The sequence below is a fragment of the Jiangella sp. DSM 45060 genome (genome assembly GCF_900105175.1).
Classification (GTDB): domain Bacteria; phylum Actinomycetota; class Actinomycetes; order Jiangellales; family Jiangellaceae; genus Jiangella.
Window position 1 is genome coordinate 5,790,841 of record NZ_LT629771.1, and the last position, 55,885, is coordinate 5,846,725.

57 protein-coding genes (2 of these 57 running past the window's edge) are annotated in these 55,885 nt (G+C 73.4%); 30 read left to right on the plus strand and 27 right to left on the minus strand.

The genetic code is table 11. The features are described from left to right. A protein-coding gene (locus tag BLU82_RS25855; RefSeq protein ID WP_197682471.1) for a GNAT family N-acetyltransferase crosses the window boundary here: on the plus strand, positions 1–181 show its final stretch. Its footprint begins 359 nt before the window's first position; only the last 181 of its 540 coding nucleotides appear in the window; its start codon lies beyond the left edge, outside the window; it ends in the stop codon at positions 179–181. 124 nt (positions 182–305) lie between these two features. Next, positions 306–578, plus strand: a complete 273-nt coding sequence (locus BLU82_RS25860) for a DUF6401 family natural product biosynthesis protein (RefSeq protein WP_157741265.1) — start codon at positions 306–308, stop codon at positions 576–578. Between the two features lie 18 nt (positions 579–596). Here BLU82_RS25860 and BLU82_RS25865 read toward each other — a convergent pair whose 3' ends face one another. Then, positions 597–1,463, minus strand: coding sequence for a hypothetical protein (locus tag BLU82_RS25865; RefSeq protein WP_092623842.1), 867 nt, complete (start codon positions 1,461–1,463; stop codon positions 597–599). Between the two features lie 219 nt (positions 1,464–1,682). Between BLU82_RS25865 and BLU82_RS25870 the strand changes: the two genes are divergently transcribed. The 3 genes from BLU82_RS25870 to BLU82_RS25880 all read left to right on the plus strand — a co-directional run bounded on the left by BLU82_RS25870 (position 1,683) and on the right by BLU82_RS25880 (position 3,027). After that, positions 1,683–2,150, plus strand: a complete 468-nt coding sequence (locus BLU82_RS25870; protein ID WP_092623843.1) for an SRPBCC family protein — start codon at positions 1,683–1,685, stop codon at positions 2,148–2,150. Then, positions 2,147–2,485, plus strand: coding sequence for a metalloregulator ArsR/SmtB family transcription factor (locus BLU82_RS25875; RefSeq protein WP_092623844.1), 339 nt, complete (start codon positions 2,147–2,149; stop codon positions 2,483–2,485). Before BLU82_RS25870 ends, BLU82_RS25875 begins: the two co-directional genes overlap by 4 nt. 95 nt (positions 2,486–2,580) lie before the next feature. Continuing rightward, a complete protein-coding gene (locus tag BLU82_RS25880; RefSeq protein WP_092623845.1) occupies positions 2,581–3,027 on the plus strand; it encodes an SRPBCC domain-containing protein in 447 nt (148 codons plus the stop codon). Here BLU82_RS25880 and BLU82_RS25885 read toward each other — a convergent pair. From BLU82_RS25885 to BLU82_RS25910, 6 genes are all read right to left on the minus strand, one after another. Further along, entirely contained in the window at positions 3,024–3,590 is a 567-nt protein-coding gene (locus tag BLU82_RS25885; RefSeq protein WP_092623846.1) for a dihydrofolate reductase family protein, read from the minus strand. The genes BLU82_RS25880 and BLU82_RS25885 overlap by 4 nt on opposite strands. 1 nt (position 3,591) lies before the next feature. Beyond that, positions 3,592–4,410: an alpha/beta fold hydrolase gene (locus BLU82_RS25890; RefSeq protein WP_092623847.1), complete on the minus strand. Its 819-nt coding sequence runs from the start codon at positions 4,408–4,410 to the stop codon at positions 3,592–3,594. A gap of 54 nt (positions 4,411–4,464) precedes the next feature. Next, entirely contained in the window at positions 4,465–5,187 is a 723-nt protein-coding gene (locus BLU82_RS25895) for a helix-turn-helix domain-containing protein (protein ID WP_092623848.1), read from the minus strand. A 14-nt stretch (positions 5,188–5,201) separates the two neighbouring features. Further along, positions 5,202–6,497 (minus strand): erythromycin esterase family protein, encoded by a 1,296-nt coding sequence (locus tag BLU82_RS25900; RefSeq protein ID WP_157741266.1) that lies wholly within the window; start codon positions 6,495–6,497, stop codon positions 5,202–5,204. Between the two features lie 87 nt (positions 6,498–6,584). Further along, positions 6,585–6,965 (minus strand): VOC family protein, encoded by a 381-nt coding sequence (locus BLU82_RS25905; RefSeq protein ID WP_092623850.1) that lies wholly within the window; start codon positions 6,963–6,965, stop codon positions 6,585–6,587. Positions 6,966–6,989: 24 nt separating this feature from the next. Then, positions 6,990–7,466: a VOC family protein gene (locus tag BLU82_RS25910; protein ID WP_092623851.1), complete on the minus strand. Its 477-nt coding sequence runs from the start codon at positions 7,464–7,466 to the stop codon at positions 6,990–6,992. Between the two features lie 51 nt (positions 7,467–7,517). Between BLU82_RS25910 and BLU82_RS25915 the strand changes: the two genes are divergently transcribed. The 3 genes from BLU82_RS25915 to BLU82_RS25925 all read left to right on the plus strand — a co-directional run bounded on the left by BLU82_RS25915 (position 7,518) and on the right by BLU82_RS25925 (position 9,354). Continuing rightward, positions 7,518–7,988, plus strand: a complete 471-nt coding sequence (locus BLU82_RS25915; protein WP_197682472.1) for a MarR family winged helix-turn-helix transcriptional regulator — start codon at positions 7,518–7,520, stop codon at positions 7,986–7,988. A 79-nt stretch (positions 7,989–8,067) separates the two neighbouring features. After that, complete coding sequence (locus BLU82_RS25920) at positions 8,068–9,012, plus strand: ribose-phosphate pyrophosphokinase (protein WP_092623853.1); 945 nt, start codon at positions 8,068–8,070, stop codon at positions 9,010–9,012. Between the two features lie 81 nt (positions 9,013–9,093). Continuing rightward, positions 9,094–9,354, plus strand: coding sequence for a hypothetical protein (locus tag BLU82_RS25925; RefSeq protein WP_141711326.1), 261 nt, complete (start codon positions 9,094–9,096; stop codon positions 9,352–9,354). A gap of 64 nt (positions 9,355–9,418) precedes the next feature. On the opposite strand, the gene BLU82_RS25930 is transcribed toward BLU82_RS25925, so the two are convergent. After that, on the minus strand, positions 9,419–9,742 hold the full coding sequence (locus BLU82_RS25930; RefSeq protein ID WP_197682473.1) for a rhodanese-like domain-containing protein: 324 nt from the start codon (positions 9,740–9,742) through the stop codon (positions 9,419–9,421). Beyond that, the gene (locus BLU82_RS25935; RefSeq protein ID WP_069108793.1) at positions 9,739–10,422 is read right to left on the minus strand and encodes a metal-dependent transcriptional regulator; all 684 of its coding nucleotides are present in this window, start codon (positions 10,420–10,422) and stop codon (positions 9,739–9,741) included. The genes BLU82_RS25930 and BLU82_RS25935 overlap by 4 nt, the downstream gene beginning before the upstream one ends. 200 nt (positions 10,423–10,622) lie before the next feature. Between BLU82_RS25935 and BLU82_RS25940 the strand changes: the two genes are divergently transcribed. The 3 genes from BLU82_RS25940 to BLU82_RS25950 are packed head-to-tail and all read left to right on the plus strand — an operon-like array spanning position 10,623 to position 12,215. Then, the gene (locus BLU82_RS25940) at positions 10,623–11,414 is read left to right on the plus strand and encodes a ParA family protein (protein WP_157741267.1); all 792 of its coding nucleotides are present in this window, start codon (positions 10,623–10,625) and stop codon (positions 11,412–11,414) included. Next, entirely contained in the window at positions 11,411–11,698 is a 288-nt protein-coding gene (locus BLU82_RS25945; protein WP_092623855.1) for a hypothetical protein, read from the plus strand. Before BLU82_RS25940 ends, BLU82_RS25945 begins: the two co-directional genes overlap by 4 nt. Further along, complete coding sequence (locus BLU82_RS25950; protein WP_092623856.1) at positions 11,691–12,215, plus strand: 2'-5' RNA ligase family protein; 525 nt, start codon at positions 11,691–11,693, stop codon at positions 12,213–12,215. Before BLU82_RS25945 ends, BLU82_RS25950 begins: the two co-directional genes overlap by 8 nt. Here BLU82_RS25950 and nagA read toward each other — a convergent pair. Continuing rightward, on the minus strand, positions 12,207–13,337 hold the full coding sequence (nagA, locus tag BLU82_RS25955; RefSeq protein WP_092623857.1) for an N-acetylglucosamine-6-phosphate deacetylase: 1,131 nt from the start codon (positions 13,335–13,337) through the stop codon (positions 12,207–12,209). The genes BLU82_RS25950 and nagA overlap by 9 nt on opposite strands. Positions 13,338–13,393: 56 nt before the next feature. Here nagA and BLU82_RS25960 point away from each other — a divergent pair, with 56 nt between their 5' ends. Next, positions 13,394–14,071 (plus strand): hypothetical protein, encoded by a 678-nt coding sequence (locus tag BLU82_RS25960; protein ID WP_172885706.1) that lies wholly within the window; start codon positions 13,394–13,396, stop codon positions 14,069–14,071. A gap of 1,429 nt (positions 14,072–15,500) precedes the next feature. On the opposite strand, the gene pdxH is transcribed toward BLU82_RS25960, so the two are convergent. Further along, a complete protein-coding gene (pdxH, locus tag BLU82_RS25965) occupies positions 15,501–16,151 on the minus strand; it encodes a pyridoxamine 5'-phosphate oxidase (RefSeq protein ID WP_231947582.1) in 651 nt (216 codons plus the stop codon). A gap of 169 nt (positions 16,152–16,320) precedes the next feature. Here pdxH and BLU82_RS25970 point away from each other — a divergent pair, with 169 nt between their 5' ends. Both BLU82_RS25970 and serC read left to right on the plus strand, forming a co-directional pair. Beyond that, complete coding sequence (locus BLU82_RS25970; RefSeq protein WP_092623860.1) at positions 16,321–17,427, plus strand: citrate synthase 2; 1,107 nt, start codon at positions 16,321–16,323, stop codon at positions 17,425–17,427. Between the two features lie 146 nt (positions 17,428–17,573). Beyond that, positions 17,574–18,701, plus strand: a complete 1,128-nt coding sequence (gene serC, locus BLU82_RS25975; protein WP_092623861.1) for a phosphoserine transaminase — start codon at positions 17,574–17,576, stop codon at positions 18,699–18,701. A gap of 457 nt (positions 18,702–19,158) precedes the next feature. Here serC and thpR read toward each other — a convergent pair whose 3' ends face one another. After that, the gene (gene thpR, locus BLU82_RS25980; protein WP_092623862.1) at positions 19,159–19,761 is read right to left on the minus strand and encodes an RNA 2',3'-cyclic phosphodiesterase; all 603 of its coding nucleotides are present in this window, start codon (positions 19,759–19,761) and stop codon (positions 19,159–19,161) included. Positions 19,762–19,814: 53 nt separating this feature from the next. Here thpR and argS point away from each other — a divergent pair, with 53 nt between their 5' ends. Continuing rightward, entirely contained in the window at positions 19,815–21,542 is a 1,728-nt protein-coding gene (gene argS / locus BLU82_RS25985) for an arginine--tRNA ligase (RefSeq protein ID WP_092626297.1), read from the plus strand. A 3-nt stretch (positions 21,543–21,545) separates the two neighbouring features. On the opposite strand, the gene BLU82_RS25990 is transcribed toward argS, so the two are convergent. The 3 genes from BLU82_RS25990 to BLU82_RS35305 all read right to left on the minus strand — a co-directional run bounded on the left by BLU82_RS25990 (position 21,546) and on the right by BLU82_RS35305 (position 25,184). Beyond that, positions 21,546–22,865, minus strand: a complete 1,320-nt coding sequence (locus BLU82_RS25990) for an MFS transporter (protein WP_092623863.1) — start codon at positions 22,863–22,865, stop codon at positions 21,546–21,548. Next, complete coding sequence (locus BLU82_RS25995; protein WP_231947584.1) at positions 22,862–23,353, minus strand: MarR family winged helix-turn-helix transcriptional regulator; 492 nt, start codon at positions 23,351–23,353, stop codon at positions 22,862–22,864. The genes BLU82_RS25990 and BLU82_RS25995 overlap by 4 nt, the downstream gene beginning before the upstream one ends. Before the next feature lie 388 nt (positions 23,354–23,741). Next, positions 23,742–25,184 (minus strand): DUF2530 domain-containing protein, encoded by a 1,443-nt coding sequence (locus BLU82_RS35305; protein WP_197682474.1) that lies wholly within the window; start codon positions 25,182–25,184, stop codon positions 23,742–23,744. A 94-nt stretch (positions 25,185–25,278) separates the two neighbouring features. Between BLU82_RS35305 and BLU82_RS26005 the strand changes: the two genes are divergently transcribed. Genes BLU82_RS26005 through BLU82_RS26020 form a run of 4 tightly spaced genes read left to right on the plus strand, consistent with a single transcriptional unit; the run spans position 25,279 to position 30,072 of the window. Beyond that, on the plus strand, positions 25,279–26,736 hold the full coding sequence (locus BLU82_RS26005) for an NCS2 family permease (protein ID WP_092623864.1): 1,458 nt from the start codon (positions 25,279–25,281) through the stop codon (positions 26,734–26,736). Between the two features lie 35 nt (positions 26,737–26,771). Next, positions 26,772–27,374 carry a dienelactone hydrolase family protein gene (locus tag BLU82_RS26010; RefSeq protein WP_092623865.1) on the plus strand — a complete coding sequence of 201 codons (603 nt, stop codon included), beginning with the start codon at positions 26,772–26,774 and terminating at the stop codon, positions 27,372–27,374. A gap of 29 nt (positions 27,375–27,403) precedes the next feature. After that, positions 27,404–28,666 carry a hypothetical protein gene (locus BLU82_RS26015; protein WP_092623866.1) on the plus strand — a complete coding sequence of 421 codons (1,263 nt, stop codon included), beginning with the start codon at positions 27,404–27,406 and terminating at the stop codon, positions 28,664–28,666. Next, positions 28,663–30,072, plus strand: a complete 1,410-nt coding sequence (locus BLU82_RS26020) for a hypothetical protein (protein ID WP_092623867.1) — start codon at positions 28,663–28,665, stop codon at positions 30,070–30,072. The genes BLU82_RS26015 and BLU82_RS26020 overlap by 4 nt, the downstream gene beginning before the upstream one ends. A gap of 145 nt (positions 30,073–30,217) precedes the next feature. On the opposite strand, the gene BLU82_RS26025 is transcribed toward BLU82_RS26020, so the two are convergent. Together BLU82_RS26025 and BLU82_RS26030 are read right to left on the minus strand one after the other, a co-directional pair. Beyond that, positions 30,218–33,178, minus strand: a complete 2,961-nt coding sequence (locus tag BLU82_RS26025) for a sacsin N-terminal ATP-binding-like domain-containing protein (protein ID WP_092623868.1) — start codon at positions 33,176–33,178, stop codon at positions 30,218–30,220. A gap of 9 nt (positions 33,179–33,187) precedes the next feature. Beyond that, the gene (locus tag BLU82_RS26030; RefSeq protein ID WP_197682475.1) at positions 33,188–33,961 is read right to left on the minus strand and encodes a DUF3027 domain-containing protein; all 774 of its coding nucleotides are present in this window, start codon (positions 33,959–33,961) and stop codon (positions 33,188–33,190) included. Between the two features lie 98 nt (positions 33,962–34,059). On the opposite strand from BLU82_RS26030, the gene BLU82_RS26035 reads away from it, so the two are divergent. Continuing rightward, the gene (locus tag BLU82_RS26035) at positions 34,060–35,697 is read left to right on the plus strand and encodes an MFS transporter (RefSeq protein ID WP_092623870.1); all 1,638 of its coding nucleotides are present in this window, start codon (positions 34,060–34,062) and stop codon (positions 35,695–35,697) included. On the opposite strand, the gene BLU82_RS36470 is transcribed toward BLU82_RS26035, so the two are convergent. Then, positions 35,698–36,081: a cold-shock protein gene (locus BLU82_RS36470; protein WP_069108811.1), complete on the minus strand. Its 384-nt coding sequence runs from the start codon at positions 36,079–36,081 to the stop codon at positions 35,698–35,700. A 125-nt stretch (positions 36,082–36,206) separates the two neighbouring features. Between BLU82_RS36470 and BLU82_RS26045 the strand changes: the two genes are divergently transcribed. After that, positions 36,207–36,986 carry a HipA family kinase gene (locus BLU82_RS26045; protein WP_197682476.1) on the plus strand — a complete coding sequence of 260 codons (780 nt, stop codon included), beginning with the start codon at positions 36,207–36,209 and terminating at the stop codon, positions 36,984–36,986. Next, positions 36,986–37,357, plus strand: a complete 372-nt coding sequence (locus BLU82_RS26050) for a DUF3037 domain-containing protein (RefSeq protein WP_092626299.1) — start codon at positions 36,986–36,988, stop codon at positions 37,355–37,357. Before BLU82_RS26045 ends, BLU82_RS26050 begins: the two co-directional genes overlap by 1 nt. A gap of 2 nt (positions 37,358–37,359) precedes the next feature. On the opposite strand, the gene BLU82_RS26055 is transcribed toward BLU82_RS26050, so the two are convergent. Genes BLU82_RS26055 through BLU82_RS26065 form a run of 3 tightly spaced genes read right to left on the minus strand, consistent with a single transcriptional unit; the run spans position 37,360 to position 41,053 of the window. Next, positions 37,360–37,734 carry a hypothetical protein gene (locus BLU82_RS26055; RefSeq protein ID WP_092626303.1) on the minus strand — a complete coding sequence of 125 codons (375 nt, stop codon included), beginning with the start codon at positions 37,732–37,734 and terminating at the stop codon, positions 37,360–37,362. A 38-nt stretch (positions 37,735–37,772) separates the two neighbouring features. Beyond that, positions 37,773–38,390 carry an HAD family hydrolase gene (locus BLU82_RS26060; RefSeq protein WP_157741268.1) on the minus strand — a complete coding sequence of 206 codons (618 nt, stop codon included), beginning with the start codon at positions 38,388–38,390 and terminating at the stop codon, positions 37,773–37,775. A gap of 56 nt (positions 38,391–38,446) precedes the next feature. Next, positions 38,447–41,053: a CHAT domain-containing protein gene (locus BLU82_RS26065; protein ID WP_157741269.1), complete on the minus strand. Its 2,607-nt coding sequence runs from the start codon at positions 41,051–41,053 to the stop codon at positions 38,447–38,449. A gap of 53 nt (positions 41,054–41,106) precedes the next feature. On the opposite strand from BLU82_RS26065, the gene BLU82_RS26070 reads away from it, so the two are divergent. Beyond that, positions 41,107–42,330 carry a S8/S53 family peptidase gene (locus BLU82_RS26070; protein ID WP_197682477.1) on the plus strand — a complete coding sequence of 408 codons (1,224 nt, stop codon included), beginning with the start codon at positions 41,107–41,109 and terminating at the stop codon, positions 42,328–42,330. A 69-nt stretch (positions 42,331–42,399) separates the two neighbouring features. On the opposite strand, the gene BLU82_RS26075 is transcribed toward BLU82_RS26070, so the two are convergent. The 3 genes from BLU82_RS26075 to BLU82_RS26085 are packed head-to-tail and all read right to left on the minus strand — an operon-like array spanning position 42,400 to position 44,905. Beyond that, positions 42,400–43,644: an MFS transporter gene (locus tag BLU82_RS26075; RefSeq protein WP_197682478.1), complete on the minus strand. Its 1,245-nt coding sequence runs from the start codon at positions 43,642–43,644 to the stop codon at positions 42,400–42,402. A 39-nt stretch (positions 43,645–43,683) separates the two neighbouring features. After that, a complete protein-coding gene (locus BLU82_RS26080; protein ID WP_157741270.1) occupies positions 43,684–44,034 on the minus strand; it encodes a hypothetical protein in 351 nt (116 codons plus the stop codon). A gap of 22 nt (positions 44,035–44,056) precedes the next feature. Then, positions 44,057–44,905 carry an NAD(P)/FAD-dependent oxidoreductase gene (locus tag BLU82_RS26085; RefSeq protein ID WP_092623874.1) on the minus strand — a complete coding sequence of 283 codons (849 nt, stop codon included), beginning with the start codon at positions 44,903–44,905 and terminating at the stop codon, positions 44,057–44,059. 59 nt (positions 44,906–44,964) lie between these two features. On the opposite strand from BLU82_RS26085, the gene BLU82_RS26090 reads away from it, so the two are divergent. The 4 genes from BLU82_RS26090 (at position 44,965) to BLU82_RS26105 (ending at position 51,985) form a co-directional block, all read left to right on the plus strand. Beyond that, positions 44,965–45,549, plus strand: coding sequence for a TetR/AcrR family transcriptional regulator (locus tag BLU82_RS26090; RefSeq protein ID WP_092623875.1), 585 nt, complete (start codon positions 44,965–44,967; stop codon positions 45,547–45,549). A 58-nt stretch (positions 45,550–45,607) separates the two neighbouring features. Next, positions 45,608–45,748 (plus strand): hypothetical protein, encoded by a 141-nt coding sequence (locus tag BLU82_RS34450; RefSeq protein WP_157574734.1) that lies wholly within the window; start codon positions 45,608–45,610, stop codon positions 45,746–45,748. Between the two features lie 90 nt (positions 45,749–45,838). Further along, positions 45,839–48,220 carry a helicase C-terminal domain-containing protein gene (locus BLU82_RS26100; RefSeq protein WP_092623877.1) on the plus strand — a complete coding sequence of 794 codons (2,382 nt, stop codon included), beginning with the start codon at positions 45,839–45,841 and terminating at the stop codon, positions 48,218–48,220. Between the two features lie 120 nt (positions 48,221–48,340). Next, a complete protein-coding gene (locus BLU82_RS26105; protein WP_157741271.1) occupies positions 48,341–51,985 on the plus strand; it encodes an NPCBM/NEW2 domain-containing protein in 3,645 nt (1,214 codons plus the stop codon). Positions 51,986–52,036: 51 nt separating this feature from the next. Here BLU82_RS26105 and BLU82_RS26110 read toward each other — a convergent pair whose 3' ends face one another. Beyond that, a complete protein-coding gene (locus BLU82_RS26110) occupies positions 52,037–52,480 on the minus strand; it encodes a hypothetical protein (protein WP_197682480.1) in 444 nt (147 codons plus the stop codon). A gap of 189 nt (positions 52,481–52,669) precedes the next feature. Next, positions 52,670–53,986: a histidine--tRNA ligase gene (gene hisS, locus BLU82_RS26115; RefSeq protein ID WP_092626305.1), complete on the minus strand. Its 1,317-nt coding sequence runs from the start codon at positions 53,984–53,986 to the stop codon at positions 52,670–52,672. A 348-nt stretch (positions 53,987–54,334) separates the two neighbouring features. Here hisS and BLU82_RS35310 point away from each other — a divergent pair, with 348 nt between their 5' ends. The 3 genes from BLU82_RS35310 to BLU82_RS26130 all read left to right on the plus strand — a co-directional run bounded on the left by BLU82_RS35310 (position 54,335) and on the right by BLU82_RS26130 (position 55,571). Next, on the plus strand, positions 54,335–54,463 hold the full coding sequence (locus BLU82_RS35310) for a helix-turn-helix transcriptional regulator (protein WP_197682482.1): 129 nt from the start codon (positions 54,335–54,337) through the stop codon (positions 54,461–54,463). A 189-nt stretch (positions 54,464–54,652) separates the two neighbouring features. Next, positions 54,653–55,096, plus strand: a complete 444-nt coding sequence (locus BLU82_RS35315) for a DUF5919 domain-containing protein (protein ID WP_197682483.1) — start codon at positions 54,653–54,655, stop codon at positions 55,094–55,096. A 1-nt stretch (position 55,097) separates the two neighbouring features. After that, positions 55,098–55,571, plus strand: a complete 474-nt coding sequence (locus BLU82_RS26130) for an NUDIX hydrolase (protein ID WP_092623879.1) — start codon at positions 55,098–55,100, stop codon at positions 55,569–55,571. On the opposite strand, the gene BLU82_RS26135 is transcribed toward BLU82_RS26130, so the two are convergent. After that, a protein-coding gene (locus tag BLU82_RS26135) for an HD domain-containing protein (protein WP_092623880.1) crosses the window boundary here: on the minus strand, positions 55,535–55,885 show its 3' portion. The gene runs 255 nt beyond the window's last position; 351 of the gene's 606 nt are visible here — the last part of the coding sequence; its start codon lies off the right edge, out of view; the stop codon is at positions 55,535–55,537. The genes BLU82_RS26130 and BLU82_RS26135 overlap by 37 nt on opposite strands.

A 55,885-nucleotide genomic window follows, 5' to 3' on the forward strand; every position in this document is an offset into this window, starting at 1 on the left:
GGCCCGCGAGAGCGGCCTCGACACCGTCACCGCGTCGGCGTACGACGCCTGGCCGCCGGGCCAGGCGTTCCTGCGCACGCTCGGGTTCACCGTCGGGCCGCCGGCCGAGCCGTCCGGCAATCGCGCCAGCGCCCCCGGCGAGCAGCCGGTGCGGAAGGCGACGCTGACGCTGGGCGGGTGAGCCGCCCCGGCCGCCCGGGGCCACACGGGCCTTCGTACCCTGGGCTGGCATGAACTGGTTGGCAGCCCGGCGCAGACGCAGTATGGCCCAGCGTGAGCTCACATCGCTCGCCGCACTGATGGGCATGGAGACGGCACCCCGATGGACGCCGGGCCGGCTCGCCGAGATCGACCAGCACGCCGCCGCGGTCCGCGACATCCTCGTCCTCGACGGCCACGGCCTGGGCTCGATCGCGCTCGCCGATTACGCGCGCGGCGTCGAGGACGTCGCCCGGGAGGGCGGCTGGCACCCCGGCGACGACGACTGGGTGTCGCTGCGCTTGGCCGGAGTGTGCCTGCTGGCCATGGCCGGTGGGGCCATGGCCAGCATCGAGGACGGCGACGCCGCGCTCTCCTGAGCGGCACCTCCGCCGCTCCTACGGGTAGTCGCGCGGCGACGAGCCCGGGTACGGCGCGGAGGTGTCCGGCCCCGTCCCCGTGTGCCGGCCGGTACCGGCCGGCGGCGCGCTCGTCGTCGACGGCGTCCCGCTCGGCGGCATCTCCGACGGCGGCACGCCGGCCGGCGCCTCCTGCGCCCGCAACGCGTCCTCGCGGCCGCGCTGGTAGGCCTCACTGCGCGTCCGCGCCTCCGGGATCTCCCGCTCGGCCCGGCTCAGCCAGCGCTCCCAGCGCTGCTCCATCGGCCGCAGCATCCCACCGCCGACACCGACGATGATCACGCCGGCGACCGTGGCGAGCACCGCGATCAGCACCGGAGTCGTCACGGTCGTGGCGACGCCGATCTGGTTCAGTGCCGCGATCACCCCGAGGGCGATGACGAAGACCTGCACGATCCGGGCGACCATGCGGCCATAGCTCAGCGCGCTCAGCGAACTGCCGACGAGGTCGGCGAGCGCGCTGGCGATCGCCGTCGCCACCACGACGATGACGACCGCGACGATCGCCTGCGGCAGCCAGGCCACGATGTCGGACAGCAGGTCGCTCACCGGATTGGGACCGAAGACGCCGAACGCCATCTGCAACGCGAGCAGCAGCACCGCGTAGTAGACCAACGTCGCGATCAGGCCGCTGGCATCGTACTTCGACTGCTCCAGCGCCCGCCGGACCCCGCCCCGCTCGACGGCGCGGTCGAAGCCGACCCGCTCGAGCACGACGTCGACCAGCTTGCGCAGCGCCTTCGCCACGAGCCAGCCGATGAAGAGGATCACCAGGAACGCGGCGAACTTGGGCAGGAACGTGATCACGGCGTTGAGAGCGTCGTCCCACGATTGCGTGATGTCCATCCGGCTCACATCCTTCCGGGCTGGGTCGGCGAACCGTCCATCGGCCGCCGGTCGCATGCCCTACCGGCACCCGGGACGCGTACCCCACCGGCCCCGATCCCACGCATACCGCTGCGAATCGGGCTCGCAAGGGCCAATATGCAACCAAGGGTTGCACAACGAGAGCGGCCGCCCTACAGTCATACGCAACCAATAGTTGCGAGAAGACGGGACAGCGCGATGGAGTACGGCAGCATCGAGCGGGAGCTCCACATCGAGGCCGCTCCCGAGATCGTCTACGAGGTCCTCAGCACACCCGAGCACCTGCGCGAATGGTGGCCCGACGACGCCGAGCTGGGCGCCGCGGTCCCCGGCGCCACGGGCTCCATCACCTTCGGCGACCCGGCCGGGCCCGACGCGAAGGTCGAGGCGATCACCGTCGTCGAGGCCGACCCGCCGCGGCGGTTCGCGTTCCGCTGGGTCTACGACGACGGCGCCGAGGCGACGGCGGGCAACTCGCTGCTGGTGACGTTCGACCTCGAGCCGTCCGGCACCGGAACGCGAGTGCGGTTCCGCGAGACCGGCTTCCGCGAACGCGGCTGGGAGGCGGCCGTGCTCGAGGAGATGTACCGCGGCAACGTCGCCGGCTGGGACCACTTCCTGCCGCGCCTCGTCGCGTACGTCGACCGGCTGGTCTCGGCGCCATGACCGCCCCGATCGACGACGAGCTCTGGTCGGCGGTCGGCGATCCGACCCGGCGGCGCATCCTCGACCTCCTGCTCGTCGGCGGCGGAGGCACGGCGACGACGCTGAGCGAACGGCTGCCGGTGTCGCGGCAGGCGGTCGCCAAGCACCTCGGCGTCCTCGACCGCGTCGGGCTCGTGCACGGCACGCCGTCGGGGCGGGAGCGCCGCTACGACGTCGACGAGGCCCAGCTGGCCCGCGCGGTCGCCCAACTGACCTCCGTCGGCGCCACATGGGACGCCCGGCTGGGCCGCATCAAGCGCCTTTCCGAGGAGATCCAGCGCCGACGTCAGGGCTGACCCCTGCGCTACGGCCCCCATCCGCCGTCACGACCGTGGCGGCGCCACCGAAGCGCGCCCGAAAACCGGGCGCCACCCCAGGAAGAGGACACACCATGGCCGAGATCCTGCACCGCATCGGGGCGACCGCCTCGCCCGACACCGTCTACGCGGCCCTGACCACGATCGACGGGCTGGCCGGCTGGTGGACCGCCAAGACCACCGACGCCGGCGACGACGTCATCAGGTTCCGCTTCGACGTGCCGCACGGCGAGGACGGCTTCGACATGAAGGTCCTGGAGACCGTCCCCGCCGAGCTGGTGCGCTGGGAGGTCGTCGACGGCCCGGCGGAGTGGGTCGGAACCCAGATCCGCTTCGACCTCAAGCAGGAGGACGACTTCACCATCGTGCTGTTCCGGCACGAGGGCTGGCGGGAGCCGGTCGAGTTCATGTACCACTGCAGCACGAAGTGGGCCACGTTCCTCATGAGCCTCAAGGAGTTCACCGAGACCGGCTCCGGCCGGCCCGCCCCCGACGACGTCCAGATCAGCAACTGGCACTAGGACCGGTTGCGGCGGTAGATCGTGACGAGGACGCCGTCGCCGTAGGTCGTGGCCTCGGACAGCTTCCACACGAGCTTGTCCGGGGTCGCGGCCCACAGCTTGCGGCCGTGGCCCAGGACGACGGGGAACGTCATGAGGTGGATCTCGTCGACGAGGTCGTGCGTGAGCAGCCCCTGGGCCAGCCGGATGCTGCCGGCCACCGAGATCTCGCCGTCGACCTCCCGCTTGAGCCGCGTCACCTCCTCGACGAGGTCACCGGAGAGCACGGTGGTGTTGGTCCACGTCGGGTCGGTGAGCGTGCTCGAGACGACGTACTTGGGCATGCTGTTGTACTTGTCGGCCAGCTCGCCCTCGTACTGCGGCCAGGCTGTGGAGAACCCGTCGTAGGTGGCGCGTCCCAGCAGCAGCGCGGTGGCGCCGAGCGCCTCGGTCTCCTTGAACCGCTCGCCGTCGGCGCCGCGGTCGAACTCGAAGCTCCAGTCCTGGTACTTGAAGTCCTCGCCGCCGGGCGCCTCGACGACACCGTCGAGCGAGATGAACTCGGTGAGCACGATCGTTCCCATGTCAGGCCTCCTTGACGAACGCGCGGAGCTCGGCGGCGAGCACCTTGGGCGTGGTGCTGTGCTCCGCACCCGGGACGACCCGGTGGGTCGCGGTGGGCAGGTGCTCGGCGATCGCCTGCGCCGCCGTGGCGAGGAACGGCCAGGTGTCCTTGCCGTTCATGACGAGGACCGGCACGTCGACGCGGTCCCACAGGCCGGCCCGCAGCGGCTTGCCGGACATCGCGTCGCCGACGTTGCGGCCGTCGTAGGCGATGGTGGGCGCGACCGCCTCGAGCACGGGCCACTCCGCGGGGTCCTGACGCAGCTCGGCGACCATCTCGTCCGGCAGGAGGACCGCCGCGGTCAGGAACAGGGCGACGGCGTCGCCGGGCCGGCCCGCGGCGACGGCGGCCTCGACCTGCTCGACGTAGTCGGCCGGCAGCGGCGGACGGGTGTCGTCGACGACGGCGTTCGGCTCGAACAGCGCGATGCGGGCGATCGGGACGCCGGCCTGCGCCGCGTTGAGGGCGAGGTTCCCGCCGGAGGACCAGCCGAACACCGTCGCCGGTCCCCCGCCGCCGGCCTGGTCGATGATCGCGGCGAGGTCGTCGAACTCGCGCTCGACGGCGTAGGGCAGGGTGTCGCCGCTCTCGCCGCGGCCGCGGCGGTCGTAGTTGATCACGAGGAACTCGTCGGCGAGCAGTTCCGCCGTCAGCGCGTTCTCGGGTGTGGTGGCGCGATAGGCGGTCACGCCGTCGATGATGACGATCGGGTGGCCGGCGCCCCACGCCGTGTAGGCGATGCGGGTGCCGTCGGCCGAGGTGATCGTGCCGTGGTGCATGGTCGTCGGGCCCTTCGTCCGGTGCTGCGGTGTCCGTCACCGCCACGACCGACGCTAGGGACCGTCCGCGTCGTCGGGCTTGTACAGGAGCGACAGGACGTCGTCGTCGGTGTCGCCCTGCCGCAGCTGGGTCGCGGTGCGGCCGATGAACCGCTGCAGCGAACGCGCCAGGTGCGGCTGGTCGTAGTAGCCGCACCGGTGCACGACGTCGAGCGGCTCCGCACCCTCGCCGAGCAGCACCGCGGCCTGGCGGGCGCGTTCGATCTGCCGGATCGCGCCCTGGGTGAGGCCGGTGGCGGCGGCCACCCGCCGCTGCACCGACCTGACGCCCACCCGGGCGATGCCGCCCCACACGACCTCGTCGACCATCGGATCGCGGACGATCACGCCGTCGCGCACCAGCCGCTGGACCAGCAGCTCGGCGTCGTCCGCGCCGGGGATCTCCCACTCGTCGCCGCCCAGCGCGAACGTCCGGGCGGTGACCCGCGACATCTCCAGCTCGCCGTCGACGAGCTCGGCGATCGGCAGCCTCGGCATCGACGTGCCGTGCGCGAACGCGATGCCGAATGCCTCCGAGTCGCCGGTGAACTCCGCGGTGGACGCGGACGTCTCCGGTCCGCGGACGCCGGCGTGCACGACACCGCCGTCGGTCCAGAACACCAGCTCCCAGGTCGACGACGCGACCGAGGTCATCCGCCCGGCGCCGGACGTGCGACCCCACCAGACCCGCGCCACGTAGGGCGAGTCCGACGCGCGATGACCGCTCTCGATCGGCATGCCGCGGGCCCCCGTCAGAGCCGGTGGGCCGGGGTGACCGTCTGGGTGTGGACGACGACGTCGAACCACTCGTCCAGGGTGCCGCCGTACGCGATCGACGCGACGCCGTACTCGGGCCGGCCACGCGTCACGATCGGGGCGTCGAGCCAGTCGCGCACCGCGGGCGGGCCGGCCCGGTCGATCCGCAGCACGAACCGCTCCGCGTCGACGTCGCCGAGCGGCTGCTCGAACCAGCCGTCGAGCGCCGGCGGCAGCTCGACGGTGGCGCCGTCGCCGGTCCGGTGGGTGCCGTGGTCGAAGGTGAACCCGATCGGCACGTAGCCGCGGCCGTACCAGTCCTCGAGGTACGAGCCCGCGCTGGCGAAGACGGTGTCGGGCTCGCCCGGCTCGGTGAGCGTCAGCCGCGGCGCGTCGGCGACGTGCGCCGAGGCCGCCCAGTAGACCGTGCGGGCGTCGGTGTGCCGCTGCCACCAGCGCACGTTCTCGGCCGCCCGGGCGTCGCGGTACGTCGGGATGTCACCCCACGGCAGGCTGAACGCCTCGTACCAGAAGCGGATCTGCCGCGCGTGGTGCGCGACGACCTCGTGCCCGGGCCCGGGGTCGATGGACGCGACGATGCGCTCGACCTCGTACGCGGCCTGGACGTACGGCGCCTTGTCCGGTTCTGCCATGTAGTCGCCCAGGTGCGCGCCGATGTCGTCGTTCTCGGGCTCCACCCACTCGTACTGCGACTCCAGGTCGGCCATCCGGTCCGGAGCGTTCGCCGCGACGTAGGCCGCGACGGCGTCGTAGGCGGCCAGCCCGGTCGCGAAGTACTCCGCCCCGGCGACCTCGACGTCGCCGGCATGCGTGTCGTTGTACCGGCGCAGCCACTGGAACAGGTCGCGGAGCTCGGTGGTCTGCCAGATGTCCTCGAGCGTGCCCAGCACGGCCTCGAGGTCGTCGCGGCGGCCGAGCACGTAGTCGTTCAGGGGTAGCGCGGCCGTCCAGTCCATCTCGAACGCGACCGCACGGACGCCTCCGTACGTGACGAGGTGCCGCAGGTAGCGCGCCTTCAGCTCGGTGACCTCGCCGATCAGGTGTCCAGGCTCGCCGAGCCCGATCAGCCGCGCGCCGGCGGTGGCCGCGGCGACCGTCAGGAGGTCGCGTCCGGGCCGGGCCGGATCGTCGGGGACGGGGACGGCGTGCCGCTCGGCCCACCGGGTGACCGGCGCGACGGGCTCCGCCGCCGGTGCGGGCACGGCCGTCCCCACCAGGGCGAGCGCGGCCGCTCCGGCGGCGAGGCCGAGCATGGTGCTACGGGTTCTCACGGGTACCTCCTGAGCGGGTGTGTGGAACCCCACGCTCGCGTGCGCGATGCTCGCACACATCCGTCAGGATGCGGCACCTCGGCTACGTCAGATGACGTACGGCGCGATGCCCTCGGGCGTCACGAGGCAGAACGGGTGGCCGACGGGGTCGGCGAACACCCGGTACCCGATCGGCTTGTCCGACGTCTCGAGCACCGAGCCACCGAGCTCGAGCACCCGCCGCTCGCCGACGTCGAGATCGGTGACGGTGAGGTCGAGATGCAGCTGCTGAGGCGGATCGCCGCGGTGCCAGTCGGGCGCGATGAAATGCCGGGTGCGCTGCAGCGACAACGTCAGCGGGCCGGCCTCGAGCTCGACCCAGTCAGGGGCGTCGCGCGTGCGTCGCGCACCGAGCAGCGCCTCGTAGAACGGCGCCAGCTCCCGCGGGTCGGGGCAATCGACGACGACGCCGATGATGGCTGCGATCATCCGCCCACCCTAGGCGCGGACCCGTCAGAGCTGGAGCGCGCGCGGCGGCGAGGCCAGCAGCTCCGCGTCCTCCCAGTCCATGCCGGGCACGTCGACGTACAGCTCGATCTCGTTGCCGTCGGGGTCGGCGATGTAGAGGCTGTGCGTCACCACGTGGTCGGTGGCGCCGAGCACCGTCGCGCCGGCCTCCTGCAGCGTACGCAGCGCCGCCCGCAGCTCGTCGTCGGACGTGCCGATCTTCAGGCCGAAGTGGTACAGCCCGACGCGGCGCCCGGCCGGCAGCGCCGCCGCGTCGGGGCCGACCTCGATCAGCAGCAGCTCGTGGTGGGTGCGGCCGGACGGCGCGTTGAACATGGCGAACGGCATCGGCAGCGGGCCGGACCCGTCGCCGTCCGGCTTCGGCAGCACCTGCCGCCAGCCGAGCACGTCGCGGTAGAACGCCACCGAACGCCGGATGTCGCGCACGTAGAGCACGAGGTGCCCCAGTTCCTTGACCTCCACAACCCCTCCTCGGAAAGTTGAACCTTCAACCATCATCGTATGCTGTGCGACGTGAGGTCGACGCGGTGGCTGAGTGAGGACGAACAGAAGGTGTGGCGGACCTACCTGCTGGCGAACCAGCTGCTGTGGGCGTCCCTGGACCGGCAACTGCAACGCGACGCCGGCATGCCGCACGCCTACTACATGATCCTCGCCATGCTCTCCGAGGCGCCGAACCGCGAGCTGACGATGTCGCGGCTGGCCCGCCTCGTCGGCTCGTCACCGAGCCGGCTGTCGCACGCCGTGTCCCGGCTGGAGCAGGCCGGCTGGGTGCGCCGCCGCAAGCACGAGACCGACGGCCGCACGACGGTCGCCTCGCTCACCGGCGACGGCTTCGCGGTGCTGGCCGAGGCCGCGCCGGGCCACGTCGAGGAGGTCCGCGGCATTCTCTTCGACCCGCTCACGCCGGAGCAGGTCGACCAGCTCGGCGAGATCGTCGCGGCGATCGTCGCGCCGCATGACGGCCGGGCCCCGCACGTGTGAGATGCTGCCCGCGGCGGCAGCCGCAGCCGGCCGACGACACCTCGACCACGCCGACTCGACGCGAGAGAGGGCAGCGCCCATGCGAGACATCGCCGTCTTCAGCGGCAGTGCCCACCCCGAACTGGCCGCCGAGATCTGCGCCCAGCTGGGCGCCGCCCTCAACCCCGTGCGCATCCAGCGCTTCGCCAACGACTGCCTCGAGGTGCAGCTGCAGGCGAACTGCCGCGAGCACGACGTGTTCCTGATCCAGCCGATCGTCCCGCCGGTCCAGGAGCACCTGGTCGAGCTGTTCCTCATGCTCGACGCCGCCCGGGGCGCCTCGGCCGCGCGCACCACCGTCGTCATGCCGCACTACGCCTACGCGCGGTCGGACAAGAAGGACGCCCCGCGCATCTCCATCGGCGGCCGGCTGATGGCCGACCTGCTCACCACGGCCGGCGCCAACCGCGTCCTGGCGATGACGCTGCACTCGCCGCAGGTGCACGGCTTCTTCAGCGTGCCGGTCGACCAGCTGCACGCGCTGCGCGAGCTGGCGGCGCACTTCCAGGGACACGACCTCTCCAACACCGTCGTCGTGTCGCCCGACCTCGGCAACGCCAAGCCGGCGTCGGCGTTCGCCCGCATGCTCGGCGTGCCCGTCGCGGCCGGCGCGAAGCAGCGCTTCGCCGACGACAAGGTGACGATCACCGCCATCATCGGCGAGGTCGAGGGCCGCGACATCATCGTGCTCGACGACGAGATCGCGAAGGGCAGCACGCTGATCGAGCTGATGGAGCGGCTGCGCGAACGCGACGCCCGGTCCATCCGCATCGCCTGCACGCACGGCCTGTTCGCCGACGACGCCCTGCGCCGCCTCGGCGACCAGCCGGACGTCGAGGAGATCGTCTGCACCAACACCGTCCCGCTGGCCAACGGCACCATGCACCCGAAGCTGACGGTGCTCTCCGTGGCGCCGCTGCTCGCGGAGGCGATCCGCCGCATCCACAACGGCGAGTCGGTGAGCGCGCTCTTCCACGACGCGTGAGAGGCAGCTCACGCGCATCACCGGGACCAATCCGGGCATTTCCCAGACGGCGCCCGAACCCGCCATCCATACTCAGTGCTCATGACGAGGAGTCAGTTCGAGACCATGACGGACTTCGCCGACCCGCTCACCGCTGTCACCCGCCGGGGCAGGCTCGTGCTCGCCCAGCGTGAGGGGTTCCTCGAGCTCGATGCCGCCGGCGAGCGGTTCGAGCTGCTCGGCCCGTTCGACAACGCCGCCGAACTGGGCGACGACGTCGAGATCACCGGCGTCGTGGCGCCGCAGGGCCGAGGCGCCCGCGACACCCCGGCGATGCTGGTACGGCACGTCCGCCGCGTCTGATCAGTCCCTGACAACAGCAAGCGGGCGGCCGAACCCGGCCGCCCGCTGCATGATCGTCTCCTGGCTACTCCGGCAGGCCGGTCTCGACCGGGTGCCCGGCGCGGACCCACGCCTGCGTGCCGCCTGCGACGTTGCGGACGTCGTAGCCCTGCGCGTCGAGGTAGTCGGCCACCTGGCCGCTGCGGCCGCCGACCGCGCACACGAGGTAGACGGTGCGGTCGCGCGGGATGTCGTCGATCTGCTCGATGACCGACCCCATGGGGATCAGCTGCACGCCGGGGATGTGCGCCTCGACGTACTCGCCCGGCTCGCGGACATCGACGATGGCCGCGCCGCCGTCCTTCCACACCGCCATCAGCTCGTCGACGGTGACCTCGGCGGCGCTCACGGGACGCTCACGAAGATGTGCGAGGCGTCGGCCGCCGACAGCTCGACGGTCTCGGTGCTGCGCACCTGCACGCCGTTGTCGGTGGTGGTGGCGCGCACGGTACGGCCGGGGACGATCTCGGCCTCGCGCAGGCTGGCCAGCAGCTTCTCGTCGACCTGCAACGGCTCGCCGATGTGCCGCACGACGACCTCGGCGCCGTCGGTGGTGCCGGCCTGGCGCAGCTGCCGGACGCCGGAGCGGAACTCTTCGACCTCGGTGGAGCTGCCGAGCTCGGCCAGACCCGGGATCGGGTTGCCGTAGGGATCGGCGGCCGGTTCGTGCAGGAGGTCGACGAGGCGGCGCTCGACCGCCTCGGAGACGACGTGCTCCCAGCGGCAGGCCTCGTTGTGCACCAGCTCCCAGTCGAGCCCGATGACGTCGACCAGCAGCCGCTCGACCAGGCGGTGCTTGCGCATGACGCGCATGGCCAGCAGCCGGCCCTTCTCGGACAGCTCGAGGTGACGGTCTTCGTCGACGTGCAGCAGGCCGTCGCGCTCCATGCGGGCGACGGTCTGGCTGACGGTGGGACCGGACTGGTGCAGCCGCTCGGCGATGCGCGCGCGGAGCGGGACGATGCCTTCCTCTTCGAGCTCGAAGATCGTCTTGAGGTACATCTCGGTCGTATCGATGAGGTCGCTCACCCGACGGCTCTCCTCGCATCACTCAGATTCCATGGCGCTGCGGCTGGTAGTGCCGTCGTTCGCCGATCGACCCGCCGGGGTCTCGGGTCGATACGTCGAGCTTATCGCGACCGCGTCTCGTTTCCGGTTTCGTTCGCTCACCGCACCTCCGGACCGAGACGCCGGGGCGCACCTCGTGACAGACTCACGGGGTGCCGGTGGTGAGCGTCCTGAGCCTCAAGGGCGGCGTCGGGAAGACGTCGGTCACGCTCGGGCTGGCCGGCGCGGCGGCCGCGCAGAAGCTGCGCTGCGTCGTCGTCGACCTCGACCCGCAGGGCAACGCCACCACGGTGCTGGCGCCCGACGGCGTGCGGTTCACCGCCAACGACGTCCTCAGCGGCGACCACCCCGTGGCCATCGGCGACGCGCTCACCGTCAGCGGCTGGGGCGAGCCGGTCCGCGTCCTCGCCGGCGAGCCCGCACTCGAGCGGCGCAACCACCCGCCCGACGGCCCGCCCGGACGCCACCACGTGCGCACCGCGCTGGCCGGCCTGCGCGACGCCGACCTCGTGCTGATCGACTGCCCGCCCAGCCTGGCCGAGCTGACCCGCAACGCGCTGGCGGCCAGCGACACCGCGCTCGTCGTCACCGAGCCGACGGCGTTCGCGCTGGCCGGCGCCCAGCAGGCGCTCGACGCCGTCGACGCCGTCCGCAGCGCCCACAACCTGCGGCTGCGGCCGGCCGGCATCGTCGTCAACCGGTTCCGGGCCGGCTCCGCCGAGCACCGGTACCGCCTCGACGAGCTGATCGCCGCCTACCGCGACCTCGTCATCGACCCCGTGCTGCCGGAACGCTCGGCCATCTCCCGCGCCCAGGGCGCCGGGTTGCCGGTGCAGCGCTGGCCGTCGCCGGGCGCGCGCGAGGCCGGCCGCATCTTCGCCGGCTACCTCACACTGCTGCTGAGCACGTCCCGGACCGGCGCCGGGCCGTTCTCGAAGGGGGTGTCCCGATGAGCTCGTCGCTTCCGCCGCCGCGGCCCGCGCTCGTCCGCCGTCCCGACGGCACCGTCCACTCCGCCGCGCCGCACCTCTCCTCGCTCTCCGTCGACGACGCCGCCGTCGCGAAGGCGGTCAAGAAGCACAAGAAGAAGAAGGCCCATCCCGGCGACGACGACGCTGAGGTCGTGGTCACGCTGTCCAAGCGCGACCGCAAGCGGCTGCGGCGCAAGGCCGACGGCTACGGCTGGACGGCGGAGGAAGCAGCCGCGCACGTCCTTCGTGCGTGGGCCGATGAGTAGGCCGGGCTACACGGTCCTGCAGGTTCCGGTGCCGGCTCTGGAGACGTTCGTCCGCGGCCGGTTCGAGCACTACGACCGCGCGTACGTCTCCCCCGACCCGGCGTTCACGCACGCGCACATCACGGCGCTGGCGCCGTTCCTGCCGGCGCCCGATCCCGCCGCGCTGGACACCGTGGCGGCCATCGCCGCGGCCGCGTCGCCGATCACGTTCACGCTGCGCCGGCTGGAGACGTTCCCGAACGGCATCGTCTACCTCGCGCCCGAGCCGGCCGACCCGTTCCGCGCGCTCACCGAGGCGCTCGTCGCGGCGTTCCCGCAGTGCCCGCCGTACGGCGGCGAGTTCCCCGACGTCGTGCCGCACCTCACCCTCGACCAGCTCTCGGCGGACGTGTCGGTGGCGTCGACCCGCGACGCCCTGGGCGGCACCGTCCCCGTCACGTGCGTCGCCGACCGTGTCGACCTCGCGTGGTACCAGCCGGAACGGTCGCGGCTGCTGGCCAGCTTCGCCCTAGGGTGACCACTCGCCGCGGGCCATGACGGCGTCGACGGCGAGGTCCGCGTCGAGCACGACGAGGTCGGCGTCGAGGCCGGGGGCGAGCGCGCCGGTGCGGTCGTCGAGGCCGAGCAGCCGGGCCGGCGTGGCAGACGTCGCTCGCACCGCCTCGGGCACGGTGAACCCGGCCTGCTGGACGGCGAAGCGGAAGGCGTGGTCCATGGTGAGCGTGCTGCCGGCGATGGAGCCGCCCTCGACCAGCCGGGCCACCCCGTTCTCGACGCGCACCGACAGCTCGCCGAGCACGTACTCGCCGTCGCCGATGTCCGTCGCGTCCATGGCGTCGGTGACCAGCGCGATGCGGGCAGGGCCGGCCGCGCTGCGCACCATGCGGGCGATCGCGGCATGCAGGTGGACGCCGTCCAGGATCAGCTCGACGGTGACCCGCTCGTCCTCCAGCAGCGCGACGATGGGGCCCGGGTCGCGATGGTGGACCGGCGCCATCGCGTTGAACAGGTGCGTCGCGACCGTCGCCCCGGCGTCGATCGCCTGCCTCGTCACGTCGTAGGTGGCGTCGGTGTGCCCGACGGCGGCGACGGCGCCCGCCGCGACGACCGCGCGGACCGCGTCGAGCCCGTGGTCGAGCTCGGGCGCGAGGGTGACCATGCGGACGGTGCCGTGGCCGGCCTTCAGCAGCCGGTCGACGGCGTCCGGCTCGGGCACGCGGAGGGCGCGCTCGTCGTGGGCGCCCTTGCGGGCCGGCGAGATCCACGGCCCCTCCAGGTGCACGCCCGCGATGAGGCCCTCGCCGGTCAGCTCGGCCAGCACCCGCACGTCGTGCTCGAGCGCGTCGTACTCGCCGGTGACCAGGCTCGCGACGATGGACGTGGTGCCGTGGCGGCGGTGCGTGGCGACGAACGTGCGCACGGCCTCGTCGTCGGCGCCCACCACGGTGCCGCCGCCCCCGCCGTGCGTGTGCATGTCGACGAACCCGGGCACCAGCCAGCGACCGCCGAGGTCGCGGTCGGGGCTCGCCGGCGGCGGGCCGGACCCGAGCGCGGCGATGCGCCCGCCGTCGGTCTGCAGCCAGCCGTCCTCCACCACACCGTCGGGCGTGACCATCTGCGCACCGGCGATCACCGTCATGCGTTCCTCCTGGCTCTTTCGTCTCGATGCGCACCGTATCGCTACCCTCGGTGACCATGACGGTGACGGTGCGGTCCCGGTTCCGCGGTCCCACGACGTCGGGCAACGGCGGGTACGTGGCCGGCCTGCTGGCGAGCCGCCTCGGCGACGGTCCGGCGACCGTCACGCTGCGGACGCCGCCGCCACTGGACACACCGCTGACGGTGCGGTCGTCGGCGCCCGACGCCCTGGAGCTGTTCGACGGCTCCACCCTGGTCGCCGTCGTCGCCACCGCCCCCGACGACCTCGCCGCCGTCCCGCCCGTCCCCGTCGAGGAGGTCGCGGAGATCTCGGCGCGGTACCCGGGCTTCACCGCCCACCCGTTCCCCGAGTGCTTCGTCTGCGGCCCGGAGCGCTCCCCCGACGACGGACTCAGACTGTTCCCCGGTCGCGTCGGCGACGGCCGCACCGCCTGCCTCTGGTCCGTCGCCGCCGACGTCGCCGGCGCCCCCGAGTTCGTCTGGGCCGCTCTCGACTGCCCCGGCGGCTGGTCGGCGCCCATCGAGGGCCGCCCCATGGTGCTCGGCCGCATCACCGCCGCCGTCTCGGACCTCCCGCTGCCCAGCGAGTCGTGCCTGGTCATGGGCGCGCTCGTCGGCACCGAGGGCCGCAAGACCTGGACCGACTCCACCCTCTACGGCGCCGACGGCCGGGTGCTCGGCCGGGCCCGATCCACCTGGATCGCGATCGCCTGACTCACCCTGTTTTGTTCCCGCGTTCACCCCGCGAAAAAGGCGTTGCCGCGGGGTCGGGTGGGCGCATAACGTGGTGGGCACACGGAGAGGAGGTGGTCCAGTAGATGAATAGCTATCGGACTCGTGAGGTGGCTGCTCGCTAGCAGCCCTGCTCGTCGCAGGACTTGGGGGTGACCCCAGCGGTTCGCCGGCTTGGTTGCTGGCACTACCGAGCAGTCACCCGACCCGTGGGCTCCCGGCGCTGGTCCGTCCGGGCCACGACTGACGACCGTGTGTCGCTCAGCGTGGAAGCAGCCCACGGGTCGTCCCATTTCTGGGGACGTTCCCGGCGCCCGCCGCTGGGCGCGGCACCGCCGGCCGGCCTTTCGATCGGCCGGCGCTGATGTCGATCGCCGGAATCGCGTTCTGCCCGTCGCCGCACGCCGCCAGCACGCGCTCGCGCGCTCTCGAAGCGGCCGGCGCGCAACGTGAGCGGGCAGCGAACCTCTGCCACAGCCTCGCCGGCCGCCACCCCAGCGAACCCGCACCGCAGCCCTGCCGCCACCCAGCGAGCCACGCCGATAGCCGAGCTGGCCGCGACCCAAGCAGGCCAAGCGGCAGCCGGCGGGCAACGAGCCGCGCAGAGCCGCTCGCCAGCCCGCCAGCCCGCCAGCCCGCCAGCTCGCCCGCTCGCCCGCCAGCCCGCTCGCCCGCTCGCCCGCCAGCCCGCTCGCCCGCCAGCCCGCTGGCCCGCTGGCCCGCTGCGCTACAAGCGCAGCGGCGCGTTCACGGCGCGAGGTTGTCGGTGCCCGCCCGTAGGGTGGGCCCCACCCGGGCCGGGAGGGGTCGACTTACCACCACGCGACGCGACTCTGGTGCCGTCGTCTGATCCGCGCCGTTTCCGCGCCCCGTCGTTGGTGCTCGGTCAGCCGCTCAGCGACGTGCCCGGACTCTCACGCCAAGATCGTCCAGGTTTTGTGGCGTGATCACCCGAATCCTGGATGATCTCGGCGCGGCAGCGGCCAGCGGACCCGTCACCAAAGCGGAGCCGGTGGCCGGACCCACCCAGCCAGCGTGAGCGGCCAGCGGTCCCGTCTGCGCAATGGAGCCGGTAGCAACGCCGGGCCACCCGACAGCGGCCAGCGGACCCGTCACCACAGCGGAGCCGGTAGCCGGAACACCATCTGCGACCCGTGAACGGCCAGCGGACCCGAACCCCTGCAGAGCTGGAAGCCGGGCCCATCTTCCGGCCGGCCCCCTGATGCTGCTTTCACGGGGGCGCGGGTGGCCGGGTCAAGCGGTCCTCCGTCGCGCGAAGCGCCAAGCAGAAGGTCCGCTTGAGGCGGCCTCCCGCGCCCTCGACAATGGAGAGCAGCAGGGGGCAGGCCAACGCGGCAAACCCAACGAACGGGCGCCCGGCCAACGCGCCCCGGTCCACGGCCCACGGAACTCAGGGAGCGAGCCGCTCCACCACCCAGGCGTCATCCGGGCCGCCGGAAGCACGCCGATACCGCAGCCGATCATGCAGCCGCGCCACCCCGCCCTGCCAGAACTCCACGGTGTCGGGCACCACCCGGTAGCCGCTCCAGAAGTCGGGCAGCGGCACCTCGTCGGGGAACCGCTCGCCCACCGCCGCGGCCGCCGCCTCGAGGTCGGCGCGGGTGCCGATGACCGCGGACTGGTGGCTGGCCCAGGCACCGATCTGGGACTCCCGCGGCCGGGTCAGCCAGTACGCCAGCGTTGCCTCCCGGGACACCGCCGAGGCGGCGCCGCAGACGAGGACCTGGCGTTCCATGGCGATCCACGGGAAGCACAGCGACACCCACGGGTTGGCCGCGATCTCCGTCGCCTTGCGGGAACCGGTGTTGGTGAAGAAGACGAAAGCGCCGTCGTCGATGCCCTTGAGCAGCACCGTTCGGCTGCTGGGCCGGCCGTCGGCGCTGGTGGTGCCGAGGACCATGGCGTTGGGCTCGGCCATGCCCATGGTGACGGCGTCGTGCAGCCAGGCGCGGAACTCGTCGAACGGGTCGGGCGCGAGGTCGCCTTCGAGCAGCCGCCCGGACGTGTACCGGCGGCGCATGCGCGGCAGTCCTTCCTCCACGTCCTCCACTCTGTCACCCCCGCCAGACAGAACGCCGCCCACCACAGGGACGTGGCGGAGGCCACTGTGGGAAACCGCACATTCACATTGTCGCAACTTGTGGAGAGCCACCAGTTGCGGGGCATGATGGTCGTGGGGGCCCGCGAGCGCACCACGAATGGAGATGTCAATGACCGAGGTCAAGCATGGCCTTGAGGGTGTCGTAGCGTTCGAGACCCAGATCGCCGAGCCGGACAAGGAAGGCGGTGCGCTCCGCTACCGCGGGGTCGACATCGACGACCTGGTCGGCCGGGTGCCGTTCGGCAACGTGTGGGGTCTGCTGGTCGACGGCGCGTTCGATCCCGGCCTGCCGCCGGCCGAGCCGCTGGAGCTGCCGGTCCGCACCGGCGACGTCCGGGTCGACGTGCAGAGCTCGGTCGCCACGCTGGCGCCGCTCTGGGGCTTCCAGCCGCTGCTCGACACCAGCGACGACGACGCCCGCGACCAGCTGGCGCGCAGCGCGTCCGCCATGCTCTCGTTCGTCGCCCAGTCGGCGCGCGTCGGCGCCGGTCAGGCGCCTGTTCCCGACGACGTCGTGGCGCGGGCGGGCAGCATCGTCGAGCAGTTCATGGTGCGCTGGCGCGGCGAGCCCGACCCCCGCCACACCGCTGCCGTCGACGCCTACCTGACGTCCGCCGCCGAGCACGGCATGAACGCGTCGACGTTCACTGGACGAGTGGTCGCGTCCACAGGCGCCGACGTCGCCGCGTCGCTGTCCGCGGCCGTCGGCGCGATGAGCGGCCCGCTGCACGGCGGCGCCCCGTCGCGGGTGCTGGCCATGATCGAGGAGATCGAGCGCACCGGCGACCCCGTCGGATACGTGAAGGGCATCCTCGACCGCGGCGAGCGGCTCATGGGCTTCGGTCACCGCGTCTACCGCGCCGAGGACCCCCGTGCCCGCACGCTGCGCCGCGTCGCCCGCGAGCTGGGCGCGCCCCGCTACGAGGTCGCCGAGGCGTTCGAGAAGGCCGCGCTGTCGGAGCTGCACGAGCGCAAGCCCGACCGCGTGCTCGCCACCAACGTGGAGTTCTGGGCCGCCATCGTGCTCGACTTCGCCGAGGTCCCGGCGAACATGTTCACGTCGATGTTCACCTCGGCCCGCACGGCCGGCTGGTGCGCGCACATCCTCGAGCAGAAGAAGACCGGCCGGCTGGTCCGCCCGTCCGCCAAGTACACCGGCCCGGGCGCCCGCACCCCCGACACCGTCCCCGGCTGGAGCCCTGCCTGGGCCGCCTGACCACCAGCGACGTACGACGCCACGCGCCGGTCCGTGTCATCTGACGGACCGGCGCTCGCATGCCCGGGAACATGCGGCACAATGGCCTACCTGACAGTGTCGTCACACTTCCGTAACCCACCGGACACCCGACACGGAGCGCAGCCATGACCGACACTGTGCAGATCCCCGACGACCTCAAGCCCGCCGACGGCCGGTTCGGCGCGGGCCCGAGCAAGGTCCGTCCCGAGGCGCTGGCCGCCCTCGCCGCCCAGGGCGGCGCCGTCCTCGGCACCTCGCACCGGCAGGCGCCGGTGAAGAACCTGGTCCGCCGCGTCCGCGAGGGCGTCGCCGCCCTGCTGGGCCTGCCCGAGGGCTACCGGGTCGTGCTCGGCAACGGCGGCACCACGGCGTTCTGGGACGCGGCCGCGTTCGGCCTGGTCCGCCAGAAGGCGCAGCACCTCTCCTTCGGCGAGTTCTCGTCGAAGTTCGGCACCGTCACGAAGACCGCGCCGTGGCTCGACGAGCCCAGCATCGTCAAGGCCGAGCCGGGCTCGCTGCCCGTGCCCGTGGCCGAGGACGGCGTCGACGTCTACGCGTGGCCGCACAACGAGACCTCCACCGGCGTCATGGCACCCGTCCGCCGGGTCCAGGGCGCCGCCGACGACGCACTGGTACTCATCGACGCCACCAGCGGCGCGGGCGGCCTGCCGGTCGACCCCACCCAGGCCGACGTCTACTACTTCGCGCCGCAGAAGAACTTCGGCTCCGACGGCGGCCTCTGGATCGCGGCGTTCTCGCCGGCCGCGCTGGCCCGGGTCGAGGAGATCGCCGCCACCGACCGGTACGTCCCGGCGTTCCTCGACCTCCCGACCGCGGTCGACAACTCCGCCAAGGACCAGACGTACAACACCCCAGCCGTGGCGACGCTGTTCCTGCTGGCCGAGCAGCTCGACTGGCTCAACGGCAACGGCGGCCTCGAGTTCGCCGTCGGCCGCACCACGGCGTCGTCGGGCCACCTGTACAGCTGGGCCGACAAGACCCCGTACACCACGCCGTACGTCAGCGACCCCAACGCGCGCTCGCTGGTGGTCGGCACCATCGACTTCGACGACAGCATCGACGCCGCCGCGGTGGCGAAGGTGCTGCGCGCCAACGGCATCGTCGACGTCGAGCCGTACCGCAAGCTGGGCCGCAACCAGCTGCGCGTCGCGATGTTCCCGGCGGTCGACCCCGCCGACGTCGAGGCGCTGACCGCGTGCATCGATTTCGTCGTCGAGAAGCTCGGCGCGTAGGTCACCGAAACTGTCAATAACAACGCCCGGCCGCGATTCGTGTCAGCGGCCGGGCGCGTTGTTGGTTCCACTTACTCGCAGGAACCCATTCCCCCGTCGTGTTCCTGACACAACCATAGAGGTCGGCGACGACTAGGGGGATCATCCGTTCGGTCCCTCTGACGGTCGGCCACGCGGTCAGCAATCTACGGCAGTAGAACGTCGATTCGTGCTGGCAGGAGGCCCGCACGCAACGTATTTGCAACGCCAGATCACTTAGTCATCGACTTGGTCACTGAACGGTGAATTCACCGCGACGACCAGCGGTTCGGCGCGCGGAGACCGACGCGTAAGCTGACCCCGACGACCCTGTGAAGGAGGCGGCCACGGTGCGCCCGAAGACCACCCGGCAACTGGTGACCGCGGCCTTGGTCCTCATGGTGCTCGTCGTCGCGGTGGCGACCCTGTTCTGACGGTGTCAGCGGCGGCCGGTCAGCGCGAAGCGGGCCAGCGGCTCGTACCGCGGGCTGTGCCCCGGCCCGCCGGGGTGCGACCGGAACAGTGTCACGGCGCCGGCGTCCCACCACGGTCCCGCGTACGACGCGAGCCGCGCAACGTACGGCCGCAGGTCGGCGCCGCCGCGGCCGCGAGCATCGCCACGCCCGCGTACATCGCCACGCCCGCGGGCGTCACCGCGGGCGCGGGCCAGTGTGACGTGCGGCCGGAACCGCTGCCGGTCGTCCGTCCCGACGCCGGTCCGGCGGCCGGCGGCGCCCGCCGACCCCGCCAGCGCGCGCAGAGCGGCGCCGTCGCCGTCGATGCCGGCCCAGAGCACCGTCCGGCCGAACCGTCCGGCGCCGGCGATGCGCGCCCGTGTCGCCGGGTGCCGGCGGGCCGCCCGGGCCAGCCGCTCGGTCAGCTCGTCGACCTGGTCCACGCCGACCTCGCCGTAGAACGCGAGCGTCAGGTGCCAGCCGGCCGGGTCGGACCAGCGCAGCACGTCGTCGCGCACGCCGTCGACGGCGGCGGCCAGCTGCGCCACCGCCTCGGGCGACGGCTCGATCGCGGCGAACAGCCTCACGCGCCAACAATTGCATGGCGCGGCCGCGGCGGGCGCTGCCACCATGGCTGCGCATGACGAGCTCACTGCTGACGGAGGTCGCCGCGGCGGTGGCCGACGGCATCGCCGTCGCCGATCCCGCGCTGACCGGCGCCGACCCGCTGGTCCGGCCGAGTGAGCGCGCCGACTTCCAGTCCGGCGCCGCCCTCGCGCTGGCCCGACGGGCCGGCCGGGCGCCGGCCGAGCTGGCGGATCGCGTGGCCGAGGCGGTGCGCACGGACCTGCTGGCCGGCGTCCGGGTGTCCGGGCCGGGGTTCCTCGAGCTAACGGTGGCGGCGCCGGCGGTGTGGCGGCGGGTGGCCGCGCGGCTGGCGCGCGACGATCTCGGCGTGCCGCGCGCCGAGGCCGGCCGGCGCGTCGTCATCGACTACTCCGCGCCCAACATCGCGAAGGAGCTGCACGTCGGGCACCTGCGCTCGACCATCATCGGCGACTGCCTCGCCCGTGTGCTCGGCCGGCTCGGCGACGACGTCGTCCGGCAGAACCACCTGGGCGACTGGGGCACGCAGTTCGGCATGCTCATCCAGTACCTCGACGAGCACCCCGAGGCGGCCTGGCGGCACGGCGACCTGGCCGCGCTGGACCAGCTCTACCGGGAGGCGCGGGCCCGGTTCGACGCCGACGAGGCGTTCGCCGGCCGGTCCCGGTCCCGGGTCGTCGCGCTGCAGTCCGGCGACCCCGAGACGATCGCCGTCTGGCGGGAGATCGTGGCGGCGTCCGAGGCGGCGTTCCGGCGGCTCTACGACCGCCTCGACGTGCTGCTCACCCCAGCCGACTCCGCCGGCGAGTCGTTCTACAACGACCGGCTGGCCGGCGTGGTGGACGAGCTGACGCGGGCCGGCGTCGCGGTGGAGAGCGACGGCGCGGTGGTCGTCCTGTCCGCGACGGAGACCGGGCCCGACGGCGCGCCGGTGCCGCTGATCCTGCGCAAGCGAGACGGCGGCTATGGCTACGACACCACCGACCTCGCGACGCTGCGGTACCGGGTCGGCGAGCTGTGCGCCGGCCGCGTCCTCTACGTCGTCGACGCCCGGCAGGCGCTGCACTTCCGGCTGGTGGTCGAGGCCGCGCGGCGGGCCGGCTGGCTGCCCGGCGACGTCGAGGTCGCGCACGTCTCGTTCGGCACGGTGCTGGGCCCGGACGGACGCCCGTTCCGCACCCGGGCCGGCGACACCGTCACGCTCGGCAGCCTGCTGGACGCCGCCGTCGAGCGCGCCCGGGCCGTCGTCGCCGCGAAGAACCCGTCGCTCGACCCCGCCGCGGCCGACCGCGTCGCCGAGCTGACCGGCATCGGCGCGGTCAAGTACGCCGAACTGTCGACGTCACGCACCAAGGACTACACGTTCGACGTCGGCCGCATGGTCTCGTTCACCGGCAACACCGGCGGCTACCTGCAGTACGCGCACGCCCGCATCGCCGCGATCCTGCGCCGCGCCGAGGGCGAGGCCGACCCCGTCGTCGACCCGACGACGGATCTGCACCCGGCCGAGCGGGCGCTCGGGCTGGCGCTCGACGCGTTCGGCGACACGCTCGCCGACGTCGCCGCGACGCTGGAGCCGCACCGGCTGTGCACGTACCTCTACGACACCGCGCGGGCGTTCACCGACTTCTACGAGGCATGCCCGGTGCTGACGGCGCCGGAGCCGTCGCGCGGCAACCGGCTCGCGCTGTGCCGCCTGACCAAGGCGACGCTGCGCGAGGGCCTGGCGCTGCTGGGCATCGCGGCGCCCGAGCGGATGTGAGCGTCAGGCCACCCGCACCGGGGCCGGCTCGTCGGCGGGCGCCAGCCTGGGCGCCGGCGCCGGCGGGGTGGTGACGACCACCAGCCCGGGCCGCGGCCGCAGCCGCGTCCGCACCACGACACCGCTGCGCGGGGCCAGCACGACCAGCGCGGCGATGGCGAACGCCGCCGTCAGGATGCCGCCGCCGAGCAGCGACCAGCGGGCGCCGAACGCGTCGGCGACGAAGCCGATGACCGGGGCGCCGAACGGCGTGCCGCCCATGAAGATCATCATATAGAGCGACATGACCCGGCCGCGGACGTACTGCGGCACCGTCGTCTGCACGTACGCGTTGGCCGCCGTCATGACCGTCATCGCGATGATGCCGAGCGGAATCAGCGAGACCGCGAACAGCGCGTAGGTCGGCATCAGCCCGGCCGCCACCTCGAACACACCGAACACCACGGCGCCGCCGACGATCAGCCGCCGTCGCGGCACCTTGCGCCGGGCCGCGACCAGCGCGCCGGACAGCGTGCCGATGGCCATGATCGAGCCGAGCAGGCCGTACTCGCTGGGGCCCTTGTCGTAGACGTCGGTGGCCATCAGCGCCATGGTCATCTGGAAGTTCATGCCGAAGGTGCCGAGGCCGAACATGATCGCGACGACCATCAGCAGGTCGGGCCGCGACCCCAGGTACGTCACGCCCTCGCGCAGCTGCGACAGCGTGCCCGCCCGCTCGGGGTCGCGCTTCGGCCGTGCGACGGTGCCGCGCAGCAGCGCCAGCGCCAGGATCGGCGAGATGAACGACGCGCCGTTGAGCACGAACACCCAGCCGGTGCCGATGAGCCCGATGAGGATGCCGGCGATGCCCGGGCCGATCAGCCGCGCCGCGTTGAACGACGCACTGTTCAGCGCCACCGCGTTGGTGAGATCGTCGCGGCCGACCAGCTCGGACACGAACGCCTGACGGGACGGGTTGTCCAGCGCCGTGCCGACGCCGAGCAGGAACGCGAGCACGTAGACGTGCCAGATCTGCGCCACCCCGGTGAGCGTCAGTACACCGAGCGTCAGCCCGACCACGCCCAGGAAGGAGTTCGTGAGCATGAGCAGGCGGCGCTTGTCGAACCGGTCGGCGAGCAGCCCGCCGAACGGCGCCACCAGCAGGAACGGCAGGAACTGCAGGCCCGTCGTGATGCCGACCGCCTGCGCGCCGCCACCGAGCACGACCAGCACCAGCCAGTCCTGCGCGATGCGCTGCATCCAGGTGCCGACGTTGGACAGGAACATCCCCGACCAGTACAGCCGGTAATTGCGGTGCCGGAGGGAATGGAAGGTAGGACTCACAGGCCGGCCAGCTTCTCGAGCACCGGCAGCGCCGCACGCAGCCGCTCGCGCTCGTCCGGCGAGAGGTCGCGCAGCTTGTGCGTCAGCCAGGCGTCGCGGCGCTTGCGGTCGGCGGCGGTGCGCGCCTTGCCGGCCTCGGTGATGCGGACGTTGATGACGCGGCGGTCGTCGAGGTCGGGCTCGCGGACGGCGAGACCGAGTTCCTCGAGGCCGGACACGATGCGCGTCATGGACGGCGGGCGGATGCGCTCGCACGCGGCCAGCTCGCCCACCGGAAGCGGACCCTTGCGCTCCAGGATGCCCAGCGCGGACAGCTGGTTCAGCGTCAGGGAATCGTCCTCGCGCTGGTTGCGGATGCGGCGGTTCAGCCGACCGACGGCGATGCGGAGGGAGCTGGCCAGGCCCGCCTGGGTACGCGGCTGCGCCGGGCCCGAGCGCGCCGGCTGGCTCTGGGGCGCGGTGTTCTGGGAGATCTTCGCGGCTGGCACTTTGCTTAGTCTAACTCATTACCTTTGCTAAAGGCCAGTCGCGTCCTGGTGGTTTGGTGCTGGCGCGGTTGTTCCCGGTTCCGGCCGGTTCGGGGGCGCGGCGGATGGCGGCGCGACGGCGGATGATGCGGCGGGTGCCGGCGCGAGGCGTCGGCAGATGTCGGCGGCGGGTCAAGCGGTGTCGGCGCGGCGGGTGCCAGCGGGTGCCGACGCGAGGCGTCAGCAGATGTCGGCGGCGGGTCAAGCGGTGTCGGCGCGGCGGGTGCCCGCAGGTGCCGTCGGTGGGGTCGGCGGTGGGTACGCGGCGGCGGATGGCGGCTCGACGGCAGCTGATGCCGGGGTGCCGGCGCGAAGCGTCGGCAGATGTGGGCAGCGGGCCGCCGACAGGTCAGGCGGAGTCGGAGCGGCGGGCGCGGCGGCCGCGGTAACGGCTGCCGCCCTCGGTGTCGTCGGCCTCGGCGGCCGGCTCGTCGGCGACGGCGCCGCGGCCGCCGAACGTGGTGTCGAGCAGCGGCTCGTCGTCGTCCAGCGGGGACGGCGCCGGACGCGTCGGCGCGTCGCCGAACAGCTCGGAGGCCGGCGTGCGGCGGGGCGGCGGGGCCGGACGGCGATCGGACGGGCTCTCGGTGCCGCTCGGCCGCGGCGGCATGGCCGGACGAGTCGGCGGCGGAAGCGGACGGTCGCCGGTCGTGGGCCGGGACGGCGCGGCCGGGCGCTCACCGGTCACCGGACGCTCACCGGTCACCGGACGCTCACCGGTCACCGGACGCTCACCGGTCACCGGACGCTCACCGGTCACCGGACGCTCACCGGTCACCGGACGCTCACCGGTCACCGGACGCTCACCGGTCACTGGGCGCTCACCGGTCGCCGGGCCGGGCGGCGAGGCGGCGGCTGGTCGCTGGGGTGCGGCCGGTCGCTGTGGGGCCGCGGGGCGCTGCACAGGCGCCGGCCGCTGGCCGGTCGTCGGCGGGAGTGGCTGCTGACCGGTCGCCGGCACCGACCGCTGGCCGGTCGTCGTGACGGGGTGCTCACCGGTGCCCGGACCGGACCGCTGCCCCGGAGCCGGCCGCTCCCCCGTCGCCGCGAAGGGACGCTCGGCGGCGCCGGAACCCGGACGCTGGCGGGTCGGCGCGCCCGGGTGCTCGGCGCTCGGCACCGGGCGCTGGCCCGTGGGTGTGACGGGGTGCTCACCGGTGCCCGGACCGGACCGCTGGCCCGCGGCCGGTCGCTCCCCCGTCGCTGCGAAGGGCGGGCGCTCGCCGGGCCGGGTGGGCGGGAGGTCGACGCGGGTGGCGTCGGCGCGGGTGGTGTCAGGACGGACCAGCGGGAGGTTGCCGCCGGTGTCGATGGGCCGCGTGACGGAGTCGGGCGCGCTCTGCGGCCGGCCCGCGAACGGCCCACCGGCCGTCGGCAGGTCGGCAGCCCGTGGGTCAGCAGCCCGGGCGTCGTCACCGTCGCGGGCGATGACCTCGCCGCGCGTCAGCACCTCGCCGCCGGCAGCACCGTCGTCGTCACCGGCAAGACCCGCGGCCTCGGCGGCCGCCTCCTCGCGCTCGAACTCGAGCGCGTCGCGCCGCTTGCGGGTGTACTCCAGGCCCAGCAGCCCGAGCCCGACACCGGCGAGGCAGGTCCAGACCCACCAGCCGCGGCCCTCCTCCTGCAGGGTGTCCATGCGCAGCGCGAGCAGGACGAACGCGACCGCCCAGAGGACGGTGACGACCGCGACCGTGCGGACACCGTCGAGGTCGAGCGGCTGAACCTCATCGGTCTCGGCCGCCTCGACCTCGACCTCGGGCTCCCCCGGGGACCGCCGCCGACGCTTCGCCATATGTCCCAGGCTAGCCCGGCCGCATCCGTCGCGGCGAGCCGATCCACAGCCCGCCGTATTCGTCCCGCGACGATCTTCTGGCATCCTCACGCCCGTGAGCGACACCGAGACGACGAGCGAGCCCACCGCGTTGCACCGCTACTTCAAGATCGCGGAGCGTGGATCGACGATCGGCCGCGAGGTCCGCGGCGGCGTGGTCACGTTCTTCACGATGGCCTACATCATCGTGCTGAATCCGCTGATCATCGGCACTGTGGCCGACGTCGACGGCACCTTCCTCGGCGGCGGCGACGCGCCCGACCTCGCGGCCGTCGCGGCGACGACGGCGCTGGTGGCGGGCGTGCTGACGATCACCATGGGCGTGGTCGCGAACTTCCCGCTGGCGCTGGCCGCGGGCCTCGGCCTGAACGCGTTCGTCGCGTTCGGGCTGGCGTCGCAGATGACGTGGGCCGACGCCATGGGCCTGGTGGTGATGGAGGGCCTGGTGATTCTGGTCCTCGTGCTGACGGGGTTCCGGCAGGCCGTGTTCAACGCGGTCCCGCGGCAGCTGAAGACCGCGATCAGCGTCGGCATCGGCCTGTTCATCGCGCTGGTCGGCTTCGTGAACGCCGGGTTCGTGCGGTCGACCGGGAATCCGTCGCCGCCGATCGGGATGGGCGAGGGCGGTTCGCTGACGACCTGGCCGGTGGCGGTGTTCTGCGCCGGGCTGATCGCGGTGATCGTGCTGTACTCGCTGAAGCTGCGCGGCGCGATCCTGTGGACGATCATCGGCACGACGGTGCTGGCGGTCGTCGTCGAGAGCATCGCCGACCTCGGCACGTCCGCCGAGAACCCTGGCGGCTGGAACCTCAACGCGCCGCAGTGGCCCGACCAGATCGTCGACCTCCCCGACTTCTCGCTGCTCGGGAACTTCAGCCTGCTCGGCTCGTGGGAGTCCGTCGGCGTCGTGAGCGTGCTGCTGTTCGTGTTCACGCTGATGCTGGCCGACTTCTTCGACACGATGGGGACGATGGTCGCGGTCGGCGCCGAGGGCAAGCTGCTGGACGAGCACGGCAACCCGCCGAAGACGACGCAGATCCTGCTGGTCGACTCCGTGGCCGCGGCGGCCGGCGGCGCGGCGTCGGTGTCGAGCAACACGTCCTACATCGAGTCCGCGTCGGGCGTCGGCGAGGGCGCCCGCACCGGCCTGGCCAGCGTCGTGACGGGCCTCTGCTTCCTGCTCGCGACGTTCCTGGCGCCGGTCGTGGCGATGGTGCCGAACGAGGCCGCCGCGCCCGCGCTGGTGCTCGTCGGGTTCCTGATGATGGGGCAGGTCCGCGAGATCGCCTGGGACGACCTCGAGATCGCGATCCCGGCGTTCCTGACGCTGGCGCTGATGCCGTTCACGTACTCGATCAGCACCGGCATCGGCGCCGGTTTCCTGTCGTACGTGATCATCAAGCTGGCCAAGGGCAAGGTGCGCGAGCTGCACCCACTGCTGTGGATCATCGCGGCGCTGTTCGTGGTCTACTTCGCGATCACGCCGATCGAGGACCTGCTCGGCGTGAGCTGACCGACCCTGTCGGTGCCGGCTGATACAACGCTGACATGACCGAGATCGTGCTGTTCCACTCCGTCCTCGGGCTCCGGCCCGGGGTGCTGCAGACCGCCGAGCAGTGGCGCGCGGCCGGTCATGTCGTCCATGTGCCCGACCTCTACGGCGGCGCGGTCTTCGACGACTACGACGAGGCGTTCGAGTTCCTCGAGAAATACGGCGGCCAGGACGAACTGCTGCGACGCACCGACGCGGCGGTCGACGGCGTCCGGCCCGACGTCGTCTACGCGGGCTACTCCAACGGCGTCATCTCCGTGGTGCACCTGGTCACGTCGCGGCCGGGGGCGCGGGGTGCGCTGTCGTTCCACGGCTCGGTGCCGGTGCGGGCGGTCGGCGCCGAACTGTGGCCCTCCGCCGTCCCGGTCCAGGTGCACGAGGCCGAACTCGACCCGTTCCGCGAAGACGACGCCAACCGCGAGTTCGCCGAGACCGCCGCCGCGTCCGGCGCCGAGTACCACTACTTCGGCTACCCGGGGGTCGCGGCGCACCTGTTCGCCGATCCGTCGCTGACCGGCGAGTACGACGCCGACGCGGCCGGTCTCATGCACGGCCGTGCGCTGGAGTTCATCGCGGCATGTGAAGATCGGGGGCGCTGACCCACCCCCGATCCGGCGAGGAGCAACGCATGCGGCTGACTCTCCCGGCGGCCGCACTGCTGGTGGTCGCCGCGACGGTGCTCGGCCCGGCGGCAGCCGCCGGCGCCACGGCCGACACGGCGGAGGCAACGGCGACCCGGGCCGGCGCGGCCGGGACCACGGCGCCCGCCCCGGCGGCGATCGCCGGCGCCGCGGCTAACGCCGCACCCGGCGCAGCGACGCTCGTTCTGTCGGCGACCGTGGACGCGGCGAGGACCAGTGGGCTCTCGGTGACGACGCGTGCGGTGGCGCCGCAGGCCGAGGAGCCGGCGCCCGGCGATGTCCCCGGTGAGGTGGCGCTGGCGTGGGCGTCCGCACCCGTGTACGTCGACGAGACGCAGTCGGGCATCGTGCCGACGGCCGAGGCCGAGCGGCTGGCCGACCGCGTCGACGGCCGCTCGCCGGCCGTGTACATCGCCGTCCTCCCGGCCACGGCGCTCTCCGACCAACCCGGAGACGACGACGATGAGCGGGCCGCGGCGTTCATCGACGCCATGGCGGCGGCGGGCGGGCCCGACGGCGTCTACCTCGTGGTGTTCGGCGGGGCGGGCACGTACGGCGCCGCCGTGTCGGTCGACGCGCCGGTGCGGGAGGCGGTCGAGACCGCGGTCGGGCGGCACACGCGGTCGCAGCAGGTCGCGATCCTCGACGACGCGCTGACGGAGCTGGGGGTGTCCGGCGCGCCCGAGGAGTCCGGCGGCGCAGGCTGGGTGCTGCCGCTGGTCATCGCGCTGGTCGTGCTGGCCGCGGCGGGCGGCGCGGTGTTCTGGTGGCACCGCCGCCGCGCCGGCGACGACACCGAGGGCCCGGCGCTCTACCGGCCGTCCTTCGACGTGCTCGACGACGAGGCCGACTCTCTCGACGACCGGCAGGAGCTGGCCCGCGAGGACGTCACCCGGTTCGGCGAAGAGCTCGACGCCGCCGACACCCACGTCGCCGACCCCGCCGTCGCCGCCGACGTGCAGGCCGCCATGGACGCCTACGCCGCAGCCGGCGCCGCCGTCGACGGCGCGCCTGACGACCACGTGCTGCGCGCCGTCCGGGCGACGGTCGAGTACGGTCGGTGGCGCCTGGCGTGCGCGCAGGCGCGGCTGGCCGGCCGTCCGCTGCCCGCGCGACGGGCCGACTGCTTCTTCGACCAGCGCCATGGAGTGTCCGTGACCGACTGGATGTACGTCCCGCCCGGCGGCCGTTCTCGCGAGGTCCCGGTCTGCGCCGGCTGCCGCGACCGTCTGGCCGGGACCGCCCGGTGAGGCGCGCGCTGCGTGGCACGGCCGCGCTCGCGCTGACCGCCGCCGGCCTGTGGGCGGCGACGCTGCCCGCGGCGGCGAGCGAGGACGACGTCGACCGCTACCTCGACGAGGTCGCCGTCGAGTTGGCCGAGCCGGGCGTGTGGGTCGACCCCGACGCCGCCGGCGCTTTCGGATCGGCCGAGGCGGCGGAGCTGGACGAGGCGGCCGCCGCGGCTCCGGTCGGCATGCGCATCGCCGTCGTCCCGGCCTGGCGGCTCGACCCCGAGGGCCAGGAGCGCCTCTTCGGCCGGACGCTGCTCTACGAGGGCGAGGAGCTGGCGTCGCAGCTGTACGACCGCGTCGGCGTCGACGGCGTCTACCTCGTCATGTCGGTGGCCGACAGCTCCTACGACGGCCGCGGCCTCTGGGGCGTGCAGCACAGCGAGGAGGGCCCCACGTACTACGTCGAGGACGCCATCGACCAGGCGGTCGACTGCTGCGCCCCGGACTACGGGCCGATGATCGACCGCTTCATCGACCGCGCCTCCGACGTCGACCACCCGCTCTACATCGACCTCGCGCCGTGGGCCGGCGGCGCCGCCGGCATCGCCGGCGTCTGGTGGGGCGGCACGACGCTCAGCGCGCGGCGCCGCCGCCAGGCCGAGGAGCAGCGCCACCTCGAGGTCGTCCGGCCGCTGCTGACCGAAGAGGTCATCGAGCTGTCCGACCGCGTCTCCGACCTGCCGACGACGTCCGACATCGAGCAGGCGAAACTGACGAAGGAGATCCTCGACACCGTCGAGAAGGCCCGGCACCGCCTCGACCAGGCCGCCACCGACGACGACGTCCAGGCGGTGACGTCGCTGCTGGGCAGCGCGCGCTACCGCATCGCCTGCCTCACGGCGCTGCAGCAGGGCCGGCCGGTGCCGGAGCCGACGCCGCCGTGCTTCTTCGACCCCCGGCACGGCCCCAGCACGCAGGAGCGGCAGTGGACCCCCGAACACGGCGTCAGCCGCGACGTGCCGCTCTGCGACCAGTGCGCCGTCCGGCTCGACGCCGGCGAGGCGCCGCAGGCGCGGCAGGCCGGGCGCGGCAGCTACTGGGAGGGCGGCGAGGACCTCGTCGCCTACATCGAGGGCTACTGGAACGGCACGGCCGGCACCTGGCGCTTCCCGCACAACGACCACTCGGTGGCGCGCGGCCGGCTGCGCAGCCGCTGGGAGTCGCGGCGGCCCCGCGCCCGCCTGGCGAGCTACGGCCGGTCGCTGAGCAAGGCCGCCAGCAGCGCCATGAGCTCGTCCGGCGACGGCTCCGGCGGCTCGGGCGGCTGGGGTGGCGGGTCCGGCGGACGCAGCCGGCGGCGCAGCTTCGGCGGCGGCTCCAGCCGGCGCTCGTCCCGCCGTTCCGGCGGCGGCCGCCGCTTCTGACCCGCGAGCCGGGACGGGGCACTCAGAGCGAGCCGCGGCACAGCGGAGCGGGGTTCGGGGACGCCGTCAGGGGTAGGCTGCGGGCGTCCGAGCGAGGAACGAGCGAGGCGGGCGGAGACGGCGTCCCCGAACCCCGCGACCCCAGCTAGCGGAACGCGTCGTCAGCGAGTAAGGCAGGCAGCGCGCCCGGATCCGCCAACACCTCCGCCAGCACCCAGCGCCGCCCCCACTGCCCCGTCGTCCAGGCCAGCCCACGGGCGAGGCCGTCGAGCGTCGCGGCGTGGACGTCGGAGCCGAGGGGCCACCAGGAGACGGACGTCCCGCCGACCCGCAGGTCGTCGTGTTCCACGTAGGTCGACGGCGCGTCGCCCAGGACGGCGAGAGCGACGTCGGGCACCGGCTGACGACGGCCGCCGCCGCTGACCGGCGTGGGGTGCGCCTCGGAGGCGAGGTCGACGTCGAGGAGGTCGGCGAGGGCGGCCGGTCCGGGCAGCAGGCCCGGCAGCCCGAGCTGCAGCCAGTGCGGGCCGTCGCCGACGACGACCGACGCGGCGGGGACGACGCGGGTGCCGACGCCGTCCGGGACGCGGACGCGGTCCGGCGGCTCCACACCGGCCGGGTCGTGCGTCACCAGCGCCGCGTACACCCGGGCCAGCGTCGCCGCCGGCAGCTCGAGGTCGTCCTCGGCCAGCCGGTCGAGGACGGCGTCGGGGTCGAGGTCGGCGGGCGAGCGGGCCAGCCCGACGGCGGCCGCGAACACGTCGTCGACCGGCACGTCGGCCACCGGCAGCAGCGCCCGCACCACGGCGTCGGCGCCGGCCACCGCCAGCCCGCCCAGCGGCCGGCCGCCGATCCGGGCGTGCCGCCGCAACCACCACGCGGTGTACGACGGCGCCTCCCGCTGCGCGCCGTCGTAGAGCGTCAACCGCACCGGTGACACGACGGCGGCCCGGGCGTCGTCGTCTGCGGCCAGCCACTCCAGCACCCGCGGCCAGGCGTCGTCGCGGACGAGGTCGAGGTCGGCGACGGCGGCGAACTCGCCGGTCAGCGGCGGTACCGGCTGGGCCGGAAGGCCGGCGAGGACGTCGTCGACCCAGCCGTCCTCGTCGTCGAGATCGTGCCAGGTGTCCGGTTCCAGCGTGACGTCGGTGTCGCGGACGACGGCGAACCCGTCGCGCACGCCGGCGGCCCGCAGCACCGCCGGGCCGAACCGGCTGACCAGGTCCGGCGCGACGGTGAACTCGGCCGGGTCGGCGTCGAGTACGGCCAGCAGCCGCGACCCGGGCAGCAGCAGGTCCCGCGCCGGCACCGCGGCGCCGGTCGCGTCGGCCAGCGGCAGGCCGGCCAGCCACGGCTCGTCGGCGACGTCGAGGCCGGACTCCGCGAGTAGGCCGAGCACCGCCGCGGCGACGGGCGCGGGATCGTCGTCGCTCACGGCGAGGTCGGCGACGGCGCCCTGGACCAGCGGGTCGCGCAGCACCGACGCGGCCGTGGCGTCGACGGCGCCGAGCCGGTAGAGCAGCGGGTGGACGGCGTCGGGCGCGACCACGCGCAGGTCGAACGGCGCCAGCAATTCCGGGCGCACCTCGCCCGGCACCAGCAGCCCACGCGGCCCGCGGACCAGCCGTCCGTCGGCCAGCGGCACCGGCAGCGCGCCCAGCGACTCGTGGTCCGACCCGTCCAGCGCGTCGTACACCGCCCGCCACGCGGCCGGCGCCAGCCGCTCACCGGCCAGGTCGTCGACGACGTCGGCCAGCGGCGTCACCGTGGCGCCGAGCCCGGCCAGCGGATCCGGACGCCACCAGTCGCGCGCGGGCAGCCCGCGGACGACGCCACCCAGCGCCGCCGGGTCGCCGGTGCGGCTCAGCCCGTCGACCAGCGTCACCTCGGCCGGACGCAGCAGCTCGCCGTCGGCGCCGGGCACGAACGGCGTCGCCGCCAGCGCCGCCCGGATCGCGCGGTGCAGCACGGCGTCGATCGCCTCCAGCCCCAGCGGCCCCGGCACCAGCGCCAGCACGGCCGCTCCCGGCGCCGCGGGCCCGAACGACGCGACCAGCCGCGCGTACACCTCACCCGTCTGCTCCGCGAGGTGGTCCAGCAGCGGACCCGGGACCACGCGGCGGCGGGAGGAGTCCAGCGGCAGCCCGGCGATCACCAGCGCCGGCAGGTCGGTGCGGTCGTCGGTCGGCGTCGGCGCGTGCACCACACCCGGTAGTGACGACGGCAGCGGGGCCGGCGCGCGCACCCCGGCGTCGTCGCGCACCGGCACCGCGACCGTCACCGTCCATCCCGGGCGCGTGCGCTCCTCGAACGGCCGGTCCGCCACCAGCTCGTCGGGCGCGACGCCGGTGCGCGTGGCCAGCCGCCACGTCCGGTCGCCGATGCGCCGCTCGGCCAGCCCGTCCGCCAGCGTCGTCGGCTCGCCGGCCGACAGCCCGCGCACGTCGCCGTCGACGTCCACCACCAGCTCACCCAGCCACGGCAGCGCCAGCAGCAGCGCGTCGTCGATCTCAGCGAGCTGCCGGCGCACCAGCCGGACCGCGTCGTCGTCGCGCAGCGGCAGCTCGACCGCGGTGTCGTAGCCCTCGGGCACCGCGCCGGACGCCGGGAACGGCAGCCGCAGCACCGGTACCGCCTCGCCGCGCCGGGCCAGCTCGGCCGCCAGCGCCGGCACCGACCCGGCCGCCTCCAGCGCGGCGGCGCGCGACCACCGCACGCCGCCGCCGGACCCCGTCAGCACCCGCGGCTCGTCGGTGACCGCCAGCACGGCGGCGAACCCGACCCCGAACCGCCCGACGGCGCCGCCGTCGCGCTTGGTGGACGCGCGCAGCGTCGACAGTCCCTCGACACCGGCGGCGTCGAGCGCCGCGCCGGTGTTGGCGGCGACCAGCGTCGGCCCGGTCAGCCGCAGCAGCAGCCGCACCGGCCGGCCGGCCCGCGCGCCCGCGTCGGCGGCGTTCTGCGCCAGCTCGACGACCACGCGGTCGCCGTAGGCGCCGCGGGCCAGCTCGTCCTCGGCGTTGGCGTCCTCGCGGAACCGGGCCGGCGACGCGGACCACGCGGAGAGCACCCGCGAGCGCAGCGCCGCGGTGTCGAAGACGTCCACGCCCCGACGCTACGGGGTGTCGAGCTCCATGGGGACCAGCTCGTAGCTCAGGGTGTCGACGACGGGCTCGGCGGCGTCCTCGGACGGCGCGGGCAGCCGGACGTCGGAGTGCCCGCCGCAGCCGTGGGCGTGCGAGACGACCTTGCCGTCGAACGGGGTGCGCTCGTTCGTGCACACGCCGTACGCGTGGCCCAGCGTGCCGGCGAGCAGCACCGAGAAGCCGCAGCTGCCGCAGCGTCCGGGCGCCGCCTTCGCGATGTCGGTGTGCGGGCCGGTGTCGCCCTCGAACCAGCGCTGCGCGGAGTCGTCGCGGCCCTCCCGCGACAGCACCCACTCGTGGCCGAGGCCCAGCTCCTGCACGACGTCGAGGACGTCCTGCTCCTCGGCGAGCGCGTAGCCGGGCTCGAGGCGGTAGTCGTCGTCGGCGACCGGCAGGAGGTCGCCGGGGCCGAGGTCCTCGGGCTTGACCCGCTCGTCCCACGGCACCCACGCCGGGGCCAGGACGGCGTCGGCGCCGGGCAGCAGCACGCACTCGCTGACCGTGACCAGCTTGGACCGCGACGCCCGGGTGACGGTGACGGCCCACCGCCAGCCGACGTAGCCGGCCAGCTCGCAGGCGAAGTAGTGGGTGACGACCCGTTCGCCCTCGGCGTCGTGGCCGAGATGGGCGCCGACGGCGTCCTCGCTGCCGACGTCGACGGCGGCGGCCCGGGCGTCCTCGACGGCCTTGACGAGGACGGAGTCGGCCTTGACGGAGCGGGTTCGCGGCGATGCGGGGGTCACAAGGACTGATTGTCGCAAACTCGCGCCATGATCGACACATCGCGCCCGATCCGGGGACATCTTCCGGCCTCGCCGCCCCGATGCGGTTGGATGGGTGTGTGGCTGAGACCGATCCGCAGGCCGGCCCGCCGGGTGACGGCGGGGGCCGCGGCGCGCGCGGCGACGACGGCTCGTACGAGTCGCCGTTCGCCCGCGGCGGGCAGCCCGGCTCCGGGCCGCCCGGCTCCGGCCCGTCCGGCAACGGGGCGGCCGGGTCGCCCGGGCCGTCCGGCGACGACCACGCCGCCGGGAACGGCCGTCCGGGCCCCGGCCACGACGACCACACCCGCGCGCTGCCACCGCCTCCGCCGGAACCGCCCAGCGCGAGCGAGCGCATGCGCCGCGCCGCCGGCGCCACCGGCCGGGCGGCGAAGTCCGCCGCCTCCGGCACCTCCCGCGCGGCCCGGTTCAGCGCCAACCGGCTGCACCGCGCCGCCGAGGCGAAGGGCGCCGGGCAGACCGGCCTGTCCCGGCTGATCGAGCTCAACGCCGCCAGCGCCTTCGCCGACGCGCTGGTCACGGTCGCGCTGGCCGGCACGCTGTTCTTCTCCGTCTCCACCACCGAGGCGCGCGGCAACGTCGCGCTGTACCTGCTGCTCACCATGGCCCCGTTCGCGGTCGTCGCGCCGGTGCTCGGCCCGTTCCTCGACCGCTTCAGCCACGGCCGCCGCTGGGCCATCGGGTTCACCGCCGCCGGCCGCGGGTTCCTCGCCTGGGTGGCGGCCGACGCCGTCATCGACACCGGGGTGTGGCTCTATCCGGCGGCGCTGGGCGTGCTGGTCGGGCAGAAGGCGTACGCCGTCGCGCGGGCAGCCGCGGTGCCCCGGCTGCTGCCCGAGGGCTGGACGCTGGTGGCGGCGAACTCACGGCTGCAGCTGGCGGCCACGTTCGGCACGCTGATCGGCGCGCCGGTGGGCATCGGGCTGGCGCAGATCGGCGACGACTGGCCGCTGCGGGCCGCGTTCTTCGCCTACGTCGGCACCACGGTGCTGGCGATCCTGCTGCCGAAGAAGGTCGATCTCTCGATCGGCGAGGAGCCGGCCTCGCTCACCGAGGGCGACGGCCACGACGCCACCGCCGCCGGCAAGCCGCGCAAGTTCCGGGTCGGGCCCGCGGTCGTGCGCGCGCTGCGGGCCAACGCGACGCTGCGCTGGCTGTCCGGCTTCATGACCATGTTCATGGCGTTCGTGCTGCGCGAGGCGCCGGTCGCAGGGCTCGACGACCTCGTCCTGCTCGGCATCGTCGCGGCCGCCGCCTGGCTGGGCAGCACCCTGGGCTCGTCCGTCGGCGCGCTCGTCCAGGCCCGAAGTCCCGACCGCACCGTCATGGCGCTGGTCGCGTTCGGCGCGGCCAGCACGCTGGTCACGGCGCTGTTCTGGAACCTGCTGACGGTCATCCTGGTCGGGCTCGCGGCCGGGTTCGCCCAGCAGCTGGGCCGGCTGTCGCTGGACGCCATCGTGCAGCGCGACGTGCCGGAGAAGAACCGGTCCAACGCGTTCGCGCGGTCCGAGACGCTGCTGCAGCTGGGCTGGGTGGTCGGCGGCGGCGTGGGCATCGTGCTGCCGCTGATCCCGTGGCTGGGCATGACGGTCGCGACCCTCGTGCTGGCCGGCGGGCTGGTGTTCGCGCTGCGGGTCCGCCCGCCCACGCACACACCGTCACCGCCGGCCGCGCCGCCGGCCTCGCCGTCGGAGTAGCTAGAGCTCGAGGTCGTCGGCCACCGCACGCAGCACGGTCGCGACCTGACGCGCCGTGCGCTGGTCGGGGTGCCGGCCGCGGCGGTAGGTGTTCGACAGGCCGTCGAGCAGCTTGATGAGGTCTTCGACGATGGTGACCATGTCGTCGGGCTTCTTGCGGGTGGCCGCCGACACCGACGGCAGGGGGTCGAGGACGCGCACCGACAGCGCCTGCTCGCCCCGGCGGCCCTCGGCCACACCGAACTCCACCCGCTGGCCCGGCTTCAGCGCGGACACGCCCGCGGGCAGCGCGGACGAGTGCACGAAGACGTCGCCGCCGTCGTCCTTGGAGAGGAAGCCGAAGCCCTTCTCGGTGTCGAAAAACTTGACCTTGCCCGTTGGCACGGCTGACCTCTTCGTGTCGGGGGACCAGACCCCTCAAGCCTAAGGCCGACGGAGCCCCGCGGGCCTCTCCAGGGGGCGATCAAATCCGATCGCGTACCGTCATCGCCCATGGAGGGTTTCCCGCGGTGACGGTGCACACGGGGCTGCCCGTCGTGCGCGCGGTCCGCTACGTCGAACCGCTGCGCGAGGGCGGGTCGCTGCCCGGCCTGGTCGAGGGCGACGACCTCGGCACCTACGTCGTCAAGTTCCGCGGCGCCGGGCAGGGCCCGAAGACGCTGGTCGCGGAGATCGTCGTGGGCGAGCTGGCCCGCCGGCTGGGCATCCGGGTGCCCGACCTCGTGCTCGTCGACCTCGACGACGCCATCGCGCGGCGCGAACCCGACCCGGAGATCCAGGAGTTGCTGCTGGCCAGCGTCGGCGTGAACCTCGGCATGGACTTCCTGCCCCGCTCGCTCGGCTACGACGGGCACGGCAAGCAGGCGGACGCCGACGACGCGGCGAAGGTGCTGTGGCTCGACGCGCTCACCGTCAACGTCGACCGGAGCTGGCGCAACCCGAACCTGCTGACGTGGCACGGGCAGCTGTGGGCGATCGACCACGGCGCGGCGCTGCTGTTCCAGCACACCTGGCCCGGGGCGCAGGCGTTCGCCGTCCGTCCCTACCCGATCGACGACCACGTGCTGGCGTTCGCCGCCGACCGGCTGCCGGCCGTCGACGCCGAGCTGGCGCCGCGGGTGACGCCGTCGCTGCTGGCGGAGATCCTGGCGCTGGTCCCGGACGACTGGCTGCCCGAGGTCCCCGGGCTGGACGGCGCCGGGCCCGACGCCGTCCGCGCCGTCTACGCCGACCACCTCGCGGCCCGCGCCGCGGCCTCGTCGGACTGGCTGCCGGCGGGTGGCGCGTGATCGCGTTCGAGTACGCCGTCGTGCGGGTGGTCCCCCGCGTCGAGCGGGCCGAGTTTGTCAACGCCGGCGTCATCGTCTACAGCCAGAAGGCCGGCTATCTCGCCGCCGCCACCCACGTCGACGCGGACCGGCTGCGGGCCCTGGACCCCGACGCCGACATCGCGGCCATCACCACTGCGGTCGAGGCGTACGCGGCCACCTGCACCGATCCGGCGGCCGCGGGCCCGGTCGGCGCCACGGCGATCGGCGAGCGGTTCCGCTGGTTGACGGCGCCGCGCAGCACAATCGTCCAGCCGGGCCCGGTGCACGCCGGGCTCACCGACGACCCCGCGGCGGAGCTGGACCGCCTGCTGCGTCGCCTGGTGCTCTGAGGTCAGGCGTTCGGCTGGGGCTGCAGCTGGGCACGGAGCGCGGCGACGTCCGACTTGTCGGCGGCGAACCCGACGGCCACGACCTTCTTGCCGCTCGGCACGTGCCGCAGCACCTTGCCGTCGATCGTCAGATCGGCCGGCGACGACACCGCGAACCGCTTCATCGTCATGCCCAGCGGGTTGCACACCCGCACCTCGCCGGCGTCGATCCTGAGCATCGGATTGACCAGCTGGAGGATGCCCAGCACGGCCAGGACGGCTCCGGCGAACATGCCGGTCGGCTGCGGGCTGAGGAGTGCGACGGCCAGCAGCAGTGCGCCCACGACGAGCGCGGCGACGGCCAACGGCCTGGCGTGACGGACGATCATGGGCCTCATGCGCCCGCAGTGTACGTGCCGCGCGCGCAGGGCGACCGTCACGCCTGGCCGACGGCGACGTGGTCGTCGAGCCAGTACGGGAAGTCGAGGAGGTCGGCGAAGACGACGTCGGCGCCGGCCTCGCGCAGCGCGAGCGCGTCGTGCCCGCCGGTCGTCACGCCGATGGCGTAGGCGCCGGCCGTGCGGGCCCCGACCATGTCACCGGGGTGGTCGCCCACGTAGACGTCCGCGCCGCGTTCGCGCAGCGCGACGCCCTTGGACTCGGCGTACCGCTCGCCGACGACGTCGTCGACCGGCAGGCCGACGTGCGCGAGGACGGCGCGGACCGCGGACTCGATCTTGGCGCTGACGACCAGCACGGTGCCGTGGTGCGCGTGGATGGCGTCGACGGCCTCGACGGCGCCCGGCAGCGGCTTGGTGCCCGGGATGCCCAGCGTCGGGTAGAGCTCGCGATAGATGACGCGCGCTTCGTCGACGCGGTCGTCCGGGACGAAAGCGCGCAGCGTGGTGTCGAGCGGCAGGCCGATCATCGGCAGCAACTCGTGCGGCTCGATGACGACGCCGACGCGGCGGAACGCCTCGGTCATCGAGACGGTGATGCCCTCCGCGGAATCGACGAGGGTGAGATCGAGGTCGAATCCGATGGTGAGGGGCATGGTGATCACCATACGCGGCATTCACCCCGGCCTGTGTGATGCGGCTCACCTCCGGTTCAGGCGCCGCCCAGGGCGAGGAACGACCACGCGGTGGCGCGGTCGCGGGCGCCCGCCGCCGCCCGGCGTGCCGCCAGCAGCGCCGCGCCGAGATCGTCGCCGGTGCGCAGCCGCCCGTGCACGACCAGGCTGAGGTCGACGCTCGCGGCGTCGCTCACCGGGACGACGGTGGCCAGCAGCCCGGCCGTGCCCAGCGCCGACAGCGACGTCGTCAGCCCCAGCAGCTCGTCGGCGCCGGTGGGCGAGCCGACGCCGGACTCGCACGCCGTCAGCAGCAGGCGGTACGGCGGCGACTGCAGCCGCTCGATGTCGAACACCGTCAGCGGGCCGTCGGCCAGTTCCAGCGACGAGAACATCGGGTTGTCGCCGCGGTAGCGGCCGTGCGCGCCGATGTGCGCCAGCCACGACCCGTCCAGCGCGGCCAGTGCGGCGTCGGCGGTGGCGTCGCCGCCGGTCAGCACGGTCGCGTCGGTGTAGACGCCGGCCAGCACGCCGACCTCCGCACCCGACGACGCGAGGTCCGCGCCGGCGATCAGCGCGACGCTCCTGTCCTTCGGCGGTGTGCTCGTCCGGGCCCGCAGCCAGGCGGTCGCCGACGGCGCCACCGTCACGTCCCTGTCCCGCAGCGCCGGCAGCGCGCCCCACGGCACCGACTGCATCGTCGACGGCGGCACCAGCACCACCGGCCCGTCCCCCAGCTCGCGGACCGCCGGGCCGAGCATCGTCTCCTGCAGCCGGGCCAGGCCGGGCTCGGCGGCGGCCAGCAGCACGCCCGCGACGGCATCGGCGGCCACCGCGGCACCGCGCAGCGCGAACTTGGCGTACTCGACCTCATCCAGTGCGGCGCCGGAATCGCCCGCGACCACGTGCTTCAACCGGCCCTCACGTGCGACGACGGCGTGGAACCGGCCGCCGCGCAGCCCGACGATGCTGACCAGCGTGCGGTCGCCGAGCGCGTCGAGCAGTTCGCCGACGTCGAGCCGGCGGCGGGTGGTCCGCGGGCCGGCGGTCTCCCGGCCGTGCACGTGGCGGCGGATGCGTTCCTCGATGCGCCGCCGCTCCGCCTCGTCGGCGTGGCTGCCGATGAGGCTGCCGACGGCGCGCAGCCGGCCCAGCTCGGCGGCCAGCTCGGCGTCGTGGCGGGCGGCCGGCCAGGGCAGCGAGTGCAGCGTGCCGCGCCAGCGCTCGGTCCACCGCAGCAGCTCCCGCGCCGTGCCGTCGACCGCCACCCGCCGCGTCGCGAGCGCCGCGAGGTCGCTGCCGTGCACCGTCGCGCGGGCCCGCAGCTCCGTCGCGCCGAGCGACAGCGCGTGCGTGTCGAGGACGTCCAGGCCGCGGCCGCAGGCACGCAGCATCGCCCGGCGGTCGCCCGCGGACTCGGCCAGCAGCGCCTGCGCGTACCAGCCAGTGGCCCGGCGCAACGCCGACCCGCGCCCGCGGCGTCCGGCCGCCGCCGTCCGCAGCGCCTCCTCCGCCAGCTCCGGCAGCCCCGTGGCCGACGCCAGCCGGCCCGCCAGCACCAGCGCGTCGAGGCGTTCGGAGGCGTACCGGTCGGTCAGCTCCGCCGCCAGCGCGGCCGCCGCCCGGGCGTGCCGCTTCGTGACGGCGCCGGCCTCGGCCTGCGCCCGCAACACCACCACCCGCGCATGCCGCTCCGCGTCGTCGTGTCCCTGCCGGCGGCTCGACCGGGCTGCTCTTCTGGCCAGGTCGGCGGCGCGGCTCGCGTTGCCCGCCGCGAGGTGCACGATGGCCGCCGCGATGAACCCGTCGGACCTGCGCAGCGCCGAGTCCCTGGCGCCGTCCAGCACCGCCACCAGCTCGTCCGCCGTCCCGGCCGCGTCCTCGGTCAGCCCGGCCGCCAACTGCACCACCGCGAGGTCGCGCACCACCTCCGGCGGCACCACGCCCAGCTCCTCATACCTGCGGCGCGCGTCGTAGAGCAGGCGCAGCGCCCGCGGCAGGTCCCCCATCCGGTGCGCGCAGTCGCCCCGATCGTGGACGACGATGGTGGCCAGATAGTGCTGTCCGTCCTCCTCGGCAAGCGCCTGCGCGCGGGCCAGCTCGCCGTCGGCATCGGTGAACCGGCCGAGTCCGAGCAACGCGGCGGCGAGGTTGATCCTGGCGCGGGATTCCCACGCCGAGTCACCGAGCCGGCGCAGGCTCTCCGCCGCCACCCACCCATCCTGCTGGGCCTGCCCGAGATCCCGGAGGACGTACGAGGCCGCCGCCCGGCGCACCAGGATCCGCGCGCGTTCCAGCGGGCTAGCGGCCACGAGCGCGCTGTCGAAGGCCGCCGTCGCTTCGCGGGCACGGCCGGTCAGCGCCAGGATCGTGCCGAGGCTCGCCTCCAGGTCGGAGACTCGATCGACCATCCCGTGCTCCCGGCTGAGCCGGATCCCCCGGCGCGCGGTGCGGATGGCACGCGCGTGCTCACCTCGCTCCCGCTGGACGATCGCGAGCGCCTGCAGCGCGTAGGTGCGGTCGAGGGCCGGGGCCCGCCGCTCCACGACGGCCTCGGCCAGCACCCGAGCCTCTTCGGGGCGCGACATCGCCAGCGCGGGCAATTCTTCCGGAGTCACCGCTGCCGACGTGCTTCCCGAGGTCACGCCCTGATGCTAGACATGTAGTCGTTTGCCCGAATCATGGCTGGGGGAATCCGATGCAACCAGACCGCGAACGACTTCACCAGGAGTTCGAGAGACTCCGCGACAACAGCGCGCGACGCACGAAGGACCGGGGATTCGAGCTCGCCGCACGATGGAACCGGGACGAGACCGCGATCGAATACCTGTACCGACAGGGTCAGCTGATCTGCGACGAGCGCGATCTCGACACCGTTCTCGAGGCGTTCGATCAGTTGCGCCTGGACCGTCCCGAGGTGACGGAGGGACCGGTCGGCCTCGCCGTCCTGCACGTCCCGGACACCGACGCTGCCGAGATCGCCGCCAAGCTCGCTGAGGTGCTGGGCGACGAGCGCCTCGTCGCGCCCAACCACGTCCTCGACGCGCAGGTGCACGTCGCCATGTGCCCGGCCACCGAGCCGGTGCCGGCGTATGGCCCGATCCCGGTGCTGGGCGAACCGGTCGGCCCCGGCCGGCCGAGGGTCGCCGTCGTCGATACGGGGTACTTCCCCGAGGCCGGGATCGACTCCGGTTTCAGCCGGTTCTCGGCGGTGAAGAAGTACGAGATCGACGACGACGTCTATGTGCCGGGTACGGACGAGATCCGGCCGTACGGGGGTCACGGCACGGCGACGACGGCCCGGCTGCTGGCGGTGTCCGGCGCCGAGGGTGTCGAGGTCGAGGTCCGCGACTGCCTGCTCGGCGGCGCGGTGGACGAGCTGGCGATCGTCGAGGACCTGGAGAAGGTCATCAAGGGCGGCGCCAACGTCGTCAGCGTCCAGGCGGGCCTCTATGCCCGGCCGGGCAACACGCCCAAGTCGTTCGACCTGCTCTACCGACGCGTCGTGAGCAAGCACCCGGACACCGTCATCGTCGCGGCTGCGGGCAACCACGGCACCGACGTCCCGTTCTGGCCGGCCGCGTACAGCTGGGTGACGGCCATCGGCGCGCTCACGACCGGTGGCGACTACCGGGCGCCGTGGAGCAACTTCGGCTACTGGGTCGACGCCTACACGCCGGGCGAGAGCACCGTCATCCCCTACCCGAACGGCCGGTACGACTACATCGACGAGACCTCGGCGCGGTTCAGCAACGGGCACGCCATCTGGTCCGGCACGTCGTTCGCGGCGCCGGTCGTGGCGGGGCTGATCGCTCGCCGGATGATCGAGCGCGAGGTGTCCGCCCCGGTCGCGCGGCACCTCGTGCTGCAGGAGGCGGCCATCGGCGCGCTGCACCACACCGGCCCGAGGCTCATCGTCTGAGTCGCGCGGGTCGCGAGCGGTCGTGGTGGCGGGGCGCCCGGACCCCGTCCCCCGCCACCTGACCGCAGGCTAGGGTGCCTGCCGCCGCTCGGCACGGTACGCCGGAAGGTAGAACGCCGCCGCCGCGGCGAGGATCACGCCGCCCAGGACCATGGCCGTCGCCAGCGAGGTGGACTCGCCGACCGCGGTCAGCGCGATCAGGCCGAGCGCGGCCGCGGGCTGGAAGACCATCGAGCTGATCGACACGATCGTGACCCGGTGCTCCTCGGTGACCTCGCGGTGCACCAGCGTCATGTGCATCGGGCTCGACGCGCCCTGGATGACGTAGCAGGCGATGAACGCCACGACGATGCCGGCCGCGCCGAGCGACAGCCCCATCGTGGCGACGAAGACGCCCTGGGCGACCCGCGTGACGGCGGCGGTGGCGGTGATGCCGATGCGCCGCGCCAGGCGTGGCGCCAGCGCCGCACCGGCGGCCGAGGCGAACCAGGCGGCGGCCGCCGCGGGTCCCATGATGGCGCCGGCCCGTTCGGCGTCGTCGACCACCTCGGCCAGCCGGACCGGCGTGAGCGACTCGTACGCCGTCGCACCGAATCCCCAGGCCACCTCGATAAGGATCAGCCCCTGCAGGACCACGGAGGCGCGGACCACCCGCAGGCTCCCGCCGATGACGCCAGGCGCCTCCCGTACGGCCGCCGTCAGGGCCGGCCAGCCCGACCGCGGCCGCGCCTCGACCAGCAGGCTGATGGTGGCGGCGACCGCGACGGCCCGCAGCACGGCCGCGACCAGCACCGGCACCGCCAGCGCCTCGACCGACGACAGCGGGTCGAGCGCGACCAGGCCGCCGGCCACCAGGGCGCCCACGCCGACGGCGATGCCGGTGACGGTGCCGCCGCGGGACAGGCCGGTCGAGATGTCGGCGTCCGGGTCGCGGGCCTGGACCGTGTCGACGTACCAGGACTCCAGCGGGCCGCTGTCCAGCGCCCGGTACAGGCCCTGCACGCCGAACGCCAGCGCGAACACCGCGAACGAGTCGGCGACGAAGATCAACCCGCAGCCGGCCAGGCTGACCAGCCCGGAGGCCACCATCACCGGGCGGCGGCCGAGCGCGTCGGAGAACCCGCCGGTCGGCAGCTCGAGCAGGAACACGACGAGGCCCTGGGCCGCGGCGGCGAGCCCGAGCTCGGAGAGCGTGAGGCCGCGCTCCAGCGGCAGCAGCGTCAGGACCGGGAGCAGCATGCCGGACGGCAGCCAGCGCAGGGCCAGCAGGATGAGATACCGCGTCCGGGCCTGCCGGGCGTCGAGCTGCGTCATGGCCATGCATCCTGTCCGACCCGAAGTCGGGACACAACGTCACCCACCGGACATCGCCCGGCGCAGCGCGGCCGCGCCGACGAGGGGCAGCACCACCCGCGGCGTGAAGTAGCGGTCCGCCGGGACGATGCCGGCCAGGGCGCCGAGGAACCGGCCGATCTCCGCCGGCTGCCGGGCCAGTGCCGCGAAGAGGGCGTGATCGGTGCGACGCGAGCGCAGCGCGGCCGTGCGCAGGGTGAGGTCGTACATCGGGCGGAGGCGCCGGTAGCGCTGCCGCTCCCACGCGCTCAGCGCCGCGCCCAAGGGCCGCGTGCCCGCGAGCCCGGCCACGACGGCGGCGGCCAGCGACTCGGCGTCGGCGAGGGCGTGTGAGATCCCCTGGGCGGTCACCGGGTCCATGACGGCGCCGGCGTCACCGGCCAGCCCAGCCGGGGCCGCACGACGCGCGCACGACGTTCGGCAGGTCGGGCGTGGTGCGCAGCCGTTCGGCCAGGGCGCCCGACCGCACCCGGGCGCCGAGGTCGCCGCAGCGGTCCAGGACGGCGAGGTAGTGCGCGGTCAGGTCGCGCCGGGCGGCGGCGAACCGCGCCTGCGGCGTGGCCGCGTACACCACGCTCAGCCCGTCGCCCGTGGGGAACGCGGCCACCACGTGCCCGTCGCGGTGGTACAGCTCCCCCGACGGCAGCGGCACGCCCGACCAGTAGCCGTAACTGGCGAACGTCCGGACCGGCGCACTCCACCGCACTCGAGCGCCGGCGGCCGCAGCGACGGCCGAGTGCTTGCCGTCCGCGCCGATCACCAGGCGGGCCGTCTCGGTGACGGCCGGGCCACGCACGCCCCGGCCACGGATCCCCGTCACCACGCCGTCCCGCCACACCAGCTCCTCCAGCCGGAACCGCTCCCGCACCTCGGCGCCGGCCGTCCGCGCCGCGTCGACCAGGACGGCGTCGAGCAGCGTGCGCCGCGGGCTGTAGAGCGCGTCGACGCCGTCGACGGATGGATAGCGGCCGGCCAGCACCACCCGGCCGGAGTCGAACCGGACCTCACGGGCGGCCGGCGTGCCCGCGGCGACCAGGCGATCGAGCACGCCCCAACGAGCCAGCCGCGCGGCCGCGGGCACCTGCACCTGATGGGAGGAGACGGTGTCGGACGGGAACGCCGCGCGGTCGACGGCGAGCACGCGCAGGCCGGCGCGGGCCAGCAGCAGGGCCGTCGCCGCACCGGCCACCCGGGCGCCGACCACGATCACGTCGTAGCTCATCGCACACCCCCGCAAGACCGGACCATACGCCACCGTATGGTATGTCCGTACGGTACCGTATGGTTGTGTCCGAGCAGAAGCCCCGCCGCCGGCTCTCCAAGGACGCCTGGGCCGACGCGGCACTGGCGGCCATCGCCGAGGGCGGGCTGGCAGCCGTCGCGGTCGAGCCGCTCGCGACCCGCCTGCACACCACCAAGGGCAGCTTCTACTGGCACTTCCCGACCCGCGACGCGCTGCTCGACGCCGCGCTGGCCCGGTGGGAGGAGCGCACCACCACGGACGTCGCCGCCGAGATCGCGGCGCTCCCCGACGACCCCGAGCTGCGCCTGCGCCGGCTCGTCACCCGGGTGGCCGGCATGGCCGAGCGCGACCCCGTGGGTCCGGCGCTGCTGGCCTCGGCCGGACACCCGCGGGTCGCGGCGGTGCTGGACCGGGTGACGCGGACCCGCATCGACCTGATCGTCTTGATCTTCGAGGACATGGGCTTCCCGCCCGCCGCGGCCACCCGCCGCGCCCTGCTCGCCTACAGCGCGTACCTCGGCCACGCCGAGCTGACCCACTCGACGCCGGAGGTCCTGCCGACCGCGCCGGACGAGCGACATGCCTACCTCGACGACGTCCTGCGCGCACTCACCGCGCGCTGACCCGAACGGTGGGACGGGGGGTTGGGCGGCGGTCGGCAGGGCCGGTAATGTCGCGCATGTGACTGTCGAACGACGCAAGCCCCTCGAGGTTCCCGTAGATCCCGACATCACCGCGGAGCTGAAGGCCGCCGACATCGAGGCGCGCGTCGAAGCCGCCGAGAGAAGTGCGGAGCTCCTGGAGCGCCTGCGCAAGCTCTGATTCGCAGCCCAGGGTGTGCCGCCTGGGCGTCGCGCAGTAGGCCATGGGCCCGGGAGACACACCCTGGACGCACGCCGTACCGTAGAGCGGATGACCGGGAACGACTCGGCTCCGCGCAGTCTTGCCGACGACCTGCGCGCTCGCGCCGACGACGAGCTGGCGGCGCTGCTGCGTGCCCGGCCCGACCTGCTGGTGCCGGTTCCCGCCGACGTCTCGCAACTGGCCTCGCGGGCGACCACCCGGGCGTCGGCCGTGCGGTCGCTGGACCGGCTCGACCGGTTCACCCTCCAGGTCGTCGACGCCCTGATGATCTTACCGGCTCCCGTCAGTGTCCTCGACCTTCGGGAGGCCCTGGGCGCCGACGTCGACGCGGCGCTGACGACGTTGCGCACGCAGGCGCTGGCGTGGGGCCCCGACGACGACCTGCGGCTGCCGCGCATCGTGCACGAGATCGTCGGGCCGCATCCGGCCGGGCTCGGGCCGCCCGCCCGCCAGGCGCTGCTCGCGCTGTCGCCATCGCGGCTGGCGGCGATCATGGACGGCCTCGGGCTCAGCCCCACCGGCACGCACGCGGCCGACGTCGACGCCGTCGCGGGGGTGCTCACCGATCCAGCCGCGTTGACGGCGTTGCTGGACGACCTCACCGACGACGCGCGGTCGGCGCTCGCGGCGCTCACCCCGGGACCGCCGACCGGCCGCATCGACGACGCGCTGCGCGAGGTGCACCGGGCGGCAGCGCGGACGCCGATCGACCTGCTGCTCGCGGTCGGGCTGCTGGTGCCGGTCGACGCTACGACGGTGGTGCTGCCGCGGGAGGTCGCGCTGCACCTGCGCGGCGGACGCGTCCACACCGACCTCCAGCTCTCTCCGCCGACGCCGGCGGTCACCGAGCGCACCCCTGACATCGTCGACCGCACGGCGGGCGCGGGCGCGTTCGACCTCACCCGGAAGGTCGAGCTGCTGCTCGACACCTGGGCGGCCGAGCCGCCGCCGGTCCTGCGCACCGGCGGGCTGGGCGTGCGCGATCTGCGCCGGCTGCCGGAGCTGCTCGACACCGACGAGGCCGGCGCCGCGCTGATCGCGGAGGTCGCGTACGCCGCCGGGCTGCTCGCGGTCGGCGACGACCTCGACGAGGTGTGGTTGCCGACGCCTGAGTTCGACGCGTGGCGGCGCGACGACCCGTCCCGGCGCTGGGCCGAGCTCGTCCAGGCGTGGCTCACCACCAGCCGGGTCGCCGGGCTGGCCGGCGGCCGCGACGAGAAGGACCGCCCCATCCCGCCGCTCGGCCGCGACCTCGAACGGCCCGCCGCGCCCGAGGTCCGCCGGCTGACCCTGGACGAACTGGCCGCGCTCCCGGCCGGCTGGGCGCCCGACCTCGTCGGCGTGCTCGCGGCGCTGCAGTGGCGGCGCCCGCGCCGGGCCGGCCGCTTCCGCGACGACCTCGTCCGCTGGACGCTGCGCGAGGCCGAGCAGCTCGGGCTCACCGGCATGGGCGCGTTCGCGTCGTTCGCCCGGCCGTTCCTGGAGGGACGCGGCGCCGAGCGGGTCGTGGCGGCCGCGGCCGACGCGGTGCGGCCGAGCCTGCCGCAGCCGCTCGACCACGTCCTGCTGCAGGCCGACCTGACGGCCATCGCGCCGGGCCCGCTGCGGGCCGACCTCGAGCGCGAACTGAGCCTGCTCTCCGACGTCGAGAGCCGCGGCGGCGCGTCCGTGCACCGGTTCACGGCCGGCTCGCTGCGCCGGGCGCTCGACGCCGGCCGCACCGCCGCCGACGTGCACGCGTTCCTGGCGACCATCTCGCGCACCCCGGTGCCACAGCCGCTCACGTACCTCGTCGACGACGTCGCGCGGACGCACGGGCAGCTGCGGGTCGGCGCGGCGTCGGCGTTCGTGCGCTGCGACGACGAAGCCACGCTGGCCGCCATCGTGGCCGACCCGCGCTCGTCCAGCCTGGGGCTGCGCCGGCTCGCGCCGACGGTGCTCGCGTCCTCGATCGCGGCGAACACGCTGGTCGAGCGGTTGCGGCAGCTCGGGTTCAGTCCGGTACCCGAGGCCGCCGACGGGTCCATCGTCATCGGCCGCTCGGAGCCGCGACGGGCGTCGGCCCGGTTCGCGTCGCGTTCGGCGCCGAGCGAGATCACCGCGCCCGAAGAGACGTTGCTCGGCGCCGCCGTCCGGGCGCTGCGGGCCGGCGACCGGTCCCGGGCGGAACGTCCGGCCGACGGCGGGCGCGGGGGGCGGCTCGGCCGCACGACGGCCGCCACCACGCTGGCCGACCTGCGCGAGGCGCTCGAGACCGGCCGAACGGTCTGGATCGGCTACGTCGACCAACACGGCGCCACCACCGAGCGCCTGGTCGACCCCGCCCGCATCGACGGCGGCTGGCTGTCGGCGTTCGACCACCGCAGCGGCGAGGTCCGCTCGTTCGCCGTCCACCGCATCAGCGGCGTCGCGCCCGTCGACGCCGCCTGACGCACGTCCTCCGGCACATACCCCTATTGACAGGGCGAATCCGGCGCGCCATTGTCATGCCACGTTGCTTGAACGTGAACGAGTTCCGCTCAATTCGCTCTAGATCGAGCAGGAGTCGCCGTGGCTTCCGACACTCGCCGCTCCGCGTCCGCCCTCGCGGCCGCTGCCCTCGTCCTCACCTTCGCCGGACTCGCGCCCGCGACCGCCGCCGCCCCGGCGGCGTCCCAACAGCTCGGCGCCATCGACGACGTGACCGCCGACGGCGCGGCGACCACGTTCGCCTCCGGCGACGCCCGGCTGCGCATCACCTTCCTCGACGACGACGTGTTCCGGGTCGAGTTGGCGCCCGACGGCACGTTCACCGATCCCGCGGGCACGCCGCCGTCAGACCCGGAGGCGCCGGACGCGCGCATCGTCATCGGTGACGACGGCGCCGGGCCGGCCCCGGAGCTCGTCGAGACCGCCGACGCCTGGGAGCTGCGCACCGACGGCGCCGTCGTCACCGTCGGCAAGGACCCGATCCTGCTCTCCGCCGCCACGCCGGACGGGCGCACCCTGTTCGCCGAGACCGCGCCGCTGGCGTGGGACGGCGGCGCTACGACGCAGACGCTGGCGCGCGGCGCGACCGAGCAGTTCCTCGGCGGCGGCATGCAGAACGGGCGGTTCTCGCACCGCGACCAGACGATCCGGATCGAGGGGAACTTCGACTGGGACGACGGCGGCTACCCCAACGCCGTCCCCTGGTACCTCAGCACGGCCGGGTACGGGGTGCTGCGCAACACCTTCGCGCCGGGCAGCTACGCGTTCGGCGAGCCGGTCCGCTCCACCCACTCCGAGGAGCGCTTCGACGCCTACTACGTGCTCGGCGACGCGTACCGCGCGCTGGACGGCTACACCGAGCTGACCGGCCGGCCGATGCTGCCGCCGATCTACGGTCTCGAGCTGGGCGACGCCGACTGCTACAACACCAGCAGCCCGACGTACTCCGGCGACCCCAAGCCGGGCAAGCTCGTCACGCCGGACGCCGTCCGCGTCGCCGAGGCGTACGACGAACACGACATGCCGCGCGGCTGGATGCTGGTCAACGACGGCTACGGCTGCGAGTACGTCGACCTCGAGCAGACCGGCGACGGCCTGCGCGACCACGACATCGAGCTGGGCCTGTGGACCGAGCGCGGCCTCACCGAGCAGGAGTACGAGGTCGGTGAGGCCGGTGTGCGGGTGCGCAAGCTCGACGTCGCGTGGGTCGGCTCCGGCTACCGTCATGCCCTCTCCGCCTGCGAGGACGCCTACTCCGGCATCGAGGACAACAGCGACGCCCGCGGGTACGTCTGGATGGTGGAGGGCTGGGCGGGCGCGCAACGCTGCGGCGTCCAGTGGACCGGCGACCACTCCGGCTCGCTCGACTCCATCCGCTGGCAGATCCCCGCGATCCACGGCTCCGGCAACTCCGGGCTCGCGTTCACCGCCGGAGACATCGACGGCATCTTCGGCGGCAGCGCCGAGTCGTACGTCCGTGACCTGCAGTGGAAGGTGTTCACGCCGGTACTCATGACGATGAGCGGCTGGGCCGGGTTCGACAAGCAGCCGTGGACCCGCGGCGAGCCGTACACGTCGATCAACCGCGACTACCTGAAGCTGCGCGAGCGGCTGCTGCCGTACTTCTACAGCTACGCCGCCGAGGCGCACCGCAGCGGCGCCCCGGTGGCGCGGTCCCTCGTCCTCGAGTACCCGGACGACCCGAACACCTGGGACGACACCACGGCGCACCAGTTCCACGCCGGCCGCGAGTTCCTGGTGGCGCCGGTGTACGAGGACAGCGAGGTGCGCGACGGCATCTACCTGCCCGAAGGCACCTGGGTCGACTACTGGACCGGGCGGCTCTACACCGGCCCGGCGACGGTGGACGGGTACGCGGCGCCGCTGGACCGGCTGCCGCTGTTCGTCAAGGCCGGGTCGGTGGTGCCGATGTGGCCGGCCGGGGTGAACAACCACGCCGACGTCGCGCCCGACTCCCGGCTCACGCTGGACGTGTATCCGTGGGGCGAGGGGTCGTTCTCGCTGTACGAGGACGACGGGGTGACGCGGGCGTACGCGTCCGGCGAGTCGGCGACGCAGACGTTCACGGTGGACGCGCCGACCGGGACGCGGGGCGACGTGGTGGTGGAGATCGGCGCGCGGTCCGGGTCGTACGACGAGATGGCGGCGGAGCGGCCGTACGAGATCACGGCGCACACGGGCACCGCCCCGGGTGCCGTGACGGCGGGCGGGTCGCGGCTGCCGTCGCTGCCGACGAGGGCGGAGTACGACGCGGCGTCGGCCGGCTGGTTCTTCGACGGGTCCGTGGTGTGGGTGAAGACCGCGCCGGTCGCGTCGGGTGACGCGCTGACGGTGCGGCTGGCCGGTACGAGTTCCGTCGGCGGGGCGCACCCGTCCGAGGCGGCGGGGACGGTGTCCGTGGCGGCCGCGCCGGAGCTGCTGCCGGGCGAGCCGTCGGGCGTCGAGGTGTCGTTCACCAACGGCACCGGGCGGGCCATTCCGCGGTCCACGCTGACGGTCGAGGTCCCGTCCGGGTGGACGGCGGGCGCGGCGCCGCTCGGCCTCGTCCAGCCGGGCGAGACGGTGACCCGCACCGTGCCCGTCACGCCGCCGTCGTCGGGCGCGGCCGGACGCTCGACGATCACCGCCGTGGCCTCCTGGAACACGGGCCCACGGACGTACGACGCGCGTGCCGGCGCCACCGTCACCGTCCCGTATGGCTCGCTGGCCGAGGCCTTCAACGTCGTCGCCGTCACGGACGACACCGCCACCACGGCGGGCGACTTCGACCGCGGCGGCAACTCGTACTCCGCGCAGGCGCTGGCCGCCGCCGGCGTCACCCCCGGATCGACGGTGACCAGCCGCGACGTCGCGTTCACCTGGCCGTCCGCCGCACCGGGCACGCCGAACGGGCTGCGGACCGCCGGGCAGACCGTCGCGCTGCGCGGGCAGGGGACGCACCTCGCCGTGCTCGGCGCCGAGGCCGGCCAGGTCGACGGCGAGTTCGAGATCCGCTACGCCGACGGCACCGTCGACACGCAGAGCCTGCGGCTGCCGAACTGGTGCTGCCTGCCGACCGACGTCGGCGGGTCGACCATCGCCGTGACCACGAACTACCGGAACACGCAGGCCGGGCCGGCGAATCACGGGACGGCGTACCGGGTGTTCCACAACGAGCTGCGGCTGCTGCCCGGCAAGGAGGTCGTGTCGGTGCGGCTGCCGGACCGGCCGGAGATCACGCTGTTCGCGGCCGCGTTCACGTCGCGTTCACTGCCCGATCCGCCCGCCGGGTCGCCGTGGGTGAGCGACGTCGACTGGCTGTCGGCGACGAACGGCTGGGGTCCGGTCGAACGCGACACCAGCAACGGCGAGGACGCCCCCGGCGACGGCCGGCCCCTCTCCGTCGGCGGGGTGACGCACGCCAAGGGCCTCGGCGTCCACGCCGACTCCCGGGTGTCGTACTACCTGGGCGGCGCGTGCACCCGGCTGATCGCCGTCGTGGGGGTGGACGACGAGATCCCCGACTACGGCTCCGTCCGCTTCTCCGTCGTGGGTGACGGCGAGCTGCTGCACCGGTCGGACGTGCTCACCGGCCTCTCCGACCCCGTTCCCCTCGACGTCGACCTCACCGGCATCCACTACCTCGACCTCGTCGTCGACGGCGCCTCCGACGGCGTCGGCGGCGACCACGCCGACTGGGCCAGTGCCCGCCTCACCTGCACCTGACGGTTCGGCGATTCGCCGGGCCGGTTCAGCCGACGTGGTCCACCTCGAGCGTCAGCCGTCGAGATAGAGCAATGCCGTGATCGTCTTGTTGCACACATCGCAGTGCAGCGGCGCCTCGATCGAGACGAGGTCGCACTGGATCGTGGTCAGTTGATCCACGACACCGGTGTCGACCTCACGATCCCATGCCTCCTGCCATCGCTGCGTGTTCATACGCAGCGCGGCTACGTAGTCGGAGCACATGGTGTAGAAGCCGCGCACACCGTGGTCCTTCATGTACCGCCAGTTGAACTGCAGAGAGGTGAGGACGAGAGGTAGCGGATGCACGGCCAGGACCTCGGCCCAGGTCTCCGACACGTCGTCGATGTCGAGCCGAGCAGCCAGGGCATCGAGGCGTTCCCACTCGCCGGAGACGTCGTAGTCGTCGCGAACTTGATCGAGGATGCCGGTGGCGGTGGCGAGATTTGCCTTCTTCGCCGCGAACTCACGGCTCACCGCCGCGAAGCCCTCGGCATCCTGTTCCTTGCGGGCGATCTCGATGACGTGCTTCAGTTCGGTGGCGTGTGCCGACTCGCGGCACAGGCAGTCGCCGAACGAGAGCCACGGCTCGGGATGCCGCGTTCGTTGGTGGTGTCGAAGATCGTGCGTCCCTGCTGACCCATGGTGCGCAACCTCCCTGTGTTGCTACCTCCCGCACCTCTCCGTGAGGTACGAGACAATCTGCCCGTCGGGCACGCGGACCTGGTCACCCGTGGCCATGTCCCGAACGGTCACCTCACCTGCCGACCTCTCCGCCTGGCCGTAGATGAGGCAGAACTTGGCGCGCTGATCGTTCGCCCACTTCATCTGCCGGGAGAGCTTCCCGCTGCTCCCGAGATAGAAAGCCACGCGCATGCGTGCCGCGCGAAGGCCGGAGACCAGGGCGAAAAGGTCTGCCGCCGTCTGATCGTCGATGACGGTCACGGCTACATCCACCCCGGTCGCGTCGGCGTCCTCGGCTTCGATGAGCGGCAGGATCCGTTCGATGCCGAGCGAGCCACCGCATGCAGGGAGGTCCGGCCCGCCGAGCTTGGCGACCAGTCCGTCGTAGCGACCTCCGGACGCGATCGAGCCCGGCATGCCCGGCGCCGTGACCTCGTAGATGACGCCCGTGTAGTAATCGAGCCCGCGAACCAACGACGGGGTGAAGGAGATCCGCGCGATCTGCCCGGACACGAGGTGGAGGAGCTGGTCGATCTCCGCCATACCGGCGCGCCCGACGTCGGTGGCGATGAGCCGGTGGCGGATCCGGTCCTGAGCATCTTCAGCCGTCAGATCCGCGATGATCGACTTGGCTGTCCCCTCGTCGAGGCCGACCGCGCGCAATTCGGCTGTCACGTCGTCGGGCGTGAGCTTGTCGAGTTTGTCCAACGCGGTCAGAACCCGGCCGCTGATCGCTGATGGAACCTCGTAGCCCTCCAGCAGTCCATGGAGCGCGTTCCGGGAATTCACGAGGAACCGGAAATCAGGCACGCCCAGCGCGGCGAGGGCATCGCTCAGTGCCGATACTGTCTCGGCGTCTGCCAACGGCGAGCCGGAGCCGACGACATCGAGGTCGCATTGGTAGAACTCGCGAAATCGACCGCGCCCTGGCCGATCCGCCCGCCAGACCGGCGCGATCGCGTAGCGCTTGTACGGGTTCGGAAGCCGACTCCCGTACGCGCCGACGACGCGGGTCAGCGGAACGGTCAGGTCGTACCTCAGAGCCAGGTCGGCCTCACCGGAGGCCTCGTGCATCCCGCGGCGGAGGATCTTGAAGATGAGCTTGTCGCCCTCTTCCCCGTACTTGCCCGTCAGCACCTCCAGACGCTCGAAGGCGGGCGTCTCGAGTGGCTCGAAGCCGTACCTGTCGAAGACATCTCGAATCGTGGCGAAAGCCGCATGCCGCTGCCGAACCTCGGCGGCGAGGAAGTCACGTGTTCCGGACGCTGGTGTGAGGTTGTTGGAAGTTGCCACCGGCATAGCCTCCCCGATGAGCTCACCGCGCGACAACGAGATCCCCCCACTGTCAGCTCCATGCGGCGACCGGGCCTGGCGGACCGAGTCCAGGCGGCCGGACCAACCGCCACGCAGGGCAACGGCACCCAGCGGACCGGTGACCTCGCCTTGCTGAACATGGCGTACCTCCTCGAGGTCCGGGCCACAGCATCCGCCGGGAAACGCCTCGACCGGACCCTGCACATCGCCGCCCGGACAGGCTCATGACGCAGGTCCAGACAACCGTGTCGCGGATGGACGTCGTCACCACGAATCCGAGACGTGTCGAGACGTCTTGACTACGATGAAACGTCCCGTCAACGGAGGGCCAGGATGCCCAACGAGCGCTTGCGCAGCCGTATCACCGCAGCTGGTCTGACGCTCGACGACATCGCCACGCACGTCGAGGTCGATCCGAAGACCGTGGAACGGTGGATCACGACCGACCGAGTGCCGCATTGACGACGACATCGCCAGGCCACCGCAACCGTCCTCGAAACAGATGAGGCCTATCTCTGGCCATCGATCGCCGATGAGACCAAGGCACGATCGGCGGAGGATGCCGAGTTCATCGGATTCTTTCCGCATCGGGGCGCGGTGCCTCAGTGCCTCTGGACCGCGTTGTTGCGTGATGTACGAGACCGCTTCGACATGCTCGTCTACGCCGGTCTGTTTCTCCTGGACGCGAATCCGGATCTGCCGCGAGTGATCGCAGAGCGAGCCGGCCACGGAGCCAGGGTTCGGCTGTTGTTCGGCGATCCGTCGTCAGAGGCCGTCAACCAACGTGGCTACGAGGAGGGAATCGGTGAAGGTCTGCCCGCAAGGATCCGGATCAGCCTGACCTATCTACGAGAGCTACGTCATGAGTCCGGCGTGGAGATCCGTTTCCACCAGACCACCTTGTACAACTCGATCTATCGATTCGACGACGATCTGCTGGCCAACGTTCACACCTACGGGTCGCCCGCACCCCACAGCCCGGTCCTCCACCTGCGCCGCGCCCCTGGAGGTCGCGTGTTCGATCACTACATGAACAGCTTCGAGCGCGTCTGGGCGAAAGCTGTACCGGCGGCGGAACAGCAGGCAGGAGCATGAAGTGAAACGCATCGACTACCTGGACGATCCGGCTGCCCCGCCGGCGAACAGTCTTGTGCCCTCCGCAAATGCCGTCGTGATCAATGAACACGGCGAGATCCTGCTGATTCGCCGTACCGACAACGGCAACTGGTCGCTGCCAGGCGGAGCGATGGACATCGGAGAACGAATCGATCAAACCGCCGTACGTGAGGTCAGGGAAGAGACCGGCATCATCTGCGAGGTCCTGGGACTCGTGGGGATCTACACGAATCCACGCCACGTTCTCGAATACACCAGCAACGGAGAGGTCCGCCAGGAGTTCTCGATCGTGTTCCGGGCGCTGGCGGTCGAAGGGGAACCGACACCCAGTTCGGAATCATCGGAGGTGCGCTGGGTCGCTGCAGACGACCTGCACCGCTTCGCCATGCACCCTTCCATGCGCCAGCGAATCGAGCACTATCTCGAAGGGCGGGACCGGCCGTACATCGGTTGAATGCACGTGGCCTGCTCCGCGGCAGCCAGCACGGCGCCCAGGTGTGGCGTCGCACGGGCGACGGCCGCACGGATGTCACCTTCGGCGATCTCGCTGAACCGGGTCACCACATGACCAGTGCCATAGCGGGTCCGAATCTCGTCGAGCCGCTCAGCCACCGACAACGGCTCGCCGTCCGGGCCCGTCGTGAAATCGCACGTGCAGAGCGCATCGGCGACGATCGTGCGTTCACGAGGGAACTCGTTCCTGAGCTCCGCACCGAGCCCGCGGAGCTCAGCCTCGATCTCAGCACACGAGTGGTGGGCGACGAGCGC

What these genes read in the sequence shown, in the direction of transcription:
- BLU82_RS25885 (WP_092623846.1), bottom strand. Translation starts at nt 3,590, where the DNA reads ATGGGAACGATCGTGCTCACCGAGTTCATCTCGCTCGACGGTGTCGTC.
- BLU82_RS25950 (WP_092623856.1), top strand. Translation starts at nt 11,691, where the DNA reads ATGAGTAGGCCGGGCTACACGGTCCTGCAGGTTCCGGTGCCGGCTCTG.
- serC (WP_092623861.1), top strand. Translation starts at nt 17,574, where the DNA reads ATGACCGACACTGTGCAGATCCCCGACGACCTCAAGCCCGCCGACGGC.
- BLU82_RS35305 (WP_197682474.1), bottom strand. Translation starts at nt 25,184, where the DNA reads ATGGCGAAGCGTCGGCGGCGGTCCCCGGGGGAGCCCGAGGTCGAGGTC.
- BLU82_RS25920 (WP_092623853.1), top strand. Translation starts at nt 8,068, where the DNA reads ATGCGAGACATCGCCGTCTTCAGCGGCAGTGCCCACCCCGAACTGGCC.
- BLU82_RS25865 (WP_092623842.1), bottom strand. Translation starts at nt 1,463, where the DNA reads ATGGACATCACGCAATCGTGGGACGACGCTCTCAACGCCGTGATCACG.
- BLU82_RS26085 (WP_092623874.1), bottom strand. Translation starts at nt 44,905, where the DNA reads ATGAGCTACGACGTGATCGTGGTCGGCGCCCGGGTGGCCGGTGCGGCG.
- BLU82_RS35315 (WP_197682483.1), top strand. Translation starts at nt 54,653, where the DNA reads ATGCTCGTCTACGCCGGTCTGTTTCTCCTGGACGCGAATCCGGATCTG.
- BLU82_RS26100 (WP_092623877.1), top strand. Translation starts at nt 45,839, where the DNA reads ATGACCGGGAACGACTCGGCTCCGCGCAGTCTTGCCGACGACCTGCGC.
- BLU82_RS25860 (WP_157741265.1), top strand. Translation starts at nt 306, where the DNA reads ATGGAGACGGCACCCCGATGGACGCCGGGCCGGCTCGCCGAGATCGAC.
- hisS (WP_092626305.1), bottom strand. Translation starts at nt 53,986, where the DNA reads ATGCCGGTGGCAACTTCCAACAACCTCACACCAGCGTCCGGAACACGT.
- BLU82_RS25960 (WP_172885706.1), top strand. Translation starts at nt 13,394, where the DNA reads ATGACGGTGACGGTGCGGTCCCGGTTCCGCGGTCCCACGACGTCGGGC.
- BLU82_RS26075 (WP_197682478.1), bottom strand. Translation starts at nt 43,644, where the DNA reads ATGACGCAGCTCGACGCCCGGCAGGCCCGGACGCGGTATCTCATCCTG.
- BLU82_RS25945 (WP_092623855.1), top strand. Translation starts at nt 11,411, where the DNA reads ATGAGCTCGTCGCTTCCGCCGCCGCGGCCCGCGCTCGTCCGCCGTCCC.
- BLU82_RS25880 (WP_092623845.1), top strand. Translation starts at nt 2,581, where the DNA reads ATGGCCGAGATCCTGCACCGCATCGGGGCGACCGCCTCGCCCGACACC.
- BLU82_RS26010 (WP_092623865.1), top strand. Translation starts at nt 26,772, where the DNA reads ATGACCGAGATCGTGCTGTTCCACTCCGTCCTCGGGCTCCGGCCCGGG.
- BLU82_RS35310 (WP_197682482.1), top strand. Translation starts at nt 54,335, where the DNA reads ATGCCCAACGAGCGCTTGCGCAGCCGTATCACCGCAGCTGGTCTGACG.
- BLU82_RS25870 (WP_092623843.1), top strand. Translation starts at nt 1,683, where the DNA reads ATGGAGTACGGCAGCATCGAGCGGGAGCTCCACATCGAGGCCGCTCCC.
- BLU82_RS25890 (WP_092623847.1), bottom strand. Translation starts at nt 4,410, where the DNA reads ATGCACCACGGCACGATCACCTCGGCCGACGGCACCCGCATCGCCTAC.
- BLU82_RS25970 (WP_092623860.1), top strand. Translation starts at nt 16,321, where the DNA reads ATGACCGAGGTCAAGCATGGCCTTGAGGGTGTCGTAGCGTTCGAGACC.
- BLU82_RS26060 (WP_157741268.1), bottom strand. Translation starts at nt 38,390, where the DNA reads ATGCCCCTCACCATCGGATTCGACCTCGATCTCACCCTCGTCGATTCC.
- BLU82_RS25895 (WP_092623848.1), bottom strand. Translation starts at nt 5,187, where the DNA reads ATGCCGATCGAGAGCGGTCATCGCGCGTCGGACTCGCCCTACGTGGCG.
- BLU82_RS26055 (WP_092626303.1), bottom strand. Translation starts at nt 37,734, where the DNA reads ATGAGGCCCATGATCGTCCGTCACGCCAGGCCGTTGGCCGTCGCCGCG.
- BLU82_RS25905 (WP_092623850.1), bottom strand. Translation starts at nt 6,965, where the DNA reads ATGATCGCAGCCATCATCGGCGTCGTCGTCGATTGCCCCGACCCGCGG.
- BLU82_RS26070 (WP_197682477.1), top strand. Translation starts at nt 41,107, where the DNA reads ATGCAACCAGACCGCGAACGACTTCACCAGGAGTTCGAGAGACTCCGC.
- BLU82_RS26015 (WP_092623866.1), top strand. Translation starts at nt 27,404, where the DNA reads ATGCGGCTGACTCTCCCGGCGGCCGCACTGCTGGTGGTCGCCGCGACG.
- BLU82_RS26090 (WP_092623875.1), top strand. Translation starts at nt 44,965, where the DNA reads ATGGTTGTGTCCGAGCAGAAGCCCCGCCGCCGGCTCTCCAAGGACGCC.
- BLU82_RS25925 (WP_141711326.1), top strand. Translation starts at nt 9,094, where the DNA reads ATGACGAGGAGTCAGTTCGAGACCATGACGGACTTCGCCGACCCGCTC.
- argS (WP_092626297.1), top strand. Translation starts at nt 19,815, where the DNA reads ATGACGAGCTCACTGCTGACGGAGGTCGCCGCGGCGGTGGCCGACGGC.
- BLU82_RS25875 (WP_092623844.1), top strand. Translation starts at nt 2,147, where the DNA reads ATGACCGCCCCGATCGACGACGAGCTCTGGTCGGCGGTCGGCGATCCG.
- nagA (WP_092623857.1), bottom strand. Translation starts at nt 13,337, where the DNA reads ATGACGGTGATCGCCGGTGCGCAGATGGTCACGCCCGACGGTGTGGTG.